56 protein-coding genes and 1 tRNA gene (1 of these 57 cut by a window edge) are annotated in these 54,202 nt (G+C 66.3%); 24 read left to right on the forward strand and 33 right to left on the reverse strand.

The genetic code is table 11. The features are described 5' to 3' along the window. On the reverse strand, positions 1–191 hold a 191-nt coding region (locus AC1D3B_RS30910; protein WP_478194555.1), incomplete at its 3' end, for an NAD(P)H-dependent oxidoreductase subunit E. A 228-nt stretch (positions 192–419) separates the two neighbouring features. Continuing rightward, on the reverse strand, positions 420–1,376 hold the full coding sequence (locus AC1D3B_RS30915; RefSeq protein ID WP_478194498.1) for a LysR substrate-binding domain-containing protein: 957 nt from the start codon (positions 1,374–1,376) through the stop codon (positions 420–422). A 254-nt stretch (positions 1,377–1,630) separates the two neighbouring features. On the opposite strand from AC1D3B_RS30915, the gene msrA reads away from it, so the two are divergent. Next, positions 1,631–2,353, forward strand: coding sequence for a peptide-methionine (S)-S-oxide reductase MsrA (gene msrA / locus AC1D3B_RS30920; protein WP_478194556.1), 723 nt, complete (start codon positions 1,631–1,633; stop codon positions 2,351–2,353). 27 nt (positions 2,354–2,380) lie between these two features. On the opposite strand, the gene AC1D3B_RS30925 is transcribed toward msrA, so the two are convergent. Then, on the reverse strand, positions 2,381–3,502 hold the full coding sequence (locus AC1D3B_RS30925) for a zinc-binding metallopeptidase family protein (RefSeq protein WP_478194499.1): 1,122 nt from the start codon (positions 3,500–3,502) through the stop codon (positions 2,381–2,383). A gap of 196 nt (positions 3,503–3,698) precedes the next feature. Between AC1D3B_RS30925 and AC1D3B_RS30930 the strand changes: the two genes are divergently transcribed. Further along, positions 3,699–4,001 carry a high-potential iron-sulfur protein gene (locus AC1D3B_RS30930; RefSeq protein ID WP_478194500.1) on the forward strand — a complete coding sequence of 101 codons (303 nt, stop codon included), beginning with the start codon at positions 3,699–3,701 and terminating at the stop codon, positions 3,999–4,001. A gap of 73 nt (positions 4,002–4,074) precedes the next feature. Here the strand turns inward: AC1D3B_RS30930 and AC1D3B_RS30935 are convergent, their stop codons facing one another. Then, a complete protein-coding gene (locus AC1D3B_RS30935; RefSeq protein WP_478194501.1) occupies positions 4,075–5,052 on the reverse strand; it encodes a Bug family tripartite tricarboxylate transporter substrate binding protein in 978 nt (325 codons plus the stop codon). 79 nt (positions 5,053–5,131) lie between these two features. Continuing rightward, entirely contained in the window at positions 5,132–6,220 is a 1,089-nt protein-coding gene (locus AC1D3B_RS30940) for a tartrate dehydrogenase (protein WP_478194502.1), read from the reverse strand. A 118-nt stretch (positions 6,221–6,338) separates the two neighbouring features. On the opposite strand from AC1D3B_RS30940, the gene AC1D3B_RS30945 reads away from it, so the two are divergent. Beyond that, positions 6,339–7,268, forward strand: a complete 930-nt coding sequence (locus tag AC1D3B_RS30945) for a LysR substrate-binding domain-containing protein (RefSeq protein ID WP_478194503.1) — start codon at positions 6,339–6,341, stop codon at positions 7,266–7,268. Positions 7,269–7,287: 19 nt separating this feature from the next. Here AC1D3B_RS30945 and AC1D3B_RS30950 read toward each other — a convergent pair whose 3' ends face one another. From AC1D3B_RS30950 to AC1D3B_RS30960, 3 genes are all read right to left on the reverse strand, one after another. Next, entirely contained in the window at positions 7,288–7,611 is a 324-nt protein-coding gene (locus tag AC1D3B_RS30950) for a hypothetical protein (RefSeq protein ID WP_478194504.1), read from the reverse strand. Positions 7,612–7,791: 180 nt separating this feature from the next. Continuing rightward, positions 7,792–8,229, reverse strand: a complete 438-nt coding sequence (locus tag AC1D3B_RS30955; protein ID WP_478194505.1) for a hypothetical protein — start codon at positions 8,227–8,229, stop codon at positions 7,792–7,794. A gap of 139 nt (positions 8,230–8,368) precedes the next feature. Further along, on the reverse strand, positions 8,369–9,409 hold the full coding sequence (locus AC1D3B_RS30960) for a GlxA family transcriptional regulator (protein ID WP_478194506.1): 1,041 nt from the start codon (positions 9,407–9,409) through the stop codon (positions 8,369–8,371). Positions 9,410–9,472: 63 nt separating this feature from the next. On the opposite strand from AC1D3B_RS30960, the gene AC1D3B_RS30965 reads away from it, so the two are divergent. Both AC1D3B_RS30965 and AC1D3B_RS30970 read left to right on the forward strand, forming a co-directional pair. Beyond that, positions 9,473–10,483, forward strand: coding sequence for a fatty acid desaturase (locus AC1D3B_RS30965; protein ID WP_478194507.1), 1,011 nt, complete (start codon positions 9,473–9,475; stop codon positions 10,481–10,483). Between the two features lie 168 nt (positions 10,484–10,651). Then, positions 10,652–11,014: a hypothetical protein gene (locus AC1D3B_RS30970; RefSeq protein ID WP_478194508.1), complete on the forward strand. Its 363-nt coding sequence runs from the start codon at positions 10,652–10,654 to the stop codon at positions 11,012–11,014. Between the two features lie 8 nt (positions 11,015–11,022). On the opposite strand, the gene AC1D3B_RS30975 is transcribed toward AC1D3B_RS30970, so the two are convergent. The 4 genes from AC1D3B_RS30975 to AC1D3B_RS30990 form a co-directional block, all read right to left on the reverse strand. Next, the gene (locus tag AC1D3B_RS30975) at positions 11,023–11,310 is read right to left on the reverse strand and encodes a hypothetical protein (protein WP_478194509.1); all 288 of its coding nucleotides are present in this window, start codon (positions 11,308–11,310) and stop codon (positions 11,023–11,025) included. 153 nt (positions 11,311–11,463) lie between these two features. Further along, a complete protein-coding gene (locus AC1D3B_RS30980; RefSeq protein WP_478194510.1) occupies positions 11,464–12,924 on the reverse strand; it encodes an efflux transporter outer membrane subunit in 1,461 nt (486 codons plus the stop codon). After that, positions 12,866–16,075, reverse strand: coding sequence for a multidrug efflux RND transporter permease subunit (locus AC1D3B_RS30985; RefSeq protein WP_478194511.1), 3,210 nt, complete (start codon positions 16,073–16,075; stop codon positions 12,866–12,868). The genes AC1D3B_RS30980 and AC1D3B_RS30985 overlap by 59 nt, the downstream gene beginning before the upstream one ends. A gap of 13 nt (positions 16,076–16,088) precedes the next feature. Then, on the reverse strand, positions 16,089–17,222 hold the full coding sequence (locus AC1D3B_RS30990; RefSeq protein WP_478194512.1) for an efflux RND transporter periplasmic adaptor subunit: 1,134 nt from the start codon (positions 17,220–17,222) through the stop codon (positions 16,089–16,091). 180 nt (positions 17,223–17,402) lie between these two features. Between AC1D3B_RS30990 and AC1D3B_RS30995 the strand changes: the two genes are divergently transcribed. From AC1D3B_RS30995 to AC1D3B_RS31005, 3 genes are all read left to right on the forward strand, one after another. Continuing rightward, on the forward strand, positions 17,403–18,572 hold the full coding sequence (locus AC1D3B_RS30995; RefSeq protein WP_478194513.1) for a calcium:cation antiporter: 1,170 nt from the start codon (positions 17,403–17,405) through the stop codon (positions 18,570–18,572). Between the two features lie 129 nt (positions 18,573–18,701). Next, on the forward strand, positions 18,702–19,034 hold the full coding sequence (locus AC1D3B_RS31000) for an SH3 domain-containing protein (RefSeq protein WP_478194514.1): 333 nt from the start codon (positions 18,702–18,704) through the stop codon (positions 19,032–19,034). Between the two features lie 58 nt (positions 19,035–19,092). Further along, positions 19,093–19,656 carry a DUF4124 domain-containing protein gene (locus AC1D3B_RS31005; RefSeq protein ID WP_478194515.1) on the forward strand — a complete coding sequence of 188 codons (564 nt, stop codon included), beginning with the start codon at positions 19,093–19,095 and terminating at the stop codon, positions 19,654–19,656. Between the two features lie 6 nt (positions 19,657–19,662). On the opposite strand, the gene lolD is transcribed toward AC1D3B_RS31005, so the two are convergent. Together lolD and AC1D3B_RS31015 are read right to left on the reverse strand one after the other, a co-directional pair. Beyond that, the gene (gene lolD / locus AC1D3B_RS31010; RefSeq protein WP_478194516.1) at positions 19,663–20,340 is read right to left on the reverse strand and encodes a lipoprotein-releasing ABC transporter ATP-binding protein LolD; all 678 of its coding nucleotides are present in this window, start codon (positions 20,338–20,340) and stop codon (positions 19,663–19,665) included. Continuing rightward, positions 20,333–21,589 carry a lipoprotein-releasing ABC transporter permease subunit gene (locus AC1D3B_RS31015; protein ID WP_478194517.1) on the reverse strand — a complete coding sequence of 419 codons (1,257 nt, stop codon included), beginning with the start codon at positions 21,587–21,589 and terminating at the stop codon, positions 20,333–20,335. The genes lolD and AC1D3B_RS31015 overlap by 8 nt, the downstream gene beginning before the upstream one ends. 35 nt (positions 21,590–21,624) lie before the next feature. Between AC1D3B_RS31015 and AC1D3B_RS31020 the strand changes: the two genes are divergently transcribed. After that, entirely contained in the window at positions 21,625–22,593 is a 969-nt protein-coding gene (locus AC1D3B_RS31020) for a hypothetical protein (RefSeq protein WP_478194518.1), read from the forward strand. Positions 22,594–22,595: 2 nt separating this feature from the next. Further along, positions 22,596–24,305: a single-stranded-DNA-specific exonuclease RecJ gene (gene recJ / locus AC1D3B_RS31025; RefSeq protein ID WP_478194519.1), complete on the forward strand. Its 1,710-nt coding sequence runs from the start codon at positions 22,596–22,598 to the stop codon at positions 24,303–24,305. A gap of 3 nt (positions 24,306–24,308) precedes the next feature. Here the strand turns inward: recJ and AC1D3B_RS31030 are convergent, their stop codons facing one another. From AC1D3B_RS31030 to AC1D3B_RS31040, 3 genes are all read right to left on the reverse strand, one after another. After that, the gene (locus tag AC1D3B_RS31030) at positions 24,309–24,980 is read right to left on the reverse strand and encodes a hypothetical protein (protein WP_478194520.1); all 672 of its coding nucleotides are present in this window, start codon (positions 24,978–24,980) and stop codon (positions 24,309–24,311) included. Between the two features lie 69 nt (positions 24,981–25,049). Next, positions 25,050–26,063: a response regulator gene (locus AC1D3B_RS31035; protein WP_478194521.1), complete on the reverse strand. Its 1,014-nt coding sequence runs from the start codon at positions 26,061–26,063 to the stop codon at positions 25,050–25,052. Beyond that, complete coding sequence (locus AC1D3B_RS31040) at positions 26,060–29,602, reverse strand: hybrid sensor histidine kinase/response regulator (RefSeq protein ID WP_478194522.1); 3,543 nt, start codon at positions 29,600–29,602, stop codon at positions 26,060–26,062. The genes AC1D3B_RS31035 and AC1D3B_RS31040 overlap by 4 nt, the downstream gene beginning before the upstream one ends. Positions 29,603–29,678: 76 nt before the next feature. On the opposite strand from AC1D3B_RS31040, the gene AC1D3B_RS31045 reads away from it, so the two are divergent. The 7 genes from AC1D3B_RS31045 (at position 29,679) to ureG (ending at position 34,742) form a co-directional block, all read left to right on the forward strand. Continuing rightward, the gene (locus tag AC1D3B_RS31045) at positions 29,679–29,981 is read left to right on the forward strand and encodes an urease subunit gamma (RefSeq protein WP_478194523.1); all 303 of its coding nucleotides are present in this window, start codon (positions 29,679–29,681) and stop codon (positions 29,979–29,981) included. Positions 29,982–30,103: 122 nt separating this feature from the next. Beyond that, positions 30,104–30,703, forward strand: a complete 600-nt coding sequence (locus AC1D3B_RS31050; protein WP_478194524.1) for a HupE/UreJ family protein — start codon at positions 30,104–30,106, stop codon at positions 30,701–30,703. A gap of 10 nt (positions 30,704–30,713) precedes the next feature. Continuing rightward, positions 30,714–31,019 carry an urease subunit beta gene (locus AC1D3B_RS31055; protein ID WP_478194525.1) on the forward strand — a complete coding sequence of 102 codons (306 nt, stop codon included), beginning with the start codon at positions 30,714–30,716 and terminating at the stop codon, positions 31,017–31,019. A 2-nt stretch (positions 31,020–31,021) separates the two neighbouring features. Further along, positions 31,022–32,740, forward strand: coding sequence for an urease subunit alpha (gene ureC / locus AC1D3B_RS31060; RefSeq protein ID WP_478194526.1), 1,719 nt, complete (start codon positions 31,022–31,024; stop codon positions 32,738–32,740). Between the two features lie 55 nt (positions 32,741–32,795). Next, on the forward strand, positions 32,796–33,386 hold the full coding sequence (ureE, locus tag AC1D3B_RS31065; protein ID WP_478194527.1) for an urease accessory protein UreE: 591 nt from the start codon (positions 32,796–32,798) through the stop codon (positions 33,384–33,386). Next, the gene (locus tag AC1D3B_RS31070) at positions 33,386–34,075 is read left to right on the forward strand and encodes an urease accessory protein UreF (RefSeq protein ID WP_478194528.1); all 690 of its coding nucleotides are present in this window, start codon (positions 33,386–33,388) and stop codon (positions 34,073–34,075) included. Before ureE ends, AC1D3B_RS31070 begins: the two co-directional genes overlap by 1 nt. A gap of 16 nt (positions 34,076–34,091) precedes the next feature. Next, entirely contained in the window at positions 34,092–34,742 is a 651-nt protein-coding gene (ureG, locus tag AC1D3B_RS31075) for an urease accessory protein UreG (protein ID WP_478194529.1), read from the forward strand. A gap of 3 nt (positions 34,743–34,745) precedes the next feature. Here the strand turns inward: ureG and AC1D3B_RS31080 are convergent, their stop codons facing one another. Beyond that, positions 34,746–35,255, reverse strand: coding sequence for a hypothetical protein (locus AC1D3B_RS31080; RefSeq protein WP_478194530.1), 510 nt, complete (start codon positions 35,253–35,255; stop codon positions 34,746–34,748). Positions 35,256–35,407: 152 nt separating this feature from the next. Here AC1D3B_RS31080 and AC1D3B_RS31085 point away from each other — a divergent pair, with 152 nt between their 5' ends. After that, the gene (locus AC1D3B_RS31085; protein WP_478194531.1) at positions 35,408–35,665 is read left to right on the forward strand and encodes a hypothetical protein; all 258 of its coding nucleotides are present in this window, start codon (positions 35,408–35,410) and stop codon (positions 35,663–35,665) included. A gap of 9 nt (positions 35,666–35,674) precedes the next feature. Here AC1D3B_RS31085 and AC1D3B_RS31090 read toward each other — a convergent pair whose 3' ends face one another. Both AC1D3B_RS31090 and AC1D3B_RS31095 read right to left on the reverse strand, forming a co-directional pair. After that, entirely contained in the window at positions 35,675–37,918 is a 2,244-nt protein-coding gene (locus tag AC1D3B_RS31090; protein WP_478194532.1) for a xanthine dehydrogenase family protein molybdopterin-binding subunit, read from the reverse strand. A gap of 2 nt (positions 37,919–37,920) precedes the next feature. Beyond that, the gene (locus tag AC1D3B_RS31095) at positions 37,921–38,391 is read right to left on the reverse strand and encodes a (2Fe-2S)-binding protein (RefSeq protein WP_478194533.1); all 471 of its coding nucleotides are present in this window, start codon (positions 38,389–38,391) and stop codon (positions 37,921–37,923) included. A 143-nt stretch (positions 38,392–38,534) separates the two neighbouring features. Between AC1D3B_RS31095 and AC1D3B_RS31100 the strand changes: the two genes are divergently transcribed. Then, positions 38,535–40,778, forward strand: a complete 2,244-nt coding sequence (locus AC1D3B_RS31100; protein ID WP_478194534.1) for a heavy metal translocating P-type ATPase — start codon at positions 38,535–38,537, stop codon at positions 40,776–40,778. Between the two features lie 75 nt (positions 40,779–40,853). On the opposite strand, the gene AC1D3B_RS31105 is transcribed toward AC1D3B_RS31100, so the two are convergent. From AC1D3B_RS31105 to AC1D3B_RS31150, 10 genes are all read right to left on the reverse strand, one after another. Continuing rightward, positions 40,854–41,234: an HU family DNA-binding protein gene (locus AC1D3B_RS31105; protein ID WP_478194535.1), complete on the reverse strand. Its 381-nt coding sequence runs from the start codon at positions 41,232–41,234 to the stop codon at positions 40,854–40,856. A 167-nt stretch (positions 41,235–41,401) separates the two neighbouring features. Continuing rightward, a complete protein-coding gene (locus AC1D3B_RS31110; protein WP_478194536.1) occupies positions 41,402–42,070 on the reverse strand; it encodes a YceH family protein in 669 nt (222 codons plus the stop codon). A 15-nt stretch (positions 42,071–42,085) separates the two neighbouring features. Beyond that, positions 42,086–42,649, reverse strand: a complete 564-nt coding sequence (locus AC1D3B_RS31115; RefSeq protein WP_478194537.1) for a YbhB/YbcL family Raf kinase inhibitor-like protein — start codon at positions 42,647–42,649, stop codon at positions 42,086–42,088. A 162-nt stretch (positions 42,650–42,811) separates the two neighbouring features. Beyond that, positions 42,812–42,899 (reverse strand) — tRNA-Ser (locus AC1D3B_RS31120). Positions 42,900–42,938: 39 nt separating this feature from the next. Then, complete coding sequence (locus AC1D3B_RS31125) at positions 42,939–43,625, reverse strand: TetR/AcrR family transcriptional regulator (protein ID WP_478194538.1); 687 nt, start codon at positions 43,623–43,625, stop codon at positions 42,939–42,941. 16 nt (positions 43,626–43,641) lie between these two features. Next, positions 43,642–44,898 carry a radical SAM family heme chaperone HemW gene (gene hemW, locus AC1D3B_RS31130; protein WP_478194539.1) on the reverse strand — a complete coding sequence of 419 codons (1,257 nt, stop codon included), beginning with the start codon at positions 44,896–44,898 and terminating at the stop codon, positions 43,642–43,644. Then, a complete protein-coding gene (gene rdgB / locus AC1D3B_RS31135; RefSeq protein WP_478194540.1) occupies positions 44,895–45,494 on the reverse strand; it encodes an RdgB/HAM1 family non-canonical purine NTP pyrophosphatase in 600 nt (199 codons plus the stop codon). Before rdgB ends, hemW begins: the two co-directional genes overlap by 4 nt. Positions 45,495–45,534: 40 nt before the next feature. Next, positions 45,535–46,263, reverse strand: coding sequence for a ribonuclease PH (gene rph / locus AC1D3B_RS31140; RefSeq protein ID WP_478194541.1), 729 nt, complete (start codon positions 46,261–46,263; stop codon positions 45,535–45,537). A gap of 26 nt (positions 46,264–46,289) precedes the next feature. Further along, complete coding sequence (locus AC1D3B_RS31145) at positions 46,290–47,195, reverse strand: PP2C family protein-serine/threonine phosphatase (RefSeq protein WP_478194542.1); 906 nt, start codon at positions 47,193–47,195, stop codon at positions 46,290–46,292. After that, positions 47,192–48,199: a serine/threonine protein kinase gene (locus tag AC1D3B_RS31150; RefSeq protein WP_028249365.1), complete on the reverse strand. Its 1,008-nt coding sequence runs from the start codon at positions 48,197–48,199 to the stop codon at positions 47,192–47,194. The genes AC1D3B_RS31145 and AC1D3B_RS31150 overlap by 4 nt, the downstream gene beginning before the upstream one ends. A gap of 90 nt (positions 48,200–48,289) precedes the next feature. Here AC1D3B_RS31150 and AC1D3B_RS31155 point away from each other — a divergent pair, with 90 nt between their 5' ends. The 4 genes from AC1D3B_RS31155 (at position 48,290) to AC1D3B_RS31170 (ending at position 52,409) form a co-directional block, all read left to right on the forward strand. After that, positions 48,290–49,204, forward strand: coding sequence for a YicC/YloC family endoribonuclease (locus AC1D3B_RS31155; RefSeq protein ID WP_478194543.1), 915 nt, complete (start codon positions 48,290–48,292; stop codon positions 49,202–49,204). 12 nt (positions 49,205–49,216) lie between these two features. Then, positions 49,217–49,837, forward strand: coding sequence for a guanylate kinase (gmk, locus tag AC1D3B_RS31160; RefSeq protein WP_286567738.1), 621 nt, complete (start codon positions 49,217–49,219; stop codon positions 49,835–49,837). A gap of 23 nt (positions 49,838–49,860) precedes the next feature. Then, positions 49,861–50,064: a DNA-directed RNA polymerase subunit omega gene (gene rpoZ / locus AC1D3B_RS31165; RefSeq protein ID WP_028249368.1), complete on the forward strand. Its 204-nt coding sequence runs from the start codon at positions 49,861–49,863 to the stop codon at positions 50,062–50,064. Positions 50,065–50,156: 92 nt separating this feature from the next. Continuing rightward, complete coding sequence (locus AC1D3B_RS31170) at positions 50,157–52,409, forward strand: RelA/SpoT family protein (RefSeq protein WP_478194544.1); 2,253 nt, start codon at positions 50,157–50,159, stop codon at positions 52,407–52,409. Between the two features lie 12 nt (positions 52,410–52,421). On the opposite strand, the gene greB is transcribed toward AC1D3B_RS31170, so the two are convergent. The 3 genes from greB to AC1D3B_RS31185 are packed head-to-tail and all read right to left on the reverse strand — an operon-like array spanning position 52,422 to position 53,632. Next, the gene (greB, locus tag AC1D3B_RS31175) at positions 52,422–52,997 is read right to left on the reverse strand and encodes a transcription elongation factor GreB (protein ID WP_478194545.1); all 576 of its coding nucleotides are present in this window, start codon (positions 52,995–52,997) and stop codon (positions 52,422–52,424) included. A gap of 40 nt (positions 52,998–53,037) precedes the next feature. Then, a complete protein-coding gene (locus tag AC1D3B_RS31180) occupies positions 53,038–53,247 on the reverse strand; it encodes a hypothetical protein (protein WP_478194546.1) in 210 nt (69 codons plus the stop codon). Between the two features lie 13 nt (positions 53,248–53,260). Next, positions 53,261–53,632, reverse strand: coding sequence for a hypothetical protein (locus tag AC1D3B_RS31185; RefSeq protein WP_478194547.1), 372 nt, complete (start codon positions 53,630–53,632; stop codon positions 53,261–53,263). Between the two features lie 319 nt (positions 53,633–53,951). Between AC1D3B_RS31185 and AC1D3B_RS31190 the strand changes: the two genes are divergently transcribed. Next, positions 53,952–54,202, forward strand: the 5' end (the start) of a protein-coding gene (locus AC1D3B_RS31190; RefSeq protein ID WP_478194548.1) for a hypothetical protein. 481 nt of this gene lie beyond the right edge of the window; 251 of the gene's 732 nt are visible here — the first part of the coding sequence; its start codon is at positions 53,952–53,954; its stop codon lies beyond the right edge, outside the window.

Raw genomic sequence — 54,202 nt, forward strand, 5'->3', positions numbered from 1 at the left:
TCGGCGCGGAAGTGGTGGTAGTACGTGACCACGCCGTGCACTTCGGCGCGCGAGAGATTCAACGCCTCGGCGATCGTCGCCACCGACTGCGCGGGCACATGACCCAGCGCGTCCTGCACGTCATGCAGGATCGGCAGCAGCGCACCGGGTTCGCCTGCGCGCTGCGCCAGGACATTGCGAACGACGCCCATCGCATCGGGCGGAGAGGAAGTCGAAGAAGAAGTCGAAGAAGAGTTGCCTTCAGTCATCGTGGGCCCTGCGCTATGGGTGCGCCTCAGTTGAAGAACTTCCCTGGGCAGCTTGCGGCAGATGCCCAGATCATGGGAGTGTCGAACATGTACACGGGTCGGTCTAATTTATTCCCGGAATCAATCGATGCGAATCGGAAATCAGGGTTTCCACTACAGATGAAAGTACCCTCAAGCGGCCCCGGGCGCAGCGAGCGATCCCGAGTGCAATGCCACTTCGCTCAGCCAGATCGGTTCGCCCGCAAAAGTCAGCGCAGCCTGCAGCGTGCGGGATGGACGATTGCTGTCGTGCACCATGAATGCAATCGGCACCTCGACATGGGGATCCGCCAGAGGCAGCGCCTCCAGGTCGTCGTAGCCCTGCACCGCATCGACCAGCGCGCCCGGCATGATGCTGGACACGCGCCCGGCCCGCACGCTCAAGGCCAGCGTCAGGATCGAGTTGGTTTCGATGACGGGCTTCGGCGTCGCACCTGCCTGCGCGAACGCGCGGTCCACGATGGTCCGGTTGTGCATCTCGGAACTCATCAGGCACAGGGGCAGCAGCGCCGCCTCGCGCCAGGCGATGGGCGGTCCCAACTGCAGGCCGCGACCGCTTCGGCGCGCGGACTTGCGCAGCAGGAAATAGTGCTCCACGTACTGCGGCAGGACGCGCACGACAGAGTGCTCGTTATCGATGCGCTCGGTGTACCCCAATCCCAGATCCAGCGCCATGCTCTCCAGGCCGGTCTCCAGTTCGACCGAACTCATCGAGCGCAATGTCGGCGTGATGCCCGGATGGCGATCCTGAAGCATCGCCACGAAGCGGGCAGCGATCGGCATGGCCGTCGGCACGGCACCGATCAACAGGTTGCCTGTCGGATCTCCCGCGCGGCTGTTGAGATCCTGCTGAAGGATCTCGTACTCGCGCAGGATGGTGCGCCCACTGGCCAGGATCCGCAGCCCCTCGACAGTGAACCCCGCAAAGTTGCGGCCGCGCTTGACGATCGAGGTCCCGAAACTCTCCTCCAGCGCCCTGATGGCGTTGGACAGGGCGGGTTGCGTCACGCTGCAGGCGAGCGCCGCCCTGCCGAAGTGGCGATAGTCGTCGAGGGCAACCAGGTACTTGAGCGAAATGAACAGGTTCATGCGGCGGGGATTCGTGCGGGAGCTTCCTTGGACCCTGAATCTACTTGCCGGCAGGCGGCACGCCATCCGCAACTGCCCGGACATCCGACCCCTGCCAGCGACCGCCAGGCACCGACACGGAACGACCCCGACTCCATGCCATGGCCTTTCGGAGCGCGACAAGCGCCGGGCGCAAGTGCATTGGAAGATCCCGCCCTGGTCCATCAACCGAAAGACAAAAGATGAACAAGCCCTCGACAGCCCGTGCGGCCCGGATGTCCGGCGGCCGCCTCTTCTCGCGCCGCACCGCACTGGGCGCGCTGGCCATCCTGGCAGGCGCAAGCGCTTTCCGCGTCATCCCGTCGATGGCGGCGGAGAGTGCGGTCGTGATTCCCGCTCCGGCCGACGATGCCGCCGCATCGAGTGCTGCCACCGAAACGGCTGTCGTTGCCGGCGGCTGCTTCTGGGGTGTGCAGGGGGTGTTCCAGCACGTGAAGGGCGTGACCAATGCAGTCTCCGGCTACGCGGGCGGCGATGAAAAGACCGCCCAGTACGAATCCGTAGGCTCCGGCAGGACAGGCCACGCCGAAGCGGTCTCGATCACCTTCGACCCCAAGCAGATCAGCTATGGGCGCATCCTGCAGATCTATTTCTCGGTCGCGCACAACCCGACCGAACTCAACCGGCAAGGGCCGGACCATGGAACGCAGTACCGCTCCACCATCTTCGCGCAGAACGCGGAGCAGGCGCGCATCGCCAAGGCTTACATCGACCAGCTCGGCAAGGCCAAGAGCTTCGGACAGCCGATCGTCACGACCATCGAACTGCAGAAGCGCTTCTTCCCCGCCGAGGCGTACCACCAGGACTACCTGACGCGCAACCCGTCGCAGCCCTACATCGTCTTCAACGACCTGCCCAAGATCGAGAACCTCAAGAAGGTGTTCCCCGATCGCTACCGGGCCGCGCCGGTACTGGTCGGTGCGCGCATTTCCAGCTGAAGGTGCAAGGCGCCGCATAGCCCGCTCTCAAGGCGTCCGTTCAAGGGCAGACGCCTCGACAGCCTGCTGGCGCGGCAGGAAGTTCATCGGAACGCTTCCGGAGCTTCCCGCCCGCACGACGCGATGGATGAAATCGAGCTTCTCGATCACCGGCGGGACCACGATGAACGGGTAGCTGTCGTGGGCGCCGAGGCTGCGATCCATCGCATTGATGAATTGGGAGACCGGCAGCCATTGTTCGACCACCGCATGCCGGATGGATTCGGCGTTCAGGTCGAGCTTGCGGACGCTCAGGGAGGGCCCGGCCGGCAACGCAAGATCCAGACGCGCGCCCCAGGCGGCTGCGGTTTCCAGACCGTCCACCATGTGCAGGTAGTGGGCCCAGGTCTCCGCCCAATCCTCCCAGGGATGCGAACTGGCGTACATGCTGATGAAGCGCTGCGGCCAGTCCGCCACCGGCGAGGCGTAGTGTTTCTTCAAGGCCTCTTCGTAGTTCGCACGCTCGTCGCCGAACAGCGAACGGTACTCGTCGATCCACGGGGTGCCGCGCACCAGCCTGTCCCAGTAGTAGTGGCCGATCTCGTGCCGGAAGTGGCCCAGCAGCGTCCGGTAGGGCTCATGCATCGACATGCGGATGTGCTCGCGACGCGCATCGTCGGCCTCGGCGATGTTGAGCGTGATGACGCCGTCGTCGTGGCCGGTAAGCACCCGTTGCTTGGGGTTCACCTGTTCGAGGAACTCGAAGGACAGCCCATTGGCCGGATCTTCCAGCTTGTTGGGTGTCGGCAGCACGAGCTCGACCAAGGTGTAGAAGAGGCGCCGCTTGGCCTGTTCGAGCGCGGCCCAGTAGCCGTGGTTCTCCGGCTTGGTGAGCTCGGGAATCGTGTGCGTCGTGCGGCAGGACAGGCAATGGTGGTGCGAACCGCCGGATGGCACCATCCAGTTGCACACGTTCTGCTTGCGGTTCACGCAGGGCTTGTATTCGGCCCCGGGCTGACCCAACCTGCGCCATGCGCCCTCTTCCGAGGCCTCGAAGGCAAGCATGAGTTGCTCGTCCGGTGCGTAGCCGAGCAGCGAACCGCAGGTCTCGCAGGTCAGGTTCTCGAAGAAAACGCGATTGCCGCATTTCGAGCAGATCATTTGCTTCATGGGGTCCTTCCGGTGCGCATGGCAGTGGCCTCGCGGCCTTAGCGGCACAGTCTGGCAGCTTGGGTGTTGCGGCGGTGCAGCAATAGGCGCGATCGGAGGTCGCCCTTGTCCTACGTCGCGAACCGACCCGAGGATCGCAAGCACGCTGGATAATCGGAGCCCCTCGATTCCTCTACGACACGAAGAAGGTGCCACGATGACCTCACGCCGTTCGTTCCTCCAGGTTGTTCCCGCGGCCGGAGCCGCACTACTGGGTCCCCGACTCGCCTTCGCCGCGGACCTCGACCCGAAAGATCCGCAGGCCGCAGCGTTGGGCTACGTCACGGACGCGACGAAAGTCGACAAGGCGAAGTTCCCCAAGTACGCGGCCGGCCAGGACTGCGCGAGCTGCCAGCTCTACCAGGGCAAGCCCGGCGAAGCGTCCGGCCCTTGCCCGCTGTTTGCGGGCAAGAACGTTGCGGCGAAGGGCTGGTGCAGCGCTTTCGTGAAAAAGGCGTAGTTCCGACGCGCCCTGCACGGAGGGCGCCTTGCCGAATGCGCTCTCGAGCTGGAAGACGCATAGCGCTTCCGGCTCACTCGATGGCGACCTTGGCTTCCTTCACGAGTCTCGCGTACTTGGCCGTGTCGTCCTTGATCTGGGCCGCCATCTGCGCCGGCGTATCGCCGACAGGTTCGGCGCCGATTTCTTCCATTCGCTTCCTGAACTCTGGCGACTGGATGATCTTCACCATCTCGGTGTTGAGCTTCGCGACCACCTCCTTGGGCGTCGCCGCAGGCGCGAGGATGCCGAACCAGGTGCCCTGGTTGAAGTCCTTGATGCCGGCTTCGGCCAGCGTCGGCACGTCGGGCAAGGTGCTCGACCGCCTGGCGGTTGTCACCGCCAGCGCGCGCAGCTTGCCGCCCTTGATGTGCTGCACCAGCGGCGTCAGCGTGTCGAAGGACATGTCGACCTGGCCGCCCAGCAGGTCCGTGGTCAGCGGTGCGCTGCCCTTGTACGGCACGTGCAGGAGCTCGATGGCGGCGATGCTGGAGAACTGCGTGCCGATCAGGTGCTGCACCGTGCCGTTGCCGTTCGATCCATACGACAGCTTTCCGGGCGAGGCCTTTGCCAGCGCCACCAGGCTCTTGACGTCGGTGGCCGGCGACTTGGCATTGACCACCAGCACATTGGGCACCATCGCCACGGTGGTAATCGGCGCGAAGCTCTTCTCGAAGTCGTAGGGCAGCTTCTTGTAGACGCTGGTGGCGATGGTGTGGTGCACCGCACCCATGAGCAGCGTGTAGCCGTCCGGCTTCGCCTTCGATACATAGTCCGCACCGACGGTCGAACCGGCGCCCGGCCTGCTCTCGACGATCACGGGCTGGCCAAGGCTTTGCGACAGTGGCGTGGTGATGGCGCGCGCCAACGCGTCCGAGCTGCCGCCGGGCGGGAACGGCACCACGAGCGTGATCGGCTTTGCAGGCCAGGCCTGCGCCGCTGCGAGCGAGGTGGCGAAGCCGAAGGCGATCGCCGTCAAGGCGGTGCCGGGGCGGAATGTCGAAATTTTCATGCTTGTCTCCGGAAGGGTGTGATGCAGCGATGGTTTGCCCGGACCCCGGTCGTCGATGGACCGACGGGATCGGACGCGGTCAGGCCGCCTTGCGCTGGGTACCGCCGCTGACCTGCTCGCACACGGCCTTGGTGACATCGGCTGTGGTTGCCTTGCCGCCCAGGTCACGGGTGTGCAGCGACTTGTCGGCCGTCACGCTTTCGATGGCCTGCATGACGCGCCTGGCGGCATCGTTCTCGCCGAGGTGCTCCAGCAGCATCACGACCGACCAGAAGGTTCCCACCGGGTTGGCGAGGCCCTTGCCCATGATGTCGAAAGCCGAACCGTGGATCGGCTCGAACATCGACGGATAGCGATGCTCCGGATCGATGTTGCCCGTGGGCGCGATGCCCAGGCTGCCGGCCAGCGCGGCGGCGAGATCGCTCAGGATGTCGGCGTGCAGGTTGGTCGCGACGATGGTGTCGAGCGATGCCGGGTTGTTGATCATGCGGGCCGTCGATGCATCGACCAGTTCCTTGTCCCACTTGACGTCCGGGAACTCCTTGGAGATCTGTACTGCGATTTCGTCCCACATGACCATCGCATGGCGCTGGGCGTTGCTCTTGGTGATGACGGTCAACAGCTTGCGGGGGCGGGACTGCGCCAGCTTGAATGCGAAGCGCATGATGCGCTCCACCCCGGCGCGGGTCATCATCGACACGTCGGTGGCGGCTTCGATCGGATGGCCCTGGTGCACACGGCCGCCGACGCCCGAATATTCGCCTTCGGAGTTCTCGCGCACGATGACCCAGTTCAGGTCGTCCGGGCCGCAACGCTTGAGCGGGCCGTCGATGCCGGGGAGGATGCGCGTCGGACGCACGTTGGCGTATTGGTCGAAGCCCTGGCAGATCTTCAGGCGCAGGCCCCAGAGCGTGATGTGGTCGGGGATGTGCGGGTCGCCGGCCGAGCCGAACAGGATCGCATCCTTGTCGCGAATGGCGTTCAGGCCATCGTCCGGCATCATCACGCCGTGCTCGCGGAAGTAGTCGCCGCCCCAGTCGAAGTTCTCGAAATCGAACTTGAAGCTGCTGCTGGCCGAAGCCAGGGCTTCGAGCACTTGCTGGCCGGCGGGCACGACTTCCTTGCCGATGCCGTCGCCGGGAATGGTTGCGATCTTGTACGTCTTCATGGCTTTGTATCCGAGGGGGTGGTGGTGAAGGGGTATGGGTACTGTAGAAACTCGACGCCCCTTCGGCGCGGCGCTAAAGTGAATCCATTGTTAACCTGAGTTCAACAGTGGAGCGACCATGACCAGTGCCATCCTGCCCGCGGACCTGGGCTTCTTTTCCACGCTGGCCAGCGCCGGCAGTCTCAGCGCGGCGGCACGGGAACTCGGAATCACCACGCCCGCGGTGAGCAAGCATCTGGCGCTGATGGAATCACGCGTCGGGGTGTTGCTGGTCAACCGGTCGACACGGCGCATGAGCCTGACGCCCGAGGGCGAGGTGTACCTCGAGCACGCGCGGCGGATCCTCGGCGACATCGACGGCATGGAGGAACTTCTCGGCGTTTCCAGGGCGACCCCGAAGGGCCTGCTGCGGGTGAACGCCACGCTCGGCTTCGGACGCAGCCACGTGGCGCCGCTGATTTCCAGGTTCGTTCGCAAGTACCCGGAAGTCGAGGTGCAACTGCAGCTGTCGGTCAACCCGCCAGCGCTGACGGAGGACCTCTTCGACGTCTGCGTGCGCTTCGGCGCCCCGCCGGACAGTCGTGTCATTGCAAGGCACATTGCGGCAAATCGCCGGCTTCTGTGCGCGGCGCCCGCCTACCTTGCAAGGCACGGCGTCCCCAAGGTTCCGAACGACCTGACGAAGCACAACTGCATCGGCATCCGCCAGGGCGAGGAGGCCTATGGCGTCTGGCGGCTGGCCAGCGGGCGGGGCCGCAGCGCCAGCACCGAATCCGTGAAGACACGCGGAAACCTGGCGACCAATGATGGCGAGATCGCGGTCAACTGGGCGCTCGACGGCCACGGCATCCTGATGCGGGCCGAGTGGGACATCGACCGCCATCTTCGCAATGGGCGGCTGGTGCCCGTCCTCCCGCAGTACTTCACGCCCGATGCGGACATCTACGCGGTGTACCCGCAGCGGCACCAGCTGGCCGCCCGGGTACGGGCCTTCGTGGACTTTCTTGCGCTTTCGTTCACCCAGCGGGCGGCGGCCGCAAGACCCTGACGCAGGCCGCTCCGCGCTCTCAGAGCGGCTCCGACAACATCTTGAGCCCCAGCCAGGCCGTCGCGATCACCGCATTCACCGACACGCTCAGGGCGCTCGGCACGTAGAACAGCGCAGAAACCGCGGGCGCACCAATCTGGAGTTCGACGATCCCTCCCAACCCATACAGCAGCACGGCGCACCAAAGCCAACGCCGCATGTAGGTGAAAAGCCAGTGCGCCTGGGTCTGGTTGTGACGAAACGCCGCCGCACGCTCGAGCAGGCTGCCCTTCGAGACATCGAGGAAAAGCCACTCGAAAAAGAAGTAGCGATACAGGAGAGTGCGAAAGGTCAGCTCATGCACGATCCATTTCCTTTTGACAGCGGTGCGTCGTTCCAGCCCTTTTCCAACAGCGTATCGGAAAGACCGATGCCACTGGCAGGCAGACAGTACAGCGACTTTGCCGGGATGGACATCATCGACTGGGGAACGTCGTCTTGGACGATCTGTGCAATGCCGGGTTCCGCGCCAGCGGCTGATGCTTCAGGCCGGGCTCGCCGAACCGCCCAAGGCGATGAGACTCCATACGATCGCCACGAGCTGGGCGAGGTTGATCAGGATGGCGGTGATGTGCGTCCTGCGGAATCCCGGGATTGCATCCATGTAGTTGGACTGGATCTGTGCACCGAGCGCGTCCATCTTGGGAATGACCTTCTTGCGCAAGACGACGGCGACCAAGGCCAGCGCCCCGGCCCCCGCCGCGAGCCCCGGACGCCCCGCGATCGCGTAGCTGATCGCCGTCGCGGTCGCAGTGACAAAGGCAGCGACATAGTAGATGTTGAAGAAGCCCCGCACGAAGCGGGCGTCGAGCGGTGTGTCGTGCTTCAGGATCAGAAGCGGAATGGAACCCATGATGAAGTAGGCCGTCGTGACGAGGAGAGCCACGGTAAAGGCCAGGGCGGCAAACATGGCAGCGGTCATCTTGTGTTTTTTTCCTGGAGGCTGTGCCTGCGAGCCTGTTCACAGGCACTCCCATATCCTCGCTCGACTCCTTGACACATGCAACAGCAGTCCACCCGACTGAACATCGGATTCGCCGCGGGCGTCCATTGCACCAAATTCAGGAGCGCGAACGCCCCAGTTGCCCGACCGCATGATCCAGCCGATGGCGACGGGGTGCCTTGCCGCGTGCGGCCGCAAAGGCCCGGCTCAGGGCGCTGGCGCTCGCATAGCCGCACTCGCGCGCTACGTGGGCCAGTGGCAGGCGGCTCGTGGTGAGCAGGTGGTCCGCGTGTTCAAGCCGCAGGTTCGCCACGTACTGCCGCACGTTGAAGCCGACGGCGTCGGCAAAGCGGCGCGACAGGCTGCGTTCGCTCAATCCGGCGTGCTGCGCGAGTGCGGCCAGGCTCGGCACCGGATCCATTTCGCGTTCGAGAATTTCCTGCACCGCCAGCACCTGGGTGTCACCGTGTCCCTTGTACGGGGCACTCCACAGCGCGAGCTTGTTGTCGGCAGGCAGCGCCTCGGTGCTGGTGTGGCGCAGGAAGCGGCGTGCGCGCTGCACGCCGAAGAATCGCTCGATCAGGTGGGCACACGCGTCCACCGTGGGCCCGATGCCGCACACCGTCACGATATCGGCGGCAGCCACGATCCTGCGGGTGGACTGGTAGCGGATCTCCGGAAAGCGACGCTGGATGATCGATCGCTCGCTCAGGAGTCCGGTGGCCTCGCGCCCGTCGAGCAAGCCCGACTTGGCCAGCAGCAGCGCACCGCCGAAGCTCACCAGCAATGCGCCGCCAGCGTGTTGCCTGCGCAGCCATTGGCCGTACGCCGCATCGTCTTCGGTTGTCTCGGCCGCCGGCGCGAACTGGGCGGGCACGACCACCACGCGGAAATCACCCGCTCGCTTCAGCGTCAGGTCCGGCGCCAGCGGCAGTCCGCCGAAGCTGATGACGGGCGCCTTGCTGCGCGCCACCAGCCGCACATCGAACAGGGCGTTCGCGGCGATGTCGTCGTTGCGCGCCACCAGGGTGCCCGCGGCCTGGAGCAGGTCGCGCACCAGCAGCACCGAACCTGCCCACGGCCGGTCGGGAAGCAGGATGGCCACGCGCACCGGCGTGGCGACGACTCCTGCTTTCATGTCATATATCTGGCGCTTCATGACAACAGATTCTGCTCTTCCCTTGATTCAATCGGGGCATCGATATCGCACTGGATGTTCCCCATGAACGACGTACGCAAACTGCTGGACCGCGAAGAGCTGCTGATGTTGCAGCGCAAGTCCAGCTGGAAGGCCGGCTGGATGCTGCTGGTCAACTGGAGCCTGATCGCGGCCAGCTTCGCCGTGGTCATCGCCTGGCCGGGCGTCGCCACCGTGGCGCTCGCCATGCTGGTGCTGGCCGGGCGCCAGTTGGGATTGGGCATCCTCATGCACGAATGCGCGCATCGCTCCTTCACGCCCTCGCGCCCCCTGAACGAGTGGATCGGTCAATGGCTCTGCGCCGCGCCGGTGTTCGCCGACCTGACGATCTATCGCAGCTATCACATGACCCACCACGTGAAGACCGGGACGGAGGACGATCCGGACCTGCCCAACTACCGAGGCTATCCGGTGAGCCCGGCCTCGCTGGCGCGGAAGGTCCTGCGCGACCTGATCGGCCTCACCGGCCTGAAGGCGGCTGCCACGCTGGCGGTGCTGTATGCCCATGCGGAGCCGGAGAAGCTGCGCTTCGGCTACGCCTACAAGAAGCAGGACGCCGAATCCGCGACGACAGGCGGCGCGCCGGGCCAGCGCGGCCTGGGCCACCTCCTGCGAAATTCCCGCCGCATCCTGCTGGTGCACGCGCTGGCGCTCGCCGTGTTGTGGGCCTGCGGTCATGCCATGGCCTACCTGTTGTGGCCCGCGTCGTGGCTGACCACCTACATGCTGGTCAGCCGCATCCGGAATGCCGCCGAGCACGGGGCACTGCCGGGCACCCTGAGCCAGGACATCTGGTCCAACACCCGCACGGTACGTGCGGCATGGTGGGAGCGCCTGCTGTTCGCGCCCAACTTTGTCAACTACCACGTGGAGCACCATCTGGCGCCTACGGTGCCCTCGTACAACCTGCGCCGCATGCACCGGCTGCTCCGGGACAAGGGCGCCTTGCAGTCTGCCCACATCGCCGGCGGCTACGTGCAGGTCGTGCGCAGCCTCGTCGGCAAGCGCCGACCCGACGTCGCGCCACAGGCCTGAGCAGGGCCCTGAGGCGGGCACGTACGTGGCGCTGCGTGGCCGCCGGGATGGACTCCACGTCGACGCGCGCTCACTATCCGTAGTGGAAAGGGCCGACAAGGTGGCGCGCTTGTTGTCGCGCCGACGGCATCCTTGCGTCGGACAAAGCGTGCCTCCTTGTCGAAGTTGATGCCAACCACCGCGTACGTCGCAATTGCCGATCCGCACGACCGCGCATGGATCGCATCCGCGCTCGCGCACGATCTGGTGGACTCGGTGATCTACGCGAGTGACGATCTCGTGCAGCTTGCGGGATTTCCGGACAGGCCGGGGCGATGCCTGATCCTCACGGCCGACCAGGATGGGACCGCAACGCTGCATCTGGTGCGCGAGCTCAGGCGTCTGGGCAATGACATTCCGGTCATCGTCCTGGGTCCGCACAGCGCGTTTCGCACCGCGGTGGAGATCGCGCGGCTCGAGGGAACCGATTTCCTGGAGCGCCCGGTCAGCGTCAGGCAGCTCCGGTCGGCCGTACGCCGGGCGTGTTCATAGGGCGACCGTCATCGCAGCTTCGAAACGTCCAGGCCATGAAGTGTCTGGGCGGCCTCCTGGAAGCTGCAGGTGTCGCCGACCTCGATGGCTGCGGCCATCTTCTGCAGCACGGTGTCGATCCGCTGCGCCGCCACGACGTCGCGTCGGAGTTGCGGACGAATCTCGGCCCACAACAGCATGATTTCCGCAAAATGGGCCCTGAATCCGTCGCTCCAGGCGGGATAGGCGTCCGGGGGAGTGCCCACGGCCACCGCGATGCACGCCGCAAAGTCATTCAGGCTCTCGAGAAACCCCACGGAGCTTCCTCTTGGTTGTTTTTGCTGTCGCAACTGTAATTAGTTTGGCTTAAACGAGCCCCGACGGCTTTCGGTGCACGTCATGCATATCCAGGCGACCAGAGTCTGATGCCTGGTCGGGCGCGGTGCAATTGCCCTTTGGGGCAGTAGCTCTCAAGGCCCGGCCAGGCCGCCGCCAAGCGCGACGTAGAGCGACACGCCATTCTGCAAGGCCGTCGCACGAAGCTGGATCAACTGCTGTTCCGCAGAGAACAGGTTCCGTCGCGCATCCACCACTTCGAGGTAGATCGAGATGCCGTTCTCGTAGCGCAGTTCAGCCACCTCGGCGAGACGCCGCTGGGCCAGCACGGCCACTTCCTGCGCCGCGATCTGCTCCTGGTACCGCCGCCGGCCGATCAAGGCTTCGGACACTTCGCTGAATGCCGTCTGGACGGTGCGCTGGTAGAGGGCCACGAGTTCGTCGCGCCGTGCCTGGGCCACATCGAGCTGGGCCTGTCGCTGGCCGCCGTCGAAGATCGGCAGGCTGACGAGCCCACCGACGGACCATGCCTGGTTGCTGCCCTTGAACAGGTCGCCCAGTTCCGCCGAGGCGAAGCCCAGATTGCCGGTCAGCGCGATGCGAGGAAAGAACGCGGCCCGGGCGGCGCCGATGTCCGCGTTGGCGGCGCGCAGTTGCTGCTCGGCTTGCAGCACATCCGGCCGGTTGGCCAGCAAGGCCGACGGCAATCCCGCGTCGAGTGCGCCGAACTGCCCTGGGTCCTCGATGGCGCGCGAGGGCGGCAACTGCCCGTCCAGCGGCTTGCCGACCAGCACGAGCAACTGGCTGCGCCGCTGCTCGGTCGTCCGCTGCAACTCGGCCAACTGCGTCTGCGCTTGCGTCACGAGAATGGCCGCCTGGTCGTAGTCCACGGTGGAAGTCACGCCAGCATCCAGGCGCAGCTTGGCGATCTCCAGCGCATAGCGTCGGGCCGCGACGGTGTGCTCGGCCAGGTCGATGCCCTCCTCGCCCGCGCGAATGCCGTAATAGCTTGCGGCCACGTTGCCGATCAGGGACAGGCGGAAGGCACGCTCGCCTTCCACCGTGGCCAGATAGCGCCGGCGAGCAGCTTCGCTGAGGTTGCTGACACGGCCCCAGAAGTCCAGCTCGTAGGCGGCCATCGCGGCCTGAACGTTGTACTGGTTGAAGATGACGGAAGCGCTGGTGTTCGCCAGTTCCGGATCGATGGTGCTCAGCGGGGCCTGCGTTCGCGATGCGCCGGCGTTGGCGTTGACCTGCGGCAGTCGTGCCGCGTCCTGGATGCGGTATTGCGCGCGAGTCTGCTCGATGCGCGCCACCGAAGCCACGAGGTCGCGGTTGTTGGCGAGTGCCGCTTCGATCAGGTAGCGCAGCCGCGGATCACCGAAGAAGCTCTGCCATCCGATCTCGGTGGCGAGCCGGCTGCCGTTCGGATCGGCCGCGTCGAAGACTCCGGCCACCGGCAGTTCCGGCTGCTGGTACGTGGGTGCATGGTTGCACGCGGCCAGCACGCAGCAGGCGGCGAAGCCAAGCAGCACTTCACGTCCCACCCTTGCCTCCTTGCGATTCGCCGCTGCGCTGCCGAAGGTCCAGGTCATCCGCCGTTTCGCTGTGCTTTTTCTCCCGGCTCAGCCATTTGCGCGCTGCGACATAAAACAGCGGCGTGAAGAAGATGCCGAAGAAGGTCGCCGTCAGCATGCTGCCCATGACGCCGGTGCCCACCGCCTGCCGGCTGGCGGCCCCTGCGCCGGTGGCGAGCACCAGCGGCATCATGCCGAGCACGAAGGTGACGCTGGTCATCAGGATGGGGCGCAAGCGCTGTTGCGCGCCGTTCTTCGCGGCCGCGGCGGGGTCCTTCCCTTCTCTTTCTTCCTTGATCGCGAACTCGACGATCAGGATCGCATTCTTTGCGGCCAGCCCGATGATGGTGATCAGGCCGATGTTGAAGTACACATCCGCCGACAGGCCGCGCAGCATCGTCAGGACCACCGCGCCCGCCACGCCAAAGGGGATGATGAGCAGTACCGACACCGGGATGGCCCAGCTTTCGTAGAGCGCCGCCAGCAACAGGAAGACCACGACCAGCGACAGCCCGAGCAGCAGCGGGATCTGCCCGCCGGCTTGCCGCTCCTCGAAAGCCGTGCCGGTCCACTCATACGCCAGGCTGCCCGTGAGCACGCGCTTGGCGATGCGCTCCATCTCCACGAGGGCCGCTCCGCTCGACTGCCCGGCCGCGGCCTGTCCCGAGAGCGTGGCCGAGGGAAAGCCGTTGTAGCGCTCGAGCTGCTGCGGCCCGGAGATCCACCGCACGCGCGTGAAGGCCGAGAAAGGCACCGACTCGTTCACGTTGTTGCGCAGCCTCAGCGCAAGCACATCTTCCGCCCGCATGCGCTGCGCTGCATCGGCCTGGATGAGCACGCGCAGCACGTTGCCCTCGAAGACGAAGTCGTTCACGTAGTTGGAGCCGAAGCTCAGCGACAGCGCCTGGTTGACCTGACCGATCTGGAGGCCGAGCGCGCGGGCCTTGACGCGATCGATGTCGACATAGAGCTGCGGCGCGGGCGGCAGGCCTTCCGCGCGCACGCCGGCCAGGATCGGGCTCGCGGCCGCCTCGGCCATCAGCTGCTGGGTCGCCTGCTGCAAGGCCGCGCCGCCGACGCCGCTGCGATCCTGGATCTTCATCGTGAAACCGGTGGCATTGCCCAAGGATGGAATCGCAGGCGGGTCGAGCGCGAAGATCAAGGCTTCGGGGATGTTCCTGAACGCCGCGTTGCTGCGCTGGACCAATGCGTTCGCGCTGTTGTCGCTGCCCGGCCGCTCGCCCCACGGCTGCAGGTCGACGAACGAGAGCGCGGCCGACTGCCCCTGGCCGAAGAAACTGAACCCCGTCACCGTTGCGATGTTGCGCACTTGCGGTTGTTGCCGCAGGAAGGTTTCGACCTGATCGACGGCGCGCTGCGTCCGCGCCGTCGTCGAGCCCGGTGCGCCGGTATAGGTCACGAAAATGTGGCCCTGGTCCTCGGTGGGAAGGAAGCCGCCCGGCAGGCGCATGAACAGCCAGGCGGTCGCCACGCAGGCCACGACGAAGACAAGCAGCCAGCGAAGGGGCCTGGCCAGCATCCCGTCGACACCGCGGATGTACTTCGCCGTGCCTGCGTCCAGGCCTGCGTTGAATCCGCCGAAGACGCGGTTGAGCAGGCGTGACGCGGCATTCGGCTTGCGGCTCTCGGCCTCGCGTGCGAGCGTGGCATCGTCCTTGAGCAGTGCTGCGCACAGGGCGGCGCCGAGCGTCAGGGCCAGCACCGTCGACAGGAAGATCGACACCGTCAAGGTCACGGAGAACTGCCGGTAGATGCCGCCGGTCGACCCCGGAAAGAACGCCATCGGAATGAACACGGCCACCAGCACCAACGTGCTCGCAATGACGGCGCCCGAGATCTGCCCCATCGCCTTGACCGTCGCCTGCCGGGCGTTGAGGCCGTCTTCGCGCATGACGCGCTCCACGTTCTCCACGACCACGATGGCATCGTCGTTCAGGATGCCGATCGCGACCACCATGCCGAACAGCGACAGCAGGTTGATCGACAGGCCGAACAGATAGAGGCCGACGCAGGTGCCGACCAGCGCGACCGGCACGATCAGGGTCGGAATCAACGTCGCGCGCCAGCTCTGCAGGAAGAGGAACACCACCACGGTGACCAGCAGCAGCGCCTCGACCATGGTCCGCACCACGCTGTTGACCGAGGTGTTGATGAAGGGCGTGGTGTCGAAGGGCACGCTCCACGTCATGCCCTGCGGAAAGGTCGGCTGCAGTTCGGCCATGCGCCTGCGCACCTCGGCCGCCACCGCCAGCGCGTTGGCGCCGCTCGCGAGTTGGATCGTCATGCCCGCGGCCTGCTGGCCATTGACGGCAAAGCCGAAGCCGTAGCTGTCGTTGCCCAGCTCGACGCGCGCGACATCGCCGAGGCGGACCGTGGAGCCGTCCGGATTGGCGCGCACGATGATCTCGCGGAACTGCTCGGGCGTGGAGAAGCGGCTCTGCGTGACGATCTGCGCGTTGAATTCCGTCCCGCCTGCGACCGGCTGGTCGCCGAGCCCGCCGCTCGCCGTCTGGCTGTTCTGCTCCTGCACCGCCGCGAGCACTTCGCTCGCGGACAGGCCGAAGCCGCCGAGCTTGTCGCGGTCGAGCCAGATCCGCATCGCGAAGGACGAGCCGAAGAGCTGCACGTCGCCCACGCCCGCGATGCGCCGCAGCTCGTTGACGATGTTGTTCGACGCGAAGTTGCCGATCGCCGTCACGTTCGACGCACCGCCCGTGGATTGCAACGCGATCAGCATCAGGAAGCCCGACGAGGCCTTGGTGACGGTGATGCCCAGTTGGCGCACCTGCAAAGGCAGTCGGGGTTCGACGCGGCTCAGGCGGTCCTGCACCTGCGTGCGCGCGACGTCCAGGTCGGTGCCGGGCTTGAGCGTGACCGTGATCTGCGCGGTGCCGTTGGAGCGGCTGATCGCGGACATGTAGAGGAAGTTCTCGATCCCGTTCATCTCGTCTTCGATGATCGAGGTGACCGTGCGGTCGAGCGTCTGGGCATCCGCGCCGGGGTACACGGCCTGGACGTTGAGCGAGGGCGGCGCCACATCCGGGTACTGCTCGACCGGCAGCAGCAGCACAGCGACGACCCCGAACAGCACCATGAACAACGCAATCACCCAGGCGAACACCGGGCGATAGACGAAGAAGCGATCCATGGATTCGCTTCGATCAGCGCGCCGTCGGAGGGGTTGCCGGCGCGGTCTGCGCGGTCACCTTCTGGCCGGGCCGGACCTTGTGCCAGCCATCGACGATGACCTGCTCGCCGGTCTGGAGGCCGTCGAGGACGACCCACTCACCATCCTCCTGCGCCCCGACCGTCACGTTGCGCCGCACCACCGTGCCGTCGGGCGCGACGAGCGCAACGCTGGCCGTATTGGCTTCGATCTGCACCGCGCGTTCGGGAACGCGGATACCGGTCTTGTGGACGCCCGAGACGATGCGGCCTCGCACGAATTGCCCTGGCAGCAAGGTGCGCGATGCGTTCGGGAACTGCGCGCGGATCGTCTGCGTCCCGGTGGAGGGGTCGACCGCGAGATCGGTGAAGTCCAGGTAGCCCGGCTCGGCGTATTCCTGTCCGTTCGCAAGGATCAGACGGACCTCGACGTGCGCCATGTCGGGCACCTTGATGGCGCCCGATCGCACCTGCTGCGCGTAGTCGAGGATCGCGGTGTTGGACTGCGTGAAGATGGCGCTGATCGGCTGCAGTTGGTTGACCTGTGTCATCAGCGTTGCCGCACTGGCGCTGACCAGTGCGCCTTCGGTGACCTGCGCGCGGCCAACGCGGCCTGCGATCGGCGCCCTGACGGTGCTGCGCTCGAAGCGCAACTGCGCGCGCGTGACTTCGGCCCGTGCGTCGCTGACGTTGGCTTCGGCCTGTCGCAACGCCGTCTCGGCCGCTTCGAACTCCTGCGCGCTCACGGCCTGCCGGCTGACCAGCGGCCTGAAGCGCGTGACGATCGAAGCCGCATTGGAGCGCGCCGCCTCCGCCCGGCTCAACGCAGCCTTGGCCTGCTGCAAGAGCGCGCCGTAGTCACGCGGATCGATCAGGAACAGGGGTGCGCCCGCCTGAACGTCGGTGCCTTCCTGGTACAGCCGGCGTTCCACAATGCCGTCGACACGCGCCCGCACCTCGGCGGTTCGAACCGGCTCGATGCGACCGGGAAGCTCGACGGTGTTGGTCACAGGTGCTGCGGCAACCTTGACGACCAGAACGGTCGGCGGCGGCGGTGCACCCATCGCCGGATCACCCTGGTCGTTCCCGCAGGCAGCGCAGGCGAGCACAAGCATCAGGACGGCAATCAATGCAGGGCGTCTGGCTGATCGATGCGGCAATCGATGTTCCTTGGAGGAGGAATGCTTCGCGGGGATGCTTCGCGCAGGCATGCTCGACAGAATAGCAAAGGCGGATGTCTGCGCGAGGGACCTATCTTCGCCGGAAGCGGCCGTCGAAAGCAGAAACGTTCAGGTTTACAAGCATGCGTCATGCCGGTAAAAGCCATGGGCCCGCACCGGTGCGAGGCAACGCAGGCGGAGCCAATCGAGACCATGATCCTGATCGCGCGTCTTGCCATTGCATGGGCCACGGTGGCGCTGTTCTTTCTTCGTGGGGATGCGTGGCTGGCCGATCCTGATGCGGGCTTGCGATCAACAGTGCTCTTTCTCTGGCTGTTCGCCGTGATCCTCTGGTGCGCGTTCGGTGTCGTGGCGGAGGCGGACCACCTCGCCGGCATCCTCGGCGAGCCATTGGGATCGCTGGTCCTCACGCTGTCCATCGTGATCATCGAGGTCGTGCTGATCGCGGCCGTGGCGCTCGGCAGCGAGGCCACCCCGACACTGGGCCGGGACACCATGTTTGCCGTGGTCATGATTGCGCTGAACGCCGGTGTCGGGCTGGCCCTGCTGCTGGGCGGGCTGCGCCATCGCGAACAGGCCTACAACCTGCAGGGCGCCGTGGCGTACCTTGCGGTGATCATTCCGCTGTCGTCGATCGCGCTGATCCTGCCCAACTTCACCCAGGCTGTTCCGTCCGGGAGCCTGACGGCGCCCCAGGCGGCCTTCTTCTCGCTTTTCACGATCCTTCTCTACGCCATCTTCCTGTTGATACAGACCCGGCGTCACCAGGGATTCTTCGTCGAGGTCCATGCCGATGGCGTCGCTCGAGCGGCCGCAGGCATCCACGAAAAGCGCAGACCCACAGGCACCGCGATCGTCCGTCATGCCCTCCTGCTGTTGATCACGTTGCTGCCGATCGTGCTCCTGTCCGGGCGACTCGCCACGTTGATCGACCACGGCACCGCCGCGCTCGGAGCCCCTCCTGCCTTGGGCGGGGTGCTCATCGCAATCATCGTCTTCGCGCCCGAAGGAATCACGGCGCTGACCGCGGCACGTGCCAATCAGTTGCAGCGATCGATCAACGTGTGTCTCGGCGCCACGGCCTCCACCATCGGGCTCACCGTGCCGGCGATCCTCGTCATCGGGCTGGTGACGGGAAAGACCATGATCCTGGGCCTCGACCCGATCGGCATGACCTTGCTGGTCCTCACCTTGATCCTGAGCACGCTCACCTTCTCCGGGCCGCGCACGACGATCCTCGAGGGTGCGGTGCACCTGGTGGTGTTCCTCGTTTACCTGGTGCTGATCTTCAGCCCTTGAATCCGGTCCACGCGCCGGGAGCGCCGTTCTGACCATCCCGAGCTTGTTCGAACTTGTGGCGTAGTCGATACGGGCGCACCTATAGTGGGGGCGAATCGGACCGCGGTCCGCCCTACGGAGTCGATGCCCATGTCGCTTGCAAGATCGAAGTCCTGCCTTCTCGCCCTGCTCCTTTGCGCGCCGCTTTCCGCGCTCGCCCTCAACACCAGCACGACACGTTCGCTCAACGTGCGTGGCGGACCCGACCGGTCGTTCGAGGTGGTCGCCGTCCTTCCCACGCGGACTTCCGTTCGCGTGAACGGATGCATCAGCACCTGGCGCTGGTGCCGCATCGACTCGAGACGGCACCGCGGCTGGGTCGATTCGCGGTACTTGCAGCACTCGGTTCGCGGTCGGGTGCCGATCATCAACGACAGGGTTTGGTCACCGTCCCGACCCGGACAAACCCGTCCAGCCGGCTGACGGGGTCGACGCGCACGATCTTTGCCGGAAGCGGCAGCCCGGGGGGAGAATGAAGGCCATGCGCGCGTTGCTCATCCTCGCGATCACGTCCACGCTCGGCCTCACGGCCGGCGCCGAAGTGATCCGCTGCGCGGACGCGGCCGGCAATGTCAGCTACACAGACGGTTCGTGTTCGGCAGGTGCCAGGCCAGTGGGTCGCGTGTCGGTTCCGGAGCCGGTCAGACCCCCACCGGACGGCGCGTATGTGTCACCGCCGGTCTCGCCACGCGATTCGACCGAAGCCTCGGTCCGGCCGATGCCAGGCCCGGCAGGCCCCGCCATCATCGACTCCCGCGGTGGCGACAGCGGCAACAGTCGGGCGAGCGATTCGCGCTGGAACAGCGACCGGGGCGATGATCCCGCAGTGTTCGACTACGGATACGGCTACCCGTATCCCTATGCCGGCACCTACGGCCAGCCCCAGCGGCCTCGCGACATGCGGCCGCGGATCCGCAGTTGCGACGCGCAAGGCTGCCAGGACAAGCAAGGCAACCGCTACGACCGATCCGGCCAGTTGGACCGCTACCAGAGCATCGACGGCAGGACCTGTCGCCCGATCGGCACAACGACGGTGTGCCGCTAAGCGGCGTCAGTTCGCCAATCTTCCCGCGGTGAGGCGCAGCACGCGGTCGCAGCGCGAGGCCAGGCTCTCGTCGTGCGTGACCATCACGAAGGCGGTGCCGCGGTCGTGCGCCAATTGCAGCATCAGTGCGAAGACGCTGTCGGCGGTCGCGCGATCCAGGTTGCCGGTCGGCTCGTCGGCGAGCACGCAATCCGGCTGCGTCACCAGCGCACGCGCGACGGCCACGCGCTGACGTTCGCCGCCCGAAAGCTCGGCGGGACGGTGCTGCACTCTCTCGCCGAGACCCACGGCCTTCAGCATCGAGACTGCCGCGTCAGACGCCTGCGCGGGCGGCATGCGGCGGATCTTGAGCGGCATCGCCACGTTGTCCAGTGCGCTGAACTCCGGCAGCAGGTGATGGAACTGGTAGACGAAGCCGAGATGCAGGTTGCGCAGACGCCCCTGCTCGGCCGCGTCGACGTGCGCGATGTTCTTGCCGTGCAGTTCCACGCTGCCGGCGGTGGGCGCGTCGAGCCCGCCCATCAGGTGAAGCAGCGTGCTCTTGCCGGAGCCCGAGGCGCCGACGATCGCCAGCGTCTCGCCCGCATGCACGTCGAGGTCGACACCGTGCAGCACCGTCAGATCGATCCGTCCCTCATGAAAACGCTTGGTCAGGCCCCGAACCTTCAGCACCACCTCACTCATATCGCAACGCCTCCGCGGGATTGACGCGACTGGCGCGCCAGCTCGGGTAGAGGGTTGCTACAAAGGCGAGGATCAGCGAGATCACGGTGATCGGCATGATGTCGCCCCGCTGCGGATCGCTCGGCATCTTGCTGATGAGGTAGATGTCCTTCGGCAGGAAGCTCGCGTGGAACAGACGCTCCAGCGCCGGCACGATCACGTCGATGTTGTAGGCGATGCCCAGGCCCAGCAGCAAGCCACCGAGCGTGCCGATGACGCCCACCATCGCGCCTTGCACCACGAAGATGCCCATGATGCTGCGGGGGCTCGATCCGAGCGTGCGCAGGATCGCGATGTCGGCGCGCTTGTCGGTGACCGTCATCACCAGCGTCGAGACCAGGTTGAAGGCCGCGACGGCGACGATCAGCGTGAGGATGATGAACATCATGCGTTTCTCGACCTGCACGGCAGCGAACCAGGTCTTGTTCGCGCGCGTCCAGTCGCGGATCAGGAAGGAGCCCGGCAGCGTGGCGGCCAGCTCGTCGGCCACCTCTCTCGCCTGGTGCAGGTCCTTGAGCTTGAGGCGCACGCCGGTCGGGCCTTCGAGCCGGAACACGCGCGCGGCGTCCTGCTCGTGGATCATCGCGAGCGCGGAGTCGTATTCATAGTGGCCCGAATCGAAGGTGCCGACCACGGTGAAGGGCTTGAAGCGCGGCAGCACGCCGGCCGGCGTGACCTGTCCACCCGGTGCGACCAGCGTGACCTGGTCGCCCACACGCACGAACAGCGAGCGCGCCAGCTCGACGCCGAGCACGATGCCGAACTCGCCCGGCACCAGCTTGTCGAGCGCGCCCTGCTGCGCGGTGGTGGAGATGTCGGTCACCTGCGGTTCCAGCGTCGGCTCGATGCCGCGCACCAACGCACCCTTCATGTCCTCGCCGCGCGCGATCAGCGCCTGCGCGGCGACGAAGGGCGCCACGCCGACCACCTGCGGGTTCTTGCGTGCCTCCGCCATGATCGCGTCGAGATCGCCAAGCGCCTGGCCGTCGCGCGAGAAGATCTCGATGTGCGAGATCACGCCGAGCATGCGGTCGGTCACCTCCTTCTGGAAGCCGTTCATCACGCTGAGCACGATGATCAGCGCCGCCACGCCCAGCGCGATGCCGAACATCGAGACACCGGAGATGAAGGAGATGAAGCCGTTGCGCCGCGTCGCCCGGCCCGCGCGCGTGTAACGCCAGCCGAGTTGCAGTTCGTAGGGGAGTCGCATAGGGCCCGGATTGTGGCATCCCGGACAATAGGCCTATGTCTGCCCCGCCCACTCCCCGCCATTTGCTCATTCCCTTCGCCGGCCGCAGTTCGCCCGCGTGCCGCGAGGCCATGGCGGGCTTGCGGCTGCCGAAGCTCGAAGCTCTCCTCTCGCGCCTCGCGCTGGTACACGAGGACACGCAGGACGACAGCACCCTATCGCCCCCGCACGAGCGGGCGCTGGCCGAAGCCTTGGGCATCTCTGCGCCGGATGGCTGCATTCCCTGGGCAGCGCTGGAGGCCAGGCAGGCGGGACTCGCTTCGACCGATGACGGCGAGAGCTGGGCCATGGCGACGCTGTGCCACTGGCAGGTGGGCATCGACGACGTGGCGCTGGGCGACCCGGCAGCGATCCGGATCAGCGCCTCCGAATCCGCCACGCTGCAGGCGGCCGCGCAACCCTTCTTCGAAGAGGACGGCATCGCGCTGCACGCTTCGAGAACCCCGGGCCGCTGGCTTGCGCGCGGCAAGGTCTTCGATGGCTTGCCCACTGCATCGATCGATCGTGCCGTCGGCTTCCCGATCTCGCAATGGTCGCCCTTGTCCGACGCCTCCCGCCCGCTGCGTCGGCTTCAGAACGAGATGCAGATGCTGCTCTACACCGAGCGCGTGAACGACGCGCGTACCGCGCGTGGCGTGCCGCCGATCAATTCCTTCTGGCTCAGCGGCACGGGCAGCTTGCCGAGGTCGTTTGCGCCCAATGGTCCGGCCCCCACCGTCGCCGACTCGCTGCGCACGCCCGCAATGCGCGACGACGGTGTTGCATGGGCCGGCGCATGGCAGATGCTGGACGCCGGCCCGGTTGCGGAACTGCTCGACGCCTACACGCGCGGCACTGAGGTCACGCTCACGCTGTGCGGCGACCGAGGCGCACGGCGCTTCGGCGTGCAGTCGCGCGGCCTGATGCAGTGGGCGAAGAGCCTGTTCAATCGCCCGAACACAGCCACCGCACTCGAAGCGCTGTGACCATGAAGATCACGACCCGGGACATTCCCCCGCGCAGCGCCTGGGCGCTCGAACAGGCCGGCGTGCATCCGCTGCTGGCGCGGCTCTACGCCGCGCGCGGCGTACTCGCCAAGGAAGAGCTCGACGACGGCCTCGCGCGTCTCCTTCCGCCGAACACCCTGCGCGGGACGCACGAAGCGGCAATCCTGCTGGCCGATGCGATCCGCGACGACAAGCGCCTGTGCGTCGTCGCCGACTACGACTGCGACGGGGCGACGGCCTGTGCCGTTGCCGCGCGCGGACTGCGCCTGCTCGGCGCCAAGCACGTGAGCTACCTCGTGCCCGACCGCGTGACCGACGGCTACGGCCTCACGCCGCCGATCGCGGAGCGCGTGGCGGACAGCGGCGCGGACATGCTCATCACCGTGGACAACGGCATCGCGAGCGTCGAGGGTGTGGCTGCCGCCAAGGCGCGCCACCTGTCGGTGCTCGTGACCGACCACCACCTTCCCGGCCCTTCGCTGCCCGAAGCCGATGTGCTCGTGAATCCGAACCAGCCCAACTGCACCTTCGAAAGCAAGAGCATCGCTGGCGTCGGCGTGATGTTCTACGTGTTGCTCGCGCTGCGGTCCGAACTGCGCCTGCGTGGCGTATTCGATGTTGCCAATCAGCCCAAGCTGGATGCCCTGCTGCCGCTTGTCGCGCTCGGCACGGTCGCCGATGTGGTCCGCCTCGACGCCAACAACCGGCGCCTGGTCGCGCAGGGACTGCGGCGCATCCGCGCGGGTGCGATGCCTGCGGGCATTGCGGCGCTGTTCAAGGCGGCAGGCCGCAACGCAGCGGCCGCGACCACCTTCGACTTCGGCTTCGCGCTCGGCCCGCGCATCAACGCGGCCGGACGACTCGCCGACATGACGCTCGGCATCGAATGCCTGTTGACCGACGACGCCGGCCGCGCGGAAGAGCTCGCGCGCACACTCGACGGCATCAACCGCGAACGCCGCGACATCGAAGGTGGCATGCGGGACAAGGCGCTGGTGCTCGCGGAATCGCTCTTCGACGACACACAGGCGCCGCCCGCCGCGATCAGCGTGTTCGGCGCGGATTTCCACGAAGGCGTGGTCGGCATCGTCGCGTCGCGCATCAAGGAGCGCTTCCACCGGCCGACCTTCGTCTTTGCCGCCAGCGGTGCGGACGGCAAGTCGCACGAGCTCAAGGGCTCGGGCCGGTCGATTCCCGGCTTTCACCTTCGAGATGCGCTCGACCTCGTCGCCAAGCGGCACCCGGGCGTGCTGCTTCGCTTCGGCGGCCACGCGATGGCGGCAGGCTGCACCGTGGCGCGGGAGCACTTCCCAGCCTTCGAACAGGCGCTTTCCGAAGTGGCGCAGGAATGGCTCGATGCGGCCACCCTCACGCGACGGCTCGATACCGACGGCCCGCTCGCACCCGAGTACCTGCGCGTGGACCTGGTCGACACGCTGCACCGCGAGGTGTGGGGCCAGGGCTTTGCGCCGCCGACCTTCAGCGAAGAAGTTGAAGTGGTCTCGCAGCGGCTCGTCGGCGAGAAGCATCTGGCGCTGAAGCTCAAGCACCGGGGCAAGCCGGTGGACGGCATCTGGTTCGGCCACACCGAGCCGCTGCCGCCGAAGGTGGTGATCGCCTACCGGCTGGATGCCGATGAATGGCAGGGCGTGCGGCGCGTGCGCTTCCTGGTCGAGGGCGCGGAGATCTGAGGCTCAGGGGCGCTTGAACTCATGATTGAGCCCGATCACATACACCCGCGGACTGCCCTCCGCCGTGGTCCGGGCGGCGCTCACGTCGATGCTGATCAACGGCGTCAGGCTGTATCGCGCTCCGACGCGTGAAGTCCAGAAACCGAACGCCCGAAACCGCTCGAACATCAGGCTCACCTTGTCGTTCAACGCCCATTCGCCCTGAAGCCCGCCGCGCCCGGTGCGTTCGCCGGTCACCGTCGTCCAGTCGGCCCCGACGTTGGCATGGACCCACAGGCTGTCGAGCGCATGCCAGCTCACCGGCAGCACGAGTTGCCCGCCCGTCGAGCCGCCGTGCGTGACATCGAAGTTCAAGCCGGCGGAGATGGCCGACACCAGCTTCGCGTCGGACTCCTTGCCGAACCAGGTCCACTTGACCTGCGGGCCGAGCACGAAGCCATAGAGGCCCGGTACGGCGTAGCGATCGAAGTTGAAGCCGAGTTCGACGGGCCCGACCCGGCAGGCAGGCCCCAGGTGAAGGTCCGTGACGGGCTCGGTCCCGAAACGGCCATACCAGGCTTCGTACTGGCACTGGCCGGGGTCCAGCGTGAAGGCGTCATCGACGTCGAAATGCCCACCCGCCCGCGCTGTTGCCGCGGCCAGCCATAGCAGGATGAGGGGGAGGTGTCGGCGCATGGCGGCGGATTCTAGAAGCGACGCATGTCGGTTTCGCGGCGATCATGCGCCCGCCCCGCCGGGGCCGTCTCAGATTTCGAATTGGGGCTGCAGTTCGCGGATGCGCTTCATCGCAACGCCGGCCGCTGCGGTGCGTGTCTCGACGCCCAACTTGACGTACACACGCTCCAGGTGCTTCTTTGCCGTGGCGGGGCTGCTGCCCAGGATCTCGCCGATGTCCTTGTTGGTCTTGCCCTTGACGACCCAGTAGAGGACCTCGGCCTCGCGCGCCGTGAGCTTCAGGCTGAGGCTCATGGCTTCGATGACCGCCGTGTCGGACACCTCGCGCATGATGATCAGCCAGTCGTCGCCGTCGTCGTCGTGGCCGGTCTGCTGGTGCAGGCGCAGGTTGAGGCTGGTCGCGCCCTGCTCGATCGTCAGCACGGGCGGCTCGATCTGGCGCTCCTGCGCATCGGGCAAGTGGCGGTGCAGCCAGTCGAGCACGGCGGGCGGCGTCACCGGCGCGCTGGTGCCGCAATAGCGCAGCAACAGGTCGCGCGCCAGCACGGTCTGCCAGATCAGCTTGCCATCAGGCATGCGCACGGTGAAGCTCGCGTAGCCGAAGGCATCGAGCGCATTGCGTGCCTGGCCCGCCTGCTGCGCTTCCTGCCTCGCGCGGCGAGCGCCCTGCAGGTGCACATTCATGCGTGCCAGCACTTCCTTGGGCTTGATGGGCTTGGTGACGTAGTCCACGCCGCCGGCTTCGAGCGCGGCGACGAGGTGCTCGGTCTCGGTGAGACCGGTCATGAAGACGATCGGAATGTGCGCGGTCGCGGCGTCGGCCTTGAGGCGGCGCGCAACCTCGAAGCCGTCGATGCCGGGCATCATCGCGTCGAGCAGCACGATGTCGGGCCGCGCCTGCGCCGCGCGCTGCAACGCCTGTTCGCCGCTGGTCGCGACGAGCACGGTGTAGCCGGATTCGTCGAGCGCGTCGTGCAGCACGGCGAGGTTGTCGGGCACGTCGTCGACGATCAGGACCAGGTCGCTGTTGCCGGCGCTGCCGCGCAGGGTGCTGACGAGCGGCGTGGGGGCGGAGGTGCTCATGAGGTCCCCGCCGCCGCCGTCAAGGCGCGGCTCATGGCCTCGAACTGGAATTGCCTTGCCAGCGCACGCTGCACTGCGGTCCATGCGGCGCACTCGGGCTGTGCTGCGTCGATGTCATCGAGCTGGTTCATGATTCCTCGAAAGTAGCCGAGGCTCACCGCCTCTTCGAGCGCGCGCAGGCGCTCTGCGGAAGGCACCACCGCAATGGCCGCTTCGGACGCAGGCAACACCACGGCCTGGTCGTTCCAGCGCAGTTCCAACCGGCGCTCCAGCCAATCGAGCAGTTCGCTGTGGCGCACCGGCTTGACGAAGAAGTCCTCCGGCGTGATGCCGACATCGTTGTCCAGCCGCTTGTCGAAGGCATTGGCGGACACGATCGCGACCGCGGCCTCCGTCAGCCCGAGCGCGCGAGAGCGGCGGATGGTTTCCCAGCCGTCGATCCCCGGCATCGCGAGGTCGACGAACATCGCATGCGGTCGCCAGCCGGCCGCGATCAGGTCGAGTGCATCGTGGCCGCTCGCCGCGGTACGCAATTCGAAGCCCAACGGCGACAGCACATGCGCGAGCAGGTCGCGATCGGCCTCCTCGTTGTCGACCACCAGCAGCCGGCGGCGCGGACCTTCGTAGCCTCTGCGCACGCGCGCCACGGGTGCCGAGACACGGCGCACGCTCGCAGCGGGCACCTCGTGCACGTGCGGCAGGAAGAGGCGCAGGCGGAACACCGATCCCACGCCCGGCGTGCTCTGTACGGTCATCTCGCCGCCCATCAGGTCGATGAGCATCTTCGCGATCGTGAGTCCGAGGCCAGCGCCAGGCGCAGCGGGCCCTGCGATCGCGCCGCGCGCGAAAGGCTCGAAGATGCGACCCAGTTCCTCGGCCGACATGCCCGGGCCGGTGTCCTCGATCTCCACCGCCGCGAACTCGCGCGCATAGCGAAGGCGCAGCGTCACCTGCCCCGTGGCCGTGAACTTGATCGCGTTGCCCAGCAGGTTGATGAGGATCTGCCGCACCCGCTTCTCGTCGGCTCGCACCAGTTCCGGCAAGGTGCCGGCGGGCTCGAAGCGGAAGGCCAGGCCTTTCTCCTCGGCCTGCAGCTCGAACATGTCGGCGAGCTCGGTCATGAGCTCCGCGAACTGCATCGGCCTGGCATTGAGCGTGAGCTTGCCGGCCTCGATATGTGCAATGTCGAGCGTGCCTTCGATCAAAGACAGCAGGTGCTCGCCCCCGCGCTTGATGACCGCGACCGCCTGCCTGCGATGCGGCGGCACGGCGGCGTCCTCGCCCATCAATTGCGCGTAGCCGAGGATGCTGTTGAGCGGCGTGCGCAACTCGTGGCTGATGGCGCTGATGTAGCGGCTCTTGGCCTGGTTGGCCTGGTCCGCCTGCTCGCGCGCCTGGTCGGCAGTCTGCTTGGCGGCCTGCAGTGCGCGATCGGTCTCGCGGTGCAGTTCGATCTCGCGCACCAGCAGGTGCGTCTGGCGGTTCGATTCTTCCTGCGCCACCTTGCGGCTCTGTTGCGCAAGCACCAGCCACCAGGCGACGATGCCGGCGATCAGGAGCAGCGCCATGTAGGCCTTGAGGAATCCCGATCGCAGCGATGCGGGCTGCAGGTCGGCCAACGCACTTTCGGTCAGTGCGGTTTCGCCGAGCGCGCGCAGTTCCTGCTGGTACAGCACGCCGAAGACGGCGGCCAGCAGCGGCACGACGATCAGCATCAGCAGCAGGAAGTGGCCAAGGCCCGTGTCGAGGTACGGCCACACGCGGCGCGGCAGCAGCCAGCGCAGGGCGCCCGACCACTGCGCCGACAGGCTTGCCTCGGGCTTGCACAGGTCGCCGCAGCGCGCGTCGAGCGTGCAGCACAGCGAGCAGATCGCTCCCTGGTAGGCCGGGCAGTGCGCCATGTCCGGGCCCTCGTATTCGCGCTCGCAGATCACGCAGCGCTGCGTGCTGAGGCGCCGGTAGCTGCCCGCATCGGATTCGACACGCGCCCAGCGCACCGCCGAGCGGCGAGCGGCCGGGACGAAGGGTGCCGCCCCGCGCTCGTCGGAGACGCGCGCGATGTAGTACTTGCCGCGCGTGGCCCAGGCGATCATCGGCGCCGTGACGAAGGCCGTGCCCAGCGCGATCAGCGCCGAGAAGGCCTGCGCCAGCGGCCCGAACAACCCCAGGTGCGCGGTGATCGACAGGATGGACGCCAGCGCCATCGCGCCGACCCCGACCGGGTTGATATCCCACAGGTGCGCCCGCTTGAACTCGATGCCCGGCGGCGAAAGCCCCAGCGGCTTGTTGATGACCAGGTCGGCCACCACCGCCATCATCCAGGCGATGGCGATGTTGGCGTAGAGCCCGAGCACGTCGCCCAGGGCCTCGAACACGTTCATCTCCATCAGCATGAAGGCGATGAGCGCGTTGAACACCACCCACACGACGCGGCCGGGATGGCTGTGCGTCACGCGCGAGAAGAAATTGCTCCATGCGAGCGAGCCGGCGTAGGCATTCGTGACGTTGATCTTGAGTTGCGAGATCACGACGAACACCGCCGTCGCCACGACCGCCCAGCCGTAATTGGGAAAGACGTACTCGTACGCGGCCAGGTACATCTGGTTCGGATCGACCGCGCGCTCGGGCGGCACCATGTGGCTGATCGCCAGGTAGGCGAGCAATGCGCCGCCCAGCATCTTGAGCACGCCGAGCACGACCCATCCCGGCCCGCCCGCAAGCACGCCGGCCCACCAGCGTCCGCTGTTGGCCGCAGTGCGCGCCGGCATGAAGCGCAGGTAGTCGGCCTGCTCGCCCATCTGGGTGATCAGCGCGATGCCAACGGTCAAAGCGGCACCAAATAGGTGCAGATCAAATCCTATCGATGCCGACTTGACCCCGACATAGTGCGAGATACCCGAGAACGCACCAGGATCGCGCGCGAGCACATAGCCGAAGGGCACGACCAGCATGATCAGCCATATGGGCTGGGTCCAGAGCTGCAAATGGCTGATCGCCGAGACGCCGTGCGTGACCAGCGGAATCACCACCAGCGCACACACCAGGTAGCCCCAGACCGGCGGTATGCCGAGCGCCAGTTCCAGTGCATAGGCCATCACCGCCGCTTCGAGCGCGAAGAAGATGAAAGTGAAGGAAGCGTAGATCAGCGAAGTCAGCGTCGAGCCGATGTAGCCGAAGCCCGCGCCGCGCGTGAGCAGGTCCATGTCGACGCCGTAGCGCGCCGCATAGACGCTGATCGGCAGGCCGGCCAGGAAGATGATGAGCCCGGTCACCAGGATGGCCCAGAACGCATTGACGAACCCGTACTGCACCAACAAGGTGGCTCCGACCGCTTCCAGGATCAGGAACGAGGCGGCACCGCCGAAGGCCGTGCTCGCCACCCGCCACTCGGACATGCGGCGGAAGCGCTGCGGCGTGTAGCGCAGCGCGTAGTCTTCCAGCGTCTCGCTGGCGACCCAGCTGTTGTAGTCACGCCGGACCTTGACGATGCGCTGCGGCGCTTCGTCGCTCGGAGCGGGTGGGACGGCGGTGGAGTGCACATGCGACAGGTGCAGCTTTCATGCCACGAGACCGTGCCGGTCACCCGGCGGCACGACTGTTGCAAAGGGTCTGGCCATGGAATTGACACCGCGCGAAAAAGACAAGCTGCTGATCTTCACGGCGGCACTGCTGGCCGAACGGCGCCGCGCCCGTGGGCTCAAGCTCAACTATCCGGAAGCCATCGCGCTCATCTCGGCCGCCGTGATGGAAGGCGCGCGCGACGGCAAGAGCGTGGCTGCGCTCATGAGCGAAGGCCGCGCGGTGCTCACGCGCGACGATGTCATGGACGGCATCCCCGAGATGATCCCGGATATCCAGGTCGAAGCGACCTTCCCTGATGGCACCAAGCTGGTCACCGTGCACCAACCGATCTTATGACTCACCCCCAGGCTCGCGCACTTCGTGTCGCTCTCCACCCCCTTGCAGGGGGCAACACCGGCGGCCCGGCGGAGCCGGTTCCACGGTGTTCCTTGAACTGAATAACAACTGAGGATTTCTTCATGCGCCTCTATCGTTTTGCAACTGCACTCGCCTTGCTTGCCGCCATGCCGCTGATTGCCAGCGCGCACACCGGCGTCGACGGCGGACACCACCATGGCTTCGTCATGGGCTTCCTTCACCCGCTGACCGGCGCCGACCACCTGGCCGCGATGGTGGCCGTGGGCCTGTGGAGCGCGCTCACGGCGCGCCGCGCCTGGCCGGACATGCTGTGGGCGCCGCTGGGCTTTGCCGTGATGCTGCTGGTCGGCGCCGTCGCAGGCCTGGCTGGGGTGCAAATGCCGGCCGTCGAGCCCATGATTGCCGCGTCGCTGCTGGTGCTGGGGCTACTGGTCGCTACGCAACGTCGCCTGCCGGCGGTGGCTGCGGCAGCGCTGGTCGGCGCGTTCGCCGTCTTCCATGGCGTCGCGCACGGCCAGGACTTGGCGGGTGAATCCGCCGCCGCGATGACGCTCGCTGGCATGCTCGCCGCGACCGTCGCACTACACGGCGCAGGCATCGCGCTCGGCTGGTCGCTGCGCAACGGCCATCGCTGGCTGCCCCGCCTCGCCGGCGCTGCGGTGGCGATGTTCGGCGTCGCCCTGCTCGGCGGACTGGCCTGAGGCAGCGCCGATGATCCCCGGCGAACTCATCACCGACGAAGGTGACCACGTCCTCAACCCCGGACGCCGCACGCTGACCCTGGTGGTCCAGAACACCGCCGACCGGCCGATCCAGGTCGGCTCGCACTACCACTTCGCCGAAACCAACGGCGCCCTGGGCTTCGACCGCGAAGCGGCACGCGGCATGCGCCTGAACATCGCATCGGGCACCGCCGTGCGCTTCGAGCCCGGCCAGCAGCGCACCGTCGAGCTCGTGGACTTCGCCGGCGACCGCGTGGTCTACGGCTTCCGTGGCCTCGTTCAAGGAAAACTCTAGACATGGCAACGATCGGCCGCCGCGCCTATGCGGAAATCTTCGGCCCCACGGTGGGCGACCGCGTCCGCCTCGCCGACACCGACCTGGTGATCGAAGTCGAGGAGGACTACACGCTGCATGCCGGCGGCTACGGCGAGGAAGTCAAGTTCGGCGGCGGCAAGACCATCCGCGACGGCATGGCGCAAGGCCAGCGCACGCGGGCCGAAGGCACCGTCGACACGGTGATGACCAACGCGCTGATCCTCGATCACTGGGGCATCGTGAAGGCCGACATCGGCCTGAAGGACGGCCGCATCGTCGCCATCGGCAAGGCGGGCAACCCCGATGTGCAACCGGGCGTGGACATCGTCATCGGGCCGGGCACCGAGGTGATCAGCTGCGAAGGCAACATCGTCACGGCCGGTGGCATCGACGGCCATATCCACTTCATCTGCCCGCAGCAGATCGAGGAAGCACTGGCCTCGGGCGTGACCACCATGCTCGGCGGCGGCACCGGGCCGGCAACCGGAACCTTCGCGACCACCGCGACGCCGGGCCCGTGGCACATCGAGCGCATGCTGCAAGCAGCCGATGCGTTCCCGATGAACCTCGGCTTCCTTGGCAAGGGCAATGCGAGCCTGCCGGCCGCGCTGCACGAACAGATCGACGCGGGCGTCATCGGCCTCAAGCTCCACGAGGACTGGGGCACCACGCCCGCCGCCATCAGCAACTGCCTGGACGTGGCCGACGCGACCGACACGCAGGTCGCGATCCACAGCGACACGCTCAACGAATCGGGCTTCGTCGAGAACACCATCGCCGCCGTGAAGGGCCGCGCGATCTGCGCCTTCCACACCGAAGGCGCGGGCGGCGGGCACGCTCCGGACATCCTGCGGGTGGTGGGCGAGGCGAACTTCCTGCCCTCGTCGACCAACCCGACGATGCCCTACACCGTGAACACGCTCGACGAGCACGTCGACATGCTCATGGTCTGCCATCACCTCGACGCCGGGATTCCGGAAGACCTCGCCTTCGCGGAAAGCCGCATCCGCAAGGAAACCATCGCGGCCGAGGACATCCTGCACGACATGGGCGCCATCAGCATGTTCAGTTCCGACAGCCAGGCCATGGGCCGGGTCGGCGAGGTCATCATCCGCTGCTGGCAGACGGCGCACAAGATGAAGGCGCAGCGCGGGAAGCTGCCGGAAGACGACTCGCGCAACGACAACTTCCGCGCCAGGCGCTATATCGCCAAGTACACGATCAATCCGGCGATCTCGCACGGCATCTCGCACGAGGTGGGCAGCATCGAGGTCGGGAAGTGGGCCGACCTGGTGGTGTGGAAGCCGGCCTTCTTCGGCGTCAAGCCCTTCGCGATCCTGAAGGGCGGCACCATCGCCATGGCCGCGATGGGCGACCCCAACGCATCGATCCCGACGCCGCAGCCCGTGCACTACCGCCCGATGTTCGGCGCCTTCGGTGGATCGCTCGCGAAGAGCTCGCTGACCTTCGTCTCGCAGGCAGGGCTCGCAGCGGACATCGGACGGCGCTACGGGCTTGCGAAGAACCTGAGCGCGGTGAAGAACATCCGCGGCGTGCGCAAGCAGCACATGGTGCACAACGCGTTCACGCCGAAGATGGAGATCGATGCGCAGACGTATGCGGTGCGAGCCGATGGGCAGTTACTGACCTGCGATCCCGCTGTTTCGCTGCCGATGACACAGCGGTATTTCCTGTTCTAGTCCGGTGATTGGGTGCGGATCGACAATCCGCAATTACCGAACAACCTGCCTCTCCATGCTCACCGCCAACAAACTCATGCCCCAGGGCGGCGGCCTCGCGCCCGTCCTGCTCAAGCGCGCCGCCACCATCGAACTCGATTGGGATGTCCGCCAGAAGAGCCGCTTCGACGTCACCGATTCGCAAGGCCGCCAGATCGGCGTGTTCCTGCCGCGAGGCACGGCCGTGCGCGGCGGAGACGTGCTGGTCGCGGAGGACGGTTCGCTCATCAAGGTGATCGCCGCGCCCCAGCCGGTGCTGGTCATCACGCATTGCAGCGAACACGGCACGCCGTTCGACCTGATGCGCGCGGCCTATCACCTCGGAAACCGGCACGTGCCGATCGAGCTCAAGCCCGATCACCTGAAGATCGAACCCGACCACGTGCTGGCCGGCATGCTGCGATCGATGCACCTGATCGTGCGCGAAGCGGAGGAGGCCTTCGAGCCCGAAGGCGGCGCCTATGGCGCGCAGGCCGGCGGGCATGGGCATTCGCACGGCGCGGGGCCGGTCGGGCCGGTGCTGCACCCAGACGCCTATGCAGGGTCGCAAGCGCACGACGACCACGATCACCACGACCATGACCACTCGCACGGCCATTCGCATTGATGGATGACGCGCCGGCCGCCCTGCCCGCGGCGAGCTTTCTTCAACTGATCTGGCTCGCATCGCCCGCGCTGCCCGTGGGCGGCTTCTCCTACTCCGAAGGGCTGGAGGCGGGCATCGAATGGGCCGGGCTCGGCACCGAGCAGGCCGCATCCGACTGGCTGGTCGACCAGCTTCACCTCAGCCTCGCGCGCGCAGACCTCGCCGTGCTGGCGCAGGCGATCCTCGCCTGGCGCAACGGCGACCTGGCGCGTATTCACGCGCTAAACGCCTGGGTGTTCCAGACGCGCGAATCCGCCGAGTTCCTCCTGCAGACCGAGCAGATGGGCCGCTCTTTCATCGAGTGGCTCAAGCTGCATCACGACGATGCGGCGACCGTCTTCGAAGCGCTGCCCGCCAGCTACCCGGTCGCCTTTGCCTTTGCCGCGAGCCGCACCGAGGCGCCGGTGCGCGACGCCTGCCTGGCCTTCGCATTCGGCTGGGCCGAGAACATGGTCGGCGCGGCGGTCAAGGCGGTGCCATTGGGCCAGAGCGCCGGCCAGCGCATGCTCGGTCGCCTGGCCGCGGAAATCCCCACGGCGGTCGATCTTGCGATCACACTCCCCGATGACGACCGGCAGGCCTTTTCCCCCATGCTGGCCATCCTGTCGTCCCGGCACGAAACCCAGTACTCGCGTCTCTTCAGAAGCTAAGCACTTTCAAGCACGTATGTCCTCCGCCCTCCATCACATCGCCCACCGCACCAAGAAACTGCCGCCCCTGCGCGTCGGCATCGGCGGCCCTGTCGGGTCCGGCAAGACCACGCTGCTCGAGATGCTCTGCAAGACGATGCGCGACAAGTACGACCTCGTCGCGATCACGAACGACATCTACACCAAGGAAGACCAGCGCCTGCTGACGGTGGCGGGCGCGCTGCCGGCCGAACGCATCATGGGCGTGGAAACGGGCGGCTGTCCGCATACGGCGATCCGCGAGGACGCGTCGATCAACCTCGAGGCCATCGACCGCATGCTGGTGCAGTTCCCCGATGCGGACGTCGTGTTCGTCGAGTCCGGCGGCGACAACCTCGCGGCCACCTTCAGCCCCGAGCTCTCGGACCTCACGATCTACGTGATCGACGTCGCGGCCGGCGAGAAGATCCCCCGCAAGGGCGGCCCGGGCATCACCAAGAGCGACCTCTTCGTGATCAACAAGACCGACCTGGCGCCCTATGTGGGTGCCGACCTCGGTGTGATGGAGGCCGACACCCGGCGCATGCGCAAGCAGCGCCCCTTCGTGATGACCAACCTGAAGACGCGCACCGGATTGGCCGAGGTTGTCGCCTTCATCGAAGAGCGCGGCATGCTCACCACCACCTGAAGGTCAAAGCTCGCTGGCATCCCTGACCTGGCGCGCCTTGTAGACCAGCCGCACGCTCGCGTGACGCGGATCACTTGTGCGCTGCACGTAGACATCGGTATCGCCGTCCACCCAGGCGGCGTAGGCACTTCCAGGGTCGTTCGAAACCAGTTCGGGACCGAAGCGACTCCGCCCCCACGCGACGAGTTCAGCGAATGTCGCTGCGCCAAGGTCCGGCTGTGCCTCCGCGGCCGCAACCCATTCCACGCGCCGCAATTCCCCGCTCGCGAAAAAGAACACGGGCTCGAAAGTCAGGCCCGCCAGCGTCGTCGGCGCCGCATGCCAGTTCCCGGCAAGGCCACCCGCGAGGCGTTGTGGCCGATGCACGCGCTCGACGCCGGGCACGGCCGCCTGCAGTGCTTCGACCGACATGCCCAGCCGCACACCGGATGGCAAGGCCTGGCCGTGCGCTGCGGCCATGGCGATGAGGAAAAACGCGGCGCTGAACGCGCGGGTCAGTGTCGTGGAATACATCGGAATAGGCGTGGAAGGCGGACAGCGTCGATTTGTTACCGGGACCGTGAAATGGTCCACATCTTGCTCAGTGGCATACATCGTCGGACGGATGCTTTTGCTAACAAGTTAGCGAGACACTGTCCGGAACGAGGTGAAAGCTCTCAACCATCATGGCTTCAGAAGCAATCTTCCATCCAGCGACTGGCAGCGTGCAGTTTGCCATCTATCCCGACGGCTTCGATGGCGCCCGGATCATCGCCCGCATCGACGAGGAAGCGCTGCACGATCGCTTCCAGGCGCCCGAAGGTGGGGATTCCGAATTGGTGCAAGCCTATGCGCGGAACGCCGATTCGATCGATGCCTTGGCAACCATGCGCTATCGCGAGAATCCGAACGTCGCGATCTGCCTGCACAGCAACGATTTCTGAAGCGCCGGCTCAGGCCATCAGCGCCTTGAGCCTGGCGCCGGTGAAGGGCACGCTTCGCAAGCGCACACCGGTTGCATCGAACACCGCATTCGCCAGCGCCGCAGGCACCGGGCTGGACGCGGCCTCTCCTGCACCCAACGGCGGCTCATCGCGGCGGTCGATCAACGCGATCTCCAGGCGTGGCACAGCGGTGAAACGCAGCAGCGGATAGCTGGCCCAGTCGACGCTCGTGACGCGCGAGCGGTCGAAGGTGGTCTCCTCGTACAAGGTGCGCGAGAGCGTCTGCAAAATGCTGCCCTCGACTTGGGCGCGCACCGCATCGGGGTTGATCATCAGCCCGCAATCGTGGGCGCAGCAGACGCGGCGCACGGCGATCTCCCCGGTCGACCGGTCGACCTCGACCTCCATCGCCATGGCGACGAAGGTCTCGTTGTTCTTGTAGTGGATATAGGCCATGCCGCGCCCCACCGCGACCTTGCCTGTCGCGGCGGCCACCGGCGAGGGCCTGGCCTGCCAGCCGATCATCTGCCCCATGCGCCGCAGCACTTCGGCGCCTCGCGGGTTCGACACGTCGCGCAGGCGGAAGGCCAACGGGTCCACGCGTGCCTTCGCCGCCAGTTCATCGACGAAGCTTTCCACCGCGAAGCAGTTCGCGACCTTGCCCGGCGCGCGGATGTTGGAGGGCCGAAGCGGCGCCGGGCCCAGCCAGTGCGCCGTCACTTTCACGGCATTCGCGGCATAGGGCGGATCGCCGTTCTGCGACACCAGTCCGGTCGACTGGCCCACCGGCTGCCGCATGCCCGCGGCGAGCGGAGCCAGCAGCGGTATCCACTCCAGGTTGGCCGTGGCGCGCGGCACCCACATATCGGTTTCCCATGCGTCGATGCGGCCGTCGGACATTTGCGTGGCCTTGATCTCCAGCAATTGCGGCGGACCCTTGGGATCCCAGCCCAACTCGTCCTGCCGGCTCCACTGCACACGCACCGGCTTGCCGACGGCCCTGGACAGCAGCACCGCATCGGCGGCCGCGTCATCATGCCCGTTCATGCCATAGCAGCCCGCGCCGTCGAGATAGATCACGCGCAGCTTGTCGCGCGGTATATCGACCATCGCGGCGAAGGTGTTCAGGAAGCGATGGGTCGCCTGCGATGCGGTCCATACGGTGCCGCTGTCGGCGCGTACGTCCGCCACCGCGCATGACGGACCGATGGAGCCGTGCGACTGGATGGGCCAGGCATACGTGGCCCGCAGCAGGTCGGGCGCATCGCGCAGCGAGGCCGCGCGCTGCGCGTCCCCCTTGGACGCGATGACCTCCTCGGCGACGAAGGGGCCGCTGCGCGCCCAGTCGACGAGCGCCTCGTGGCCGATCAACTCCGCGCTCTCGCTCCACTGGACCTTGAGTTCGCGCGCCGCGCGAATCGCGGCCCATTCGTCGGGACTCACCACGCCGACGAAATCGACGATGCGCACCACGCGCACCCCCGGCAGGCGCGAGACCGACGACTCGTCGACCGACAGCACCCGCGCACCGACGGAGGGCGGCCGCAGCACGCGGCCGTGAAGCATGCCGGGCACCACGTGGTCATGCACATAGACGTGGCGTCCGGTCACCTTGGCGGGCACGTCGGGGCGCGGCAGAGGCCGCCCGACCAGCACGTAGTCCGCCGGGCGCTTCAGCGGCGCCTTGGGGTTCATCTTGACGTCGAAGGTACGCCCGCCCACCAGCGCCGCGACGGGGACGCTGCGGCCATCCGGCGCGCGTACCGCGCCATCGAGCAGCCTGAGTTGATCGGAGGGCACCTGCAGCCGCTGCCCTGCCATCGCGACCAGCGCCTCGCGCGCCGTCGCGGCGGCCTGCCTCAGCTCGACGCCGCCGCGCATCACCCCGGTGCTGCCGGCCGTGGGGCCCTGGTTGGGCGTCAGGGCCGTGTCACCTTCGATCAGGTCGATGCGTTCGACCGGCACGCCGAGTTCCTCACCCACCATCTGGCGCATGGCGATGCGGTGGCCGGTGCCCAGATCGACCTTGCCGGAATAGACGACCACCGATCCGTCGTTGCGGATGGCGAGGAAGGAATCGACCTGGTCGAGCGCCAGGGCGCGTTGGGCCGCCTGGGGGGCGCCGGCGGTTTGCGCCAGCGCCGACTTCGCCGGGAACAGGCCGAAGCCCACGACCAGCGCACCGGCTTCCAGCAAGGCACGCCGGGTGAGCTGGCCGGCCGGCGCCTGGTCGAGATGCAGCGTGAACGTCATGGTCAGGTCCTCGTGGAGCCGGCTGCGCGATCCACGGCGCGCAGCACACGATCGTGGGACCCGCATCGACAGAGGTTGCCGGCGAGCGCCTGCTGCGCCTCCTCGCGGCTTGGTTTGGGGATACGCTGGAGCAGTGCCACCGAACTCATCACCATGCCATTGGTGCAGTAGCCGCATTGCGCGGCCTGCTCGGCGATGAAGGCGGCCTGCACGGGGTGCGGTTTGTCGAGTGTGCCGAGCCCTTCGGCCGTGACGACTCGCCGACCATCCGCATCGCCCACGCGAATGGTGCACGAGCGCACCGGGGCGCCATCGAGCAACACGGTGCAGGCGCCGCATTGGCCGAGGCCGCAGCCGAACTTGGTCGCATGCAGGCCCAGGTCGTTGCGCAGCGCGTAGAGCAGGGGCATGTCGGGGTCCCAGGCATCGATGTTCCTCGACGCGCCATTGACGGTCACCGTGACGGTTGGCATTCGGACCTCCTTGCATCGAAGCCCATCCAAAGGCGGACGGGAAGATCGACGGCGACGCAGATTGCCACACGGGGTCGATTGCATCAAGCCTGCTCCCCGCCCGCCCTTGACCTTCTAGTCACTTCAGGGTTTTCAATACGTACATGGCAAGAAGCATCCCCGACACTCCGATCGTTGCATTGCACGGTTCCGACGCCGAAGCACACGCCCATGCCGCGTGCTGCGCACACGACCACGCCGTCGAACCCGTGTCGATCGGCCCGGTTGCCGCGAACACCTTTCGAATCCCGACCATGGATTGCAGCGCCGAGGAATCGGACATCCGGCGCGCGGTCGAGCCCATCGCGGGCATCCGCGGTCTGCACTTCCAACTCGGCCAGCGGACCCTGAGGATCGACGGCTCCGCCGAGGCCCTTCCGAAGGCACTGGATGCGATCCGCAAGGCCGGCTACGTGCCCGAGGCACTCGCGGCAGGGGTCGCCGCGAGCCACGGTGACGAGCACGGACACGACCAACGGCCCGCCAGCACCCATGTGCGACTCGGGGCCGCGCTGGGCCTGGCGCTGATGGCCGAAGGCGTTTCCTTCCTGGCGCCGGACACGTCGGCATGGAAGGCTGCGGGCATGGCGGTCGCCGCCGCCGCCATCGGGCTCGCCGGCCTCGAAACCTACACGAAGGGCCTGAAGGCCCTGCGGCACGCCCGGCTCAACATCAATGCCTTGATGTCGGTGGCCGTCACCGGCGCATTCCTGATCGGCCAGTGGCCCGAAGCGGCCATGGTGATGGCGCTCTATGCCATTGCCGAACTGATCGAGGCCCGCGCCGTGGACCGCGCGCGGAATGCGATCAAGGGCCTCGTCGATCTCGCACCAGCCGATGCGGAGGTGCGGCAAGCCGACGGGACGTGGGCGCGCGTGCGGGCCACGGAGATCGCCCTGGGCAACATCGCGCGCATCAAGCCCGGCGAACGGGTCGCGCTGGACGGGATCGTCACCAAGGGCCACAGCACCATCAACCAGGCCCCCGTGACCGGGGAGAGCATTCCGGTCGATAAGGGGCCGGGCGACACCGTGTTCGCAGGCACGATCAACGAAGCCGGCGAGATCGAGTTTCGGGTCACCGCAGGCGCCAACGACACGACCCTGGCACGCATCATCCATGCGGTCGAGGAAGCGCAAGGCACGCGCGCGCCAACCCAACGCTTCGTCGATCGATTTGCCGCGGTCTATACGCCTGCGGTGTTCGTGGTGGCCGTGGCCGTCGCCGTGCTGCCGCCACTCTTCCTGGGCTGGCCGTGGCTCGAAGCGCTCTACAAGGCGCTGGTGCTTCTCGTGATCGCGTGCCCTTGCGCGCTGGTCATCTCGACGCCGGTGACCGTCGTCAGCGGCCTTGCCTCGGCCGCGCGGCGAGGCATCCTGATCAAGGGTGGCACCTATCTCGAAGACGCACGGCTGCTCAAGGCCGTTGCGCTGGACAAGACCGGCACCATCACCGAAGGCAAGCCGAAGCTCGTGGCACTCGTGCCTTGGGGCGATGCCGACGAGGAGGAAGTCCGACGCCTCGCCGGGAGCCTTGCGGCGCGATCCGATCACCCGGTGTCGCAGGCGATCGCGGGCGGCCTGGAAATTACCGCGGTCGAGGTCGATGAATTCAAGGCGCTGACCGGTCGCGGGGTCGAGGGCGTCATCGGCAGCCAGCGCCTCGTACTCGGCAACCATCGGCTCATCAAGGAACGCGGACAGGCGGAGCCCAGCCTCGAGGCCGAACTCGTCGCGCACGAGTCCCAGGGCCGCACCGTGACCCTTCTCGCGAATGACAGCGGCGTGCTCGGCGTGTTCGCGGTGGCCGACACGCTCAAGTCCAGTTCGATCGAAGCCATTGCGGAACTCAAGCGCCTCGGCGTGACGCCCGTCATGCTGACCGGCGACAACGACGCCACTGCACAGGCTGTGGCACGCGAGGCCGGTATCGACGATGCGCGAGGCGGCCTGTTGCCACAAGACAAGCTCTCCGCGATTCAGGCCATGCGCCAACGCTATGGGGCCACGGCGATGACCGGCGACGGCATCAACGACGCTCCGGCCCTGGCCCAGGCCGACATCGGCTTCGCGATGGGCGCCGCGGGGACCGACACGGCCATGGAGGCTGCGGACGTCGTGATCATGAACGACAACCTCGGCCGCATCGCCGAGACGATCACGCTGTCGCGCCGGACGCATGCGGTGCTCTGGCAGAACATCAGCCTGGCGCTCGCCATCAAGGCCGTGTTCTTCGTGCTGGCGGTGGTTGGCACCGCCACCATGTGGATGGCCGTGTTCGCGGACATGGGCGCCAGCCTGCTGGTCGTCGGCAACGGGCTGCGGCTGCTGCGCCCAAGCGAGCGCTGATCGTCGGCGCGCCCAAAAGAAAACGGCCCCGAGGGGCCGTTGTTCATTCGACGCAGCCCTGGAGCTGCGACGAAATTACTTCTTGCCGGGCTTCTTCGCTGCCACGGCCTTCTTGGCCGGTGCAGCAGCCTTCTTGGCGACGGGCTTGGCCGCCGCCTTCTCGGCCTTGCGCTTGGCAGCCTTCGGGTCGATCGCGGCCTTGAACGCTGCGCCTGCCACGAACTTCGGCACCTTCTGTGCGGCGATCTTGATCTTGGCGCCAGCCTGGGGGTTGAAACCCGTGCGAGCAGCGCGCGCCACTTGCTTGAAGGTTCCGAAGCCGATCAGCTGGACGGGGTCGCCCTTCTTGACTGCGGCGATGATGGAGCCCGTCACGGTCTCGAGGATGCGAGCGGCTTCTGCCTTGCTGACGGTGTGAGTGGTGGCGATCTTTTCGACCAGTTCGATACGGTTCAAGTGAATTTCCTTAGGATAGTTTCGCCGTGTTGCCAACGGCGGCGCAGCGATCGATACAAGCTGCAAGCGGCGCGGAGTATATAGGGCAGCAAGAGGCAGACTCGCGCACGTACGTTGCATCCGCGCGAAATGCAGGCAATACACAACACTCGGAAGTGCGTTCGCGGCTATCGATCGCCCTCGATGCCCAACTCCGACGCCATTCGCTGGACCAGCGCCTTCAGGCTCGCGACCTCGGTCTCGAGCCTCGCCACGTTGGCCTTGAGCGCTGCGAGTTCACCCAAGGACACGTCGCCGACGGGCTGCAGAGTGGCCACGGATACATCCTCGGCCGGTGTGCCGCTCAGCAGGTGGGCCCAACGGCTTTCACGCGCGCCAGGCAAGCGCTGCAGTTTCACCACAAGCCCGCCGGCAGGCCGCTCCGCCATCTCGTCGAGAAAAGCCTCCACCGACGAAATGTCGGCGAAGTTGTGCATGCGGTCCGAGGCGATGCGAAGCTCGCCGGCCGTCTGCGGCCCCCGCAGCATCAGCACCGTCAGAAGGATGATCGACTGCGAGGGAATCCGGAGCACGCCGTCGATGTTGTGCGCGTACCGAAACACGCGGCCGCCGCTGCTCTCCGACACCAGGCTGTAGCCCTTGAGACTGTCGATGGTTGCCTGTGCATCGGCATCGGACATCTCCAGGATCGGATTGCGGCTCGTCTTCTGATTGCAGCCCGCGACGATCGCGTTGAGCGTCAGCGGGTAGCTGTCAGGGACCGTGCGCTGCTTTTCGGCGAGCACGCCGAGCACGCGGGTTTCTAGGAGGGAAAGCGTTGGAACCGGATTGGACATGGGTTGCGATTGGCCCTACTTCTTTCTTCCATAGGTTCCGGTCGTGGTGGCCTTGCCGATCGCGTTGGCATTGACCACGAAACCCACGAGCGAGGCCGTCGGGTTGGGCGGCAGTTCCAGCTTCTCGACCTTGAGGGCGTAGAGCGTGGCGTGGTAGCGATGCGGTTTGTCGCCGGCGGGCGGGCAAGGGCCGCCCCAGCCCGGGGCGCCATAGTCGGTGTTGATCTGACGTGCGCCTGCGGGAAGTTTGGCACCGTCGGTTGTGCCGGCGCCCTGCTCGAACGAGGTCGCCGTCGCGGGAATGTCGACGACCACCCAGTGCCAGAAGCCGGCGCCGCCTGTGGGCGCGTCGGGGTCGTGGACCATCAACGCGAAGCTCTTGGTTCCGGCGGGGGCATGGTCCCAACGGAAGGTTGGTGAGACGTTCTCTCCAGTACAGCCGAAGCCCTTGAAGACGAACTTGTTGTCGATCGGACGGCCATCGTGCAGGTCCGGGCTGGTCAGACGGAAGGTGTCCGCATGGGCGGTCAATGTCGCGAGGCCGAGGGCCAACGCAGCGGCGCAGTATGGGAAGTTCATCGATCGATCCCCTCTCACTGAAGGAGGGCCATTAAAACCCGAAGTCTTCCGCCAGGGAAGTCTTGCCTTCATCGGAAGGACACTGGCAACACGCTTGGACGGGCAATGTCATAGCCTCGGATCGAACGCAGTGAAGGGACCGGCGATCAGCTTGGCGTGCCGTGGCGGAGAGTGTGAGATTCGAACTCACGGACGGTTGCCCGTCGGCAGTTTTCAAGACTGCTGGTTTAAACCACTCACCCAACTCTCCTGGGCTGCCTTCGATGCGCTTGAAGACAGAGACGCGATTTTAGTCGCTGCTTTGCTCGGGTTTTCCGGCCGCGTCGGCCGGCGTCGGCGCCCACCCGCGCATCACCAGATCCAAAATGCCTTCCGCCCAGACACGCCGCTCTTCGGGCCCGGCCAGGGGCTTCGAAATGAAGAAGCGCACCCCGCCGAAAGCCAGGGTCGACAACTGCACCGCAGCCAGTTCGGGCGAAGGCACATGCAGCGTCCCCCTCTTGTGCCCTTCCGCCAGGTATTCGACGACGGGCGCGAGCACGTAGCTGTTTTCCGCATAGAGCGACTTGGCCAGTTCCGGAAAGCGCACGGCTTCGGCGATCACGAGGCGCAGCAGCGCCAGGGTCTTCGGCTCCGTGGCGCTCAGGTACATGCGCTCGATCAGGTCGAGCAGTACCTGCCGCTCGTCGGCGCTGGGCTGCACCAATGTGGCCTGCATCGTCTCGCGGGCGTTGCTCACGGCACGGTGAACGACCTCGCGGAACAGGGCCTCCTTGTTGTCGAACTGCCGATAGATGGTGATCTTGGCGACGCCCGCCTCGCGCGCGATGGCCTCGATGCTGGTAGCGGCATAGCCTTTGTCCAGGAAGGACTCCAGCGCCGCGGCAAGAAACGATTCGCGCAGCGCGACGGCCTGCTCCGGGCTGGGACGGCCGCGCGAACGGCGCTTGATCTCAGGAGATTCGAGGTTTTCCATGGCTTTTCGGGGTCGCTCAGGTGTCGGGCAGGAAGATAGCCTGAAGATCACTCAGGAAATCGTACCCCCGCGTGGTCGGCCAGACACGCGAGAGGTCCCGTTCGATCAATCCCTTGCGTTCGGCTTCTTCGAGGCCGCGCTGGATGGCGGTGATGGCCAGACCGGTGCGCTCGCCGAACTGCGCCAGCGTGAAGCCGGCCTTCAGCCGCAAGGCGTTGAGCATGAATTCGAATGGCAACGCAGCGATCGCGACGTCCTCGCTTTGCGAGACGGCGTTCGATGCGATGGCGTTGTCCATATACAGACGTGGCTCCCGAAAGCGAACCTGTCGGACGATGCGATGCGCAAAGCTCAGCTTGCTGTGGGCACCTGCGCCAATGCCGAGGTAGTCGCCAAACTCCCAATAGTTGAGATTGTGTGCGCACTGATGCCCAGTTTGCGCGTAGGCCGAAATCTCGTAGCGCCCTAGGCCCCGTCCTGCAGTTTGCTCCGTGATGCGGTCCAGCATGGCGTAGGCGGTGTCGTCCTCGGGCACCACGGGCGGGAACTTGGCGAAGTAGGTGTTGGGTTCGATCGTGAGGTGATAGACCGACAGATGCGGCGGCGCCAGCGCCAGGGCCTGGTCGAGGTCCGCATCCAACCCTTCCAGGGTCTGGCCGGGCAGCGCGTACATCAGGTCGAGGTTGAAGGTGTCGAAGGCAGCCGCGGCTTCTTCGACAGCGGCAATGGCCTGCGCGCGATCGTGTACGCGGCCCAGTGCCTTCAGATGCTCGTCGTTGAAGCTCTGGACACCGACCGAAAGGCGCGTGACACCGGCTGCCCGGTAGGCACGGAAGCGGTCGCGCTCGAAGGTGCCGGGATTGGCCTCGAGCGTGATCTCGCAATCGGGCGTGAGCTTGAGCCGTGCACGCAGGTCGCCGATCAGCCGGTCGATGGATGCCGGCGAGAACAGGCTCGGCGTACCGCCGCCGATGAAGATCGTGTGCACGGTACGGCCCCAGATCAACGGGAGCGCGGCATCCAGGTCAGCGATCAGGGCGTCGAGATAGCGCTGTTCGGGCAATGCGTCGCCGCCGCTTCGCCACTCGTGCGAATTGAAGTCGCAGTAGGGACACTTGCGCAGGCACCATGGGAGATGGACGTACAGCGACAGCGGTGGCAGCGACGAGAGCTGCAGCGGGCCGGGCCGCATCATGTGAAGCGCGTCGTTCGCGCTGCCCGCGCAGGTGGCAGGCTCCTCGGCGTCTTTCGAGATCGGGATGACGACGCTCACGACCACCGCTCGCGCATCAGGGCCAGCATCGCGCGCGCCGCCTGTCCGCGATGGCTGTTGGCGTTCTTCATATCGGCGGGCAGTTGCGCAAAGGTCTTGCCGAACTGCGGCAGGAACATCACGGGGTCGAAGCCGAAGCCGTTGTCCCCCACGGGTTCGCGCGCGATCTCGCCAGCCACGCGGCCGACTGCGATGAGCGGTTCCGGGTCGTCCGCACTGCGCAGCGCCACCAGCGTGCTGACCAGGGCCGCGCGCCGATCGGTCTGCGAGGCCAATTGCTCCAGCAGCGCACGCACGTTGTTGGCGTCGCCCTTCTCGTAGCCGAATTGCGTGGCGTAGAACGCGGTGTCGACGCCGGGAAGGCCTCCGAAGGCCTCGACGCAGAGACCGGCATCGTCGGCGATGGCCGGCAGGCCCGTGACGGCCGAGGCGTGACGCGCCTTGGCGAGCGCGTTCTCGACGAAGGTGCGATGCGGCTCCTCGGCTTCGCCGACGCCGAGTTCCGACTGTCGCACGAGCGTGACGTCGAGCGGCGCGAGCAGCGCCTGCAGCTCCGCGAGCTTGCCTGCATTGTTGGAGGCCAGGACCAGTTTCATCGTCGGCGTGCGCGGATGCGCACCTCTATCTTCTGTTGTGTCAGCTCGAAAGCGCCTGCGTCTGCAGCGCAGTCAGTTCGGTGATGCCTTTTTCGGCCAGCGCGAGCAGCGCATTCATCTCTTCGCGCGAGAATGCCGCGCCTTCGGCCGTGCCCTGCACTTCGACGAAGTGCCCGGCGCCGGTCATCACCACGTTCATGTCGGTGTCGCAGGCCGAGTCTTCGATGTATTCGAGGTCGAGCAGAGGCGTACCCTGAACGATGCCCACCGAGATGGCCGCGACGTGGCCGCGAATGGGCGACGCGGGGATTTTTCCGTCAGCGAGCAGCTTGTTGACCGCATCCTGCGCGGCAACGAAGGCGCCGGTGATGGCCGCCGTGCGCGTGCCGCCGTCGGCTTGAAGCACGTCGCAGTCGAGATGGATGGTGCGCTCGCCCAGCGCGGCCAGGTCGAACACGGCGCGCATCGAGCGGCCGATCAGGCGCTGGATCTCCTGTGTGCGACCGCTCTGCTTGCCACGGGCCGCTTCACGGTCGCTGCGGGTGTGCGTTGCGCGCGGGAGCATGCCGTATTCGGCCGTGACCCAGCCTTCGCCGCTGCCGCGCTTGTGCGGTGGCACCTTTTCCTCGACGGACGCCGTGCACAGCACGCGCGTCTGGCCAAACTCGATCAGCACCGAGCCCTCGGCATGGATGGTGAAACCGCGCGTGATGCGCACCGGGCGCAACTGGTCTGCGGCGCGGCCGCCGCTTCGTACGAAAGCTGTCATGGTGAAGAACGAAAGATGAAGAAAAACTAGCCCTTGCGGGCAGCGGACCGCTTGATGGCCTCGTTGATCTCGGCGATCGAACGCTCGATGGCGTCTTCGTCGAGGTCGTCGAGTTCGCTGTCCGAAGGCATGCCGGCCTGGATGGTCGAGGCGAACACGCCGTCGCTGATGCTGTCGGTGGACACGCCCCGCTTCTGCCCCGGGGCATCGGGCGTTTCCCATTCGAGCGCGATCAGCGTCACGTTGTCGCTGTGGGTGCCGCCGTTGCGCAACGCCATTTCGGCGAGGTCGGGCGCGGCGTCGGAAACGGGTTTGCCGGACGAGAGGATGTGCACGATGACGCTGTCTTCCAGCACGCCCCAGACGCCGTCCGAGCACAGCATGATGCGGTCGCCGCGCTGCAACTGCACCGGCGGCGACACGTCGAACAGCGGCGGCGTGGGCGAACCCAGGCAAGTGAGCAGGAGGTTGCGGTTGACGGGTTCCGGGCCGGCGTTCGCTCGCGGCCGCTCGGCGTGCGAATGGTCACGTGTGCGGACGAGCAGTTCGCCGTCGCGCACGACGTACAGCCGGGAGTCACCGCAGTGGATCCACGTCGCGGTCGTGCCCTGGATGACCGCGGCCACCACCGTCGTGCGTGGCGTGTCGAGCATCCCCTTGTTGCCCGCATATCGCATGATCTGCTGGTGCGCAGCCATGACGGAGGCTGTCAGGAAGGCCTTGACGTCCTTCACGATGGGCCGCGCCTCGCGCTGGTAGAGGGCTGCGATGGTCTGCAGTGCCAACTGCGCCGCCACCTCGCCTTCCGGATGCCCACCCATGCCGTCCGCGAGCACGAACAACCCCGATTCGCGCGTGTAGCAATAGCCCATGCGGTCTTCGTTCTTGAGACGACCGCCTTTGCGGCTAACCTGGAATACCGAAAATTTCATGCCGGACGTGTGGTCGGCGCCGCCGCTTTCGGCAGCCCCTTCTTCTCAAATGAGCGCATGTTGTCGATCGAAAGTCTTACTTTTTCGCCGACAGTGAGCTTGGTGTAGCGACGCTCGCCCTCCCGGCTCAGCTCTTTCTGGAGCGCGAACACGGATTGCGGACGGGACAGCGGGTCGAGCGACATGCACCACTCGACCACCTCGATCAGGTTGTCCGAGTAGATGCCGCGCAAGCGCGAGAGCGACAGGCCGAGGCGGTCCTTCTCGATGCGCTGCGGCGCGTCGTTCGGGGGATAACCCTGCATGCACGCGTAGATGCAGGCGCCGATGGCGTAGATGTCGGTCCACGGACCCATCGACGAATCGCGGCGGTACATCTCGGGTGCCGCGAAGCCAGGCGTGTACATCGGGCGGATGAAATTTCCTTCCTTGGAAAGCACCTCGCGCGCGGCGCCGAAGTCGATCATCACTGCGCGGTCGTCGTCGGTCACGAAGATGTTGGCCGGCTTGATGTCCAGGTGGAGCATCTTGTGCTGGTGCACGATGCGCAATCCGCGCAGGATCTCGTCGAACAACGATCGGATCGTGGACTCGCGGAATACTTTCTGCTTCTTCAGGTCGCGCGCGGTGACGATGAAATCCTGCAGGGTCGCACCCTCCAGGTAGTTCATGACCATGTAGACGGTTTCGTTCTCGCGGAAGAAATTCAGGACGCTCACCACGGAAGCGTGCGAGATCTGCGCGAGGGAACGCCCTTCCTCGAAAAAGCTCTTGAGTCCCAGCCGATAGAGCGAGAGCTTTTCGGGCGGAACCTGCGGTGCGAGTTCGCCGGTGCCGCGCGTCGCCAGCGACGAGGGCAGGTATTCCTTGATGGCCACCTGCTGACCGCTGTGGTCGACGGCGAGGTAGACGACACCGAAACCACCAGCGGAAAGCCGCCGCACGACGCGATAGCCGCCAATGACCGTATCAGGCAGCAGGGGCGAAGGTTTGACCTTTGACATAATCCGGGAGTTTCGCCCGAAGGCGATGGTGCGGCAAGCGAACGCTGTGCCGACGCCACGGTGCAAGCAACAAATACACAGCGAGGCGCAATGCCAGTTTACAGCATGACCGGCTATGCCAGCGGCCAAAGCGGCCCAGCAGGCAGCCACTCCGAAGCCGATGCGCGGCCTCACGGCGCAAACCGGCTCGGGGTCGAGATCCGCTCGGTCAACAGCCGATTTCTCGACCTGACTTTCAAGTTGCCCGAGGAACTGCGCCAACATGAACCGGTCCTGCGAGACCTGCTCACGGCGAAGCTCAAACGAGGCAAGGTCGAGGTGCGCGCGGCGATCGAGAACACGGCCAACGCCGGCATCGGCGAGCCTTCGACCAAGTTGCTGCAACGCCTGAACGGGTTGCAGGACAACATCAAGGCCTGGTTGCCGGGTGCACATGATCTCAGCGTGGCCGACGTGCTTCGGCTCGCCGCAGGAGACACCGCGGCCAAGGGCGACTTGGGGCCCGAACTGACAGAGGTGACCGAGAAGACGCTCAAGGCGCTTCTGTCGGCGCGCGAACGCGAAGGCGCTCGCCTCGCCAAGATGCTGCAGGACCACCTGTCGCAGTTGCGCGCACTGGCGACCCAGGCCCTGCCGCTGGTCCCGCAACTCGTGGAGCAGCAGCGCACGCGCTTTCTCGAACGCTGGCAGGAAGCCATGGGCCTGAGCGGCGGCACGCCGCCGGAAGCGGCCCAGGACCGCGCGCTCACGGAGGCCACCGCTTTCGCGATCCGCATCGACGTGGCTGAAGAGCTGACGCGCCTCAATTCGCATCTGGACGAGATCGAACGCCTGGTGAAAAAGGGCGGCGAGATCGGGAAGAGGCTCGACTTTCTCATCCAGGAACTCCACCGCGAGGCCAATACCCTGGGTTCGAAGTCGGCGACGCTCGAATTGACGCGAATCGGCGTCGACATGAAGGTGCTGATCGAGCAGATGCGCGAGCAAGTCCAGAACATCGAATAGAGAAACAGGCGAATGGACTATCCCGGCAATATCTTCGTGGTCGCGGCGCCCAGTGGTGCTGGCAAGTCGAGCCTGGTCAAGGCCCTGATGGAACTCGATTCCGCAGTTCAACCTTCGGTCTCGCACACCACCCGCCCTCCTCGGGGCCAGGAAAAGCACGGCCGCGAGTACTTTTTTGCGTCCCATTCGGAGTTCGACTCGATGGTGGCCGCAGATGCCTTCGTCGAATGGGCTCACGTCCACGGCCAACGCTACGGAACATCCAAGAAAGCGATCGAGGAGCGCATTGCCCAGGGCGCGGACGTCATCCTGGAAATCGACTTCCAGGGGGCGCTCCAGATCCGAAAGACCTTTTCGAATGCAGTGATGATCTTCATCCTGCCGCCAAGCTGGGAGGAATTGCGCTCCCGACTGGAACGCCGCGGGGAAGACAGCGCCGCGATCATCGAACTCCGCTTGCGGAACGCCGCCGAGGAGATGGCCCGTGCCAGCGAGTTCGACTTCGTTATAATCAATGAAGTATTTGAGCGCGCACTTTTCGACTTGAAGGCGATAGTCCACGCTCAGCGGCTCCGCTACTCCGCACAGCGCCGCGCGCGTGCAAGCACCTTTGCCGCGCTGAACATCCCCTGACTTCCCACCGCCGAAAGATCCTCATGGCCCGCATTACCGTCGAAGATTGCCTGCAACACATCCCGAACCGCTTCCAGCTCGTGCTCGCCGCCACGTACCGTGCGCGCATGCTGAGCCAGGGCCACGCGCCCAAGATCGAGAGCAAGAACAAGCCCGGCGTGACCGCACTGCGCGAAATCGCCGAAGGCAAGATCGGCCTCGAAATGCTGAAGAAGGTCCCCGGCTGAGTTGATGCAGTCGAGCAACAAGGAAGCACCGTACGCGGTGCTTTTTTTTGGCCAGAATGCGTCCCATTGGCTTGCACGCTAAAGTGGACGCCATGAGCGCGGTCGTCAAGTCCCAGTCCGAGGCCCCATCGAGCCCCCGGCCGAGTCCGGCGGCGCTGAACGCGGCCGCCGCCAGTTTCGCCGCGCTGACCGATCGTCTGGACTATCTGGGCGCCGAGGATATCGATCAGGTCCGTCGCGCCTACCGCTTCGCGGACGAGGCGCATCTGGGGCAGTTGCGCAACAGCGGCGAGCCCTACATCACGCATCCGATCGCCGTGGCGGCGCAGTGCGCCGAATGGAAGCTCGACGCACAGGCCCTGATGGCGGCGCTGCTGCACGACGCGATCGAAGACTGCGGCGTGACCAAGTCGGAGTTGATCGAGCGCTTCGGCGCCCCGGTCGCCGAACTGGTCGACGGCCTCACGAAGTTGGACAAGCTGCGCTTCAACACGCGCGAGGAAAACCAGGCGGAGTCGTTCCGCAAGATGCTTCTCGCCATGGCGCGCGATGTGCGGGTCATTCTGGTCAAGCTGGCGGACCGGACGCACAACATGCGCACGCTGGACGACGCGCCGCGCGAAAAATGGGCACGGATCTCGCGCGAAACGCTTGAGATCTACGCGCCCATCGCACATCGGCTCGGCCTCAACCAGACCTATCGAGAGCTGCAGGACCTGTCGTTCCGCCACCTGCGGCCGTGGCGCTACGCCATCCTCGCGAAAGCAGTGGCCAAGGCGCGCGGCCGACGCCGTGACCTGATCCAGAAGGTGCAGCAGGAGGTCGAAACGGCCTTCTCGGCCGCCGGCATGAGCGTGCGGATTGCCGGGCGCGAAAAGACCCTCTACTCCATCTATCGCAAGATGGACGAAAAGCACCTGAGCTTTGCCCAGGTGACCGATATCTACGGCTTCCGGCTCATCGTGCCGACGGTGATTGCCTGCTACACCGGCCTCGGCATCCTGCATCAGATGTACAAGCCGCTGCCGGGCAAGTTCAAGGATCACATCGCGATCGCCAAGCTCAACGGCTACCAGTCGCTGCACACCACGCTCGTGGGCCCTGCGGGCGTCAACGTCGAGTTTCAGCTGCGCACCGAAGCGATGCATGTGGTCGCCGAATCCGGTGTGGCAGCACATTGGCTCTACAAGGCTGCGGAGCCTCAGGCGGCGACCAGCGAGCGGCTCGGCGCGAAGTGGTTGCAGTCGCTGCTCGACATCCAGGACGAAACGCGCGACGCCGCCGAGTTCTGGGACCACGTCAAGGTCGACCTCTTTCCCGACGCCGTGTACGTGTTCACGCCCAAGAGCCAGATCATGGCGCTGCCGCGCGGTGCGACCGTGGTCGACTTCGCCTACGCGATCCACAGCAACATCGGTGATCACACCTCTGCCGCGCGCATCAACGGCGACCAGGTCCCGCTGCGCACCGAGCTGAAGAACGGCGATGTGGTCGAGATCATCACGGCGCCGGTGTCGACGCCGAACCCTGCCTGGCTCGGATTCGTGCGCACTGGCCGTGCGCGTTCGAAGATCCGCCACTACCTCAAGACGCTGGCCCACGCCGAATCCGAAGGCCTGGGCGAAAAGCTTCTCGCCCAGGCGCTGCGGGCCGAGGGCCTCGGCAATCTGCCGGGCGACGATGCGGAGCATCAGCAACTCTGGGACAAGCTGCTGCGCTTCACCGGCAACCGCACGCGCTCCGAGCTGCTGACCGACATCGGCCTGGGCAAGCGCATCGCCAGCATCGTTGCAAAGCGGCTCATGGCCTTGCTGGCCGAGCGGGGCGAAAAGCCCGATGCGCTGATGCTGAGCCGTGAGCGCTTCACCGCGCACGAGGGGGTCTCGCAGGGCGCCGTCACGCTCGACGGGAGCGAGAACTCATCCGTTCGCTTCGCACTGTGCTGCCGGCCGATTCCGGGCGATTCCATCATCGGTTACCTCGGCCACGGCGAAGGCCTGGTCGTGCACACCGAAGAGTGCGGCGTCGGCCAGCGACTGCGCTACAAGGACAGCGAGCGATTCTTCGCGGTGGAATGGGCCGACGACCCCGTCCGCACTTTCGAGACCGGCGTCGTCATCACCGTGCGGAACGACAAGGGCGTCCTGGCACGCGTCGCCGCGACGCTGGCGGATGCCGAGGCCGACATCACACACGTCGAGATGGCCGACGAAACGCCGCAGGATTCGACAGATCTGCGTTTCGTGATCGCGGTGCGGGATCGCACGCATCTCGAAGCCGTGCTGCGCGCCGTACGCCGGACCTCTTCAGTGCTCGCTGCGGCACGAACGATCCCGGCGCCCTGAGCCTTCGGCCGCTCAGGATGAGACGTTCGAAGACCGCGGGTAGCTCACCGACAACACCTCGATGTCGTGCACGCCGCCGGGCGTCGCGAGCTTGACGACGTCACCCTCCCTCGCCTTGAGCAATGCGCGTGCGATCGGCGAAATCCAACTGACTTGCGATCGCGCGCTGTCCGCCTCGTCGATGCCCAGGATGGTGACTTCGCGCTCCTCGCCGGTTTCATCGACATAGCGCACCGTGGAGCCGAAGAACACCTGGTCTCTCCCGTGGTGCACTGAAGGGTCCGTGACCTCCGCGACTTCGAGGCGCTTGGTGAGGAAGCGGATCCGACGGTCGATTTCGCGCAGCCGCTTCTTGCCATAGAGATAGTCCCCGTTTTCCGAGCGATCGCCGTTCTTGGCGGCCCAGTGGACTGCTTCGACCACCTTGGGACGATCCTCATCCATCAGATGCAACAGTTCGGCGCGCAGGCGGGCATAGCCCGCGGGGGTCATGTAGTTCTTGCCGCCCGCAGGCAACGGCGGCAGGGCACTGCCCTCGCCGCCATCATCGTCGTCCGTGTCGCCTTCTTTCGTGAATGCCTTGCTCATTGCTCACAACCGTCCCATGGCGGCCTCGGCGGCGGTTGTATCACAGGGGGCGGGCTCGAGCCACGGCCGCGATCGGCAACGCGTCCCAGCCGGCCGCTGTCGGCGGCACGTCGAGGCCGCCGGGATCGCATGGCCTCGGCAGCGTCGGTTCATCGCCGTCGGGCTTTTGCGGATTCGGCTCGTTCTGCCCCGGCACCGGCTCCGGCGGGGGTTCGTTCTGACCGGGGATCGGCAGGTCGCGCTTGCGCACTGCGCCGCTGGCTTCAGCTTGCCTGCAATGGCGGTGGGTCGAGCGATTGCGGTTCCTGTGACGGGGCCTCCTGCTGGACCTGCGGAACCTCGTTTGAGATTGCCAATCCCCGTTTGCCCAGATCGCCGCGCGCAATACCTCTCACAAGGTGGCGCGGCACGTGGTGGGTCTTCTTCAGCTGGGCCAACGCCTCGCTGCGAGCAGGCTCGGAGGCCGGCAGGAACATATGCAATGCACTCATCGTGATTGTCCCCATGAGCGCCAGGCTGTGAACGCGTCCGGAAGCGGCCCCTGGCGTGGCCGCCGGCGCATTATCACCGGCGGCAATGCGGGTGCGCGGAAGCGGCCATTCCAGCAGTAGTGTTGCTGGATCGGGGAAAGCCAACGGCTCGCCTCAGCATTTGTTGACTTTCATATTCAGGCGCAGTCTTACAAGTGCCGTGCGCTTGGCGTAAGACAAAAGCCTTCCAATGAGCCCGACGGGACCCGGGGCGGTCGGGCATTGCCTGCCCGATGCAGCCGGCCTGCGCGCAAGTACTTGTCTTCGAGGCACCCGCGCCTGCTCCTCACAGGGCAGGGGAATTCTCAACCGATGACCCAAGGAGCCCAGCATGTTTGCGACCACCGCGAATTCCATATGGCCCGCTGTGTGGCCCACTACGGTGCAAGCCGTTTCCTATGCGCAAGTGGGGGACTTCTTCAAGATGCTGGTGCAGCGCGAAGAGTCCGGCTACGCTGCCTGCGAGTTCTGCCGAACCGTCAACAGCCAGTATGCGGTTCGCTGCAGGACCTGCGGAGGGATGATCTCTCCGCCCAGCGAGGAGGACACAGTGCCTGAACCCGTGAAGCCAGCCCAGCGTCCATTCTCCGATGCCCGCGCGCTGCGCAGCGTCCTGACCATGGTTCTGGTTCCGCCGATGATCTTGTTCGCGAGCTTCGGCGCGTGGCATCAACT

Source organism: Variovorax sp. P5_A3 (genome assembly GCF_056400665.1).

What these genes read in the sequence shown, in the direction of transcription:
- AC1D3B_RS31125 (WP_478194538.1), bottom strand. Translation starts at nt 43,625, where the DNA reads ATGGAAAACCTCGAATCTCCTGAGATCAAGCGCCGTTCGCGCGGCCGT.
- AC1D3B_RS31115 (WP_478194537.1), bottom strand. Translation starts at nt 42,649, where the DNA reads ATGAACTTCCCATACTGCGCCGCTGCGTTGGCCCTCGGCCTCGCGACA.
- AC1D3B_RS31090 (WP_478194532.1), bottom strand. Translation starts at nt 37,918, where the DNA reads ATGACGTTCACGCTGCATCTCGACCAGGCGCCGGCCGGCCAGCTCACC.
- rph (WP_478194541.1), bottom strand. Translation starts at nt 46,263, where the DNA reads ATGACAGCTTTCGTACGAAGCGGCGGCCGCGCCGCAGACCAGTTGCGC.
- AC1D3B_RS30930 (WP_478194500.1), top strand. Translation starts at nt 3,699, where the DNA reads ATGACCTCACGCCGTTCGTTCCTCCAGGTTGTTCCCGCGGCCGGAGCC.
- AC1D3B_RS30970 (WP_478194508.1), top strand. Translation starts at nt 10,652, where the DNA reads ATGCCAACCACCGCGTACGTCGCAATTGCCGATCCGCACGACCGCGCA.
- greB (WP_478194545.1), bottom strand. Translation starts at nt 52,997, where the DNA reads ATGAGCAAGGCATTCACGAAAGAAGGCGACACGGACGACGATGATGGC.
- AC1D3B_RS31015 (WP_478194517.1), bottom strand. Translation starts at nt 21,589, where the DNA reads ATGCGACTCCCCTACGAACTGCAACTCGGCTGGCGTTACACGCGCGCG.
- AC1D3B_RS31145 (WP_478194542.1), bottom strand. Translation starts at nt 47,195, where the DNA reads ATGAAATTTTCGGTATTCCAGGTTAGCCGCAAAGGCGGTCGTCTCAAG.
- AC1D3B_RS30925 (WP_478194499.1), bottom strand. Translation starts at nt 3,502, where the DNA reads ATGAAGCAAATGATCTGCTCGAAATGCGGCAATCGCGTTTTCTTCGAG.
- rpoZ (WP_028249368.1), top strand. Translation starts at nt 49,861, where the DNA reads ATGGCCCGCATTACCGTCGAAGATTGCCTGCAACACATCCCGAACCGC.
- AC1D3B_RS31035 (WP_478194521.1), bottom strand. Translation starts at nt 26,063, where the DNA reads ATGAGCACCTCCGCCCCCACGCCGCTCGTCAGCACCCTGCGCGGCAGC.
- AC1D3B_RS30955 (WP_478194505.1), bottom strand. Translation starts at nt 8,229, where the DNA reads ATGACCGCTGCCATGTTTGCCGCCCTGGCCTTTACCGTGGCTCTCCTC.
- AC1D3B_RS31045 (WP_478194523.1), top strand. Translation starts at nt 29,679, where the DNA reads ATGGAATTGACACCGCGCGAAAAAGACAAGCTGCTGATCTTCACGGCG.
- rdgB (WP_478194540.1), bottom strand. Translation starts at nt 45,494, where the DNA reads ATGAAACTGGTCCTGGCCTCCAACAATGCAGGCAAGCTCGCGGAGCTG.
- AC1D3B_RS31030 (WP_478194520.1), bottom strand. Translation starts at nt 24,980, where the DNA reads ATGCGCCGACACCTCCCCCTCATCCTGCTATGGCTGGCCGCGGCAACA.
- AC1D3B_RS30940 (WP_478194502.1), bottom strand. Translation starts at nt 6,220, where the DNA reads ATGAAGACGTACAAGATCGCAACCATTCCCGGCGACGGCATCGGCAAG.
- ureG (WP_478194529.1), top strand. Translation starts at nt 34,092, where the DNA reads ATGTCCTCCGCCCTCCATCACATCGCCCACCGCACCAAGAAACTGCCG.
- AC1D3B_RS30980 (WP_478194510.1), bottom strand. Translation starts at nt 12,924, where the DNA reads ATGACCTGGACCTTCGGCAGCGCAGCGGCGAATCGCAAGGAGGCAAGG.
- AC1D3B_RS30965 (WP_478194507.1), top strand. Translation starts at nt 9,473, where the DNA reads ATGAACGACGTACGCAAACTGCTGGACCGCGAAGAGCTGCTGATGTTG.
- AC1D3B_RS31020 (WP_478194518.1), top strand. Translation starts at nt 21,625, where the DNA reads ATGTCTGCCCCGCCCACTCCCCGCCATTTGCTCATTCCCTTCGCCGGC.
- AC1D3B_RS30935 (WP_478194501.1), bottom strand. Translation starts at nt 5,052, where the DNA reads ATGAAAATTTCGACATTCCGCCCCGGCACCGCCTTGACGGCGATCGCC.
- AC1D3B_RS30985 (WP_478194511.1), bottom strand. Translation starts at nt 16,075, where the DNA reads ATGGATCGCTTCTTCGTCTATCGCCCGGTGTTCGCCTGGGTGATTGCG.
- AC1D3B_RS31100 (WP_478194534.1), top strand. Translation starts at nt 38,535, where the DNA reads ATGGCAAGAAGCATCCCCGACACTCCGATCGTTGCATTGCACGGTTCC.
- AC1D3B_RS31050 (WP_478194524.1), top strand. Translation starts at nt 30,104, where the DNA reads ATGCGCCTCTATCGTTTTGCAACTGCACTCGCCTTGCTTGCCGCCATG.
- AC1D3B_RS31000 (WP_478194514.1), top strand. Translation starts at nt 18,702, where the DNA reads ATGTCGCTTGCAAGATCGAAGTCCTGCCTTCTCGCCCTGCTCCTTTGC.
- AC1D3B_RS30915 (WP_478194498.1), bottom strand. Translation starts at nt 1,376, where the DNA reads ATGAACCTGTTCATTTCGCTCAAGTACCTGGTTGCCCTCGACGACTAT.
- AC1D3B_RS31080 (WP_478194530.1), bottom strand. Translation starts at nt 35,255, where the DNA reads ATGTATTCCACGACACTGACCCGCGCGTTCAGCGCCGCGTTTTTCCTC.
- gmk (WP_286567738.1), top strand. Translation starts at nt 49,217, where the DNA reads ATGGACTATCCCGGCAATATCTTCGTGGTCGCGGCGCCCAGTGGTGCT.
- AC1D3B_RS31070 (WP_478194528.1), top strand. Translation starts at nt 33,386, where the DNA reads ATGGATGACGCGCCGGCCGCCCTGCCCGCGGCGAGCTTTCTTCAACTG.
- AC1D3B_RS31055 (WP_478194525.1), top strand. Translation starts at nt 30,714, where the DNA reads ATGATCCCCGGCGAACTCATCACCGACGAAGGTGACCACGTCCTCAAC.
- AC1D3B_RS31005 (WP_478194515.1), top strand. Translation starts at nt 19,093, where the DNA reads ATGCGCGCGTTGCTCATCCTCGCGATCACGTCCACGCTCGGCCTCACG.
- AC1D3B_RS31170 (WP_478194544.1), top strand. Translation starts at nt 50,157, where the DNA reads ATGAGCGCGGTCGTCAAGTCCCAGTCCGAGGCCCCATCGAGCCCCCGG.
- AC1D3B_RS31110 (WP_478194536.1), bottom strand. Translation starts at nt 42,070, where the DNA reads ATGTCCAATCCGGTTCCAACGCTTTCCCTCCTAGAAACCCGCGTGCTC.
- AC1D3B_RS30960 (WP_478194506.1), bottom strand. Translation starts at nt 9,409, where the DNA reads ATGAAGCGCCAGATATATGACATGAAAGCAGGAGTCGTCGCCACGCCG.
- AC1D3B_RS31150 (WP_028249365.1), bottom strand. Translation starts at nt 48,199, where the DNA reads ATGTCAAAGGTCAAACCTTCGCCCCTGCTGCCTGATACGGTCATTGGC.
- AC1D3B_RS31085 (WP_478194531.1), top strand. Translation starts at nt 35,408, where the DNA reads ATGGCTTCAGAAGCAATCTTCCATCCAGCGACTGGCAGCGTGCAGTTT.
- AC1D3B_RS30995 (WP_478194513.1), top strand. Translation starts at nt 17,403, where the DNA reads ATGCCGGTAAAAGCCATGGGCCCGCACCGGTGCGAGGCAACGCAGGCG.
- AC1D3B_RS31095 (WP_478194533.1), bottom strand. Translation starts at nt 38,391, where the DNA reads ATGCCAACCGTCACGGTGACCGTCAATGGCGCGTCGAGGAACATCGAT.
- lolD (WP_478194516.1), bottom strand. Translation starts at nt 20,340, where the DNA reads ATGAGTGAGGTGGTGCTGAAGGTTCGGGGCCTGACCAAGCGTTTTCAT.
- msrA (WP_478194556.1), top strand. Translation starts at nt 1,631, where the DNA reads ATGTCCGGCGGCCGCCTCTTCTCGCGCCGCACCGCACTGGGCGCGCTG.
- AC1D3B_RS31155 (WP_478194543.1), top strand. Translation starts at nt 48,290, where the DNA reads ATGCCAGTTTACAGCATGACCGGCTATGCCAGCGGCCAAAGCGGCCCA.
- AC1D3B_RS30945 (WP_478194503.1), top strand. Translation starts at nt 6,339, where the DNA reads ATGACCAGTGCCATCCTGCCCGCGGACCTGGGCTTCTTTTCCACGCTG.
- ureE (WP_478194527.1), top strand. Translation starts at nt 32,796, where the DNA reads ATGCTCACCGCCAACAAACTCATGCCCCAGGGCGGCGGCCTCGCGCCC.
- recJ (WP_478194519.1), top strand. Translation starts at nt 22,596, where the DNA reads ATGAAGATCACGACCCGGGACATTCCCCCGCGCAGCGCCTGGGCGCTC.
- ureC (WP_478194526.1), top strand. Translation starts at nt 31,022, where the DNA reads ATGGCAACGATCGGCCGCCGCGCCTATGCGGAAATCTTCGGCCCCACG.